The organism is Micromonospora arborensis, assembly GCF_003205615.1.
GTDB lineage: Bacteria > Actinomycetota > Actinomycetes > Mycobacteriales > Micromonosporaceae > Micromonospora > Micromonospora arborensis.
Genome location: NZ_PYBV01000007.1, coordinates 22,699 through 64,500, shown reverse-complemented (window position 1 = coordinate 64,500; position 41,802 = coordinate 22,699). Strand labels below are relative to the sequence as shown.

Below are 41,802 nucleotides of genomic sequence, written 5' to 3'. Positions count from 1 at the left end.
CCCACTCACAGATCGGCGCGGCAGGTGGTGTCAGCGGGGTAGCAGGGCGGTTAGCTCGGCGACTACCGCTGCCGGGGTCCGGCCGTCGGTGGTCACCGTCTCGGTGGCGACCTCGTTGTAGAGCGGTCGACGCTGGTCCATCAGGTGCTTCAGAGTGGCCCGCGGATTGATCGCCAGCAGGGGTCGGCCGGCACCGAGCCCGACGCGTTTCACCGCGTCGGGCAACTCGACCGAGAGGTGCACCACCCGGTGACCGATCAGGGCGGCCCGGGTCTCCTCGGCCAGCACCGCGCCGCCACCGAGGGCGAGCACGCCCGTGCCGGAAGCCAGCGCCGCGGCAACCGCGGCCCGCTCCAGGGTACGGAAGTGCTCCTCACCCTCGTCGATGAAGATCTCCGGGATCGGCTTGCCGGCCATCTGCTCGATGTCGATGTCGGTGTCGCGGAACTCCACCCCGAGGGTGGCGGCGAGCGCCCGCCCGACGGTGGTCTTGCCGCAGCCGGGCACGCCGACCAGCACGACGACCGGCGCCATCAGCGGATCACCAGGGCGTCGAGGTAACCGGCCAGGTTGCGGCGGATCTCGGGGATCGAGTCTCCGCCGAACTTCTCGGTGGCCGCCTCGGCGAGCACCAGCGCCACCATCGCCTCGGCGACCACCGCCGCGGCGGGCACCGCACAGACGTCGGAACGCTGGTTGATCGCGGTGGCCGGCTCGCCGGTGGCGACGTCCACGGTGGCCAGCGCCCGGTTCAGCGAGGAGATCGGCTTCATCGCGGCGCGGACCCGCAACGGCTCACCGGTGGTGATGCCACCCTCCAGCCCGCCGGCCCGGTCGGTGACCCGACGGACGCCGGTGGCCGACGCGATGATCTCGTCGTGTGCCTCCGAACCGCGGGAGCGGGCCTGCTGCCAGCCGTCGCCGATCTCCACGCCCTTGATCGCCTGGATGGACATCAGCGCGGTGGCCAGTCGGGCGTCGAGTTTGCGGTCCCACTGCACGTGGCTGCCCAGCCCCGGCGGCACCCCGTACGCCAGCACCTCGACCACTCCGCCGAGGGTGTCGGCGGCCTTCTTCGCGGCGTCGACCTCGGCGACCATCAGGGCGCTGGCCTCCGGGTCGAGGCAGCGCAGCGGGTCGGCGTCGATCCGGGCGGCGTCGGACGGGGTGGGGCGCAGCCCGGGCTTCGCGGCCACCGGGCCCAGCTCGATGACGTGCGAGACGATCTCGATGCCGAGCGCCTGACGGATTAGCGCCTTGGCGACCGTGCCGACGGCGACCCGGGCGGCGGTCTCGCGTGCGCTGGCGCGTTCCAGGATCGGCCGGGCGTCGGTGTGGCCGTACTTCTGCATGCCGGCCAGGTCGGCATGGCCGGGCCGGGGACGGGTCAGCGGGGCGTTGCGGGCCTGCCGGGCCAACTCGTCGGGGTCGACCGGGTCGGCGGCCATCACCGTCTGCCACTTCGGCCACTCGGAGTTGCCGACCCGGATCGCCACCGGGCTGCCCAGGGTGACGCCGTGCCGCAGGCCGCCGAGCACCTCGACCTCGTCCCGCTCGAACGACATCCGGGCACCACGGCCGTAGCCCAGCCGCCGACGGGCCAGCTCGTCGGCGATCTCGGTGGTGGTCACCTCGATACCGGCCGGCACCCCCTCCAACATCGCGACGAGGGCGGGACCGTGCGATTCACCTGCAGTCAACCAGCGCAACACAGCGATCAGTCTGTCACGGCCGGCCACCGCCCGGACACGCTGCCCGCCGTGTCCCGCCCGGTGGACGCCGCCGGCTCGACGGGACTCCCAAGATCAGTTCAGCGCGCCGGGCAGCCCGGTCGGCGCTGACGTCGTCGACCCAGGTCAGCGGTCTCCCCGCACGCACACCTCGGTCAGCACGCCAGCCGACTCCCGGTACTCACCGCCCGTACGCGGACAGACGAACCGGCCGTCGCCCTTGGCGACCAGCGGCTCGCCCGCACGGCCCACCCAGGCCACCCGGCGGGCCGGGACGCCGACCACGAGTGCGAAGTCGGGCACGTCCCTGGTGACGACGGCGCCGGCGGCGACCAACGCCCAACGCCCCACCGTCACGGGCGCCACGCAGACGGCACGAGCTCCGATCGCCGCGCCCTCCCCCACGGTGACCCCGATCGCCGTCCAGTCGTCATCGCCCTTGAGCCGGCCCTCCGGCGTCACCGCCCGCGGGTACTCGTCGTTGGTGAGCACTGCCGCGGGCCCCACGAAGACGCCGTCGCCCAGCACGGCGGGCTCGTAGACCAGACCGTAGTTCTGGACCTTCACGTTGTCGCCGAGGCGTACGCCCGGTCCGACATAGGCGCCGCGGCCGATCACGCAGTCGGACCCGAGGCGGGCGTCCTCCCGCACCTGGGCGAGATGCCAGATCTTCGTGCCGGGCTGGATCGTCGCGCGTACGTCGACATCGGCGCCGGGCGCGACGAACACGTCGTTCCGGTGCGGCTCCACAGAATCGGTCATCTCGTTCCTCGTCGCGAGTTCGGTGCCCATCACTGTAGGAACCCGCGCCGGCTACCGGCTCCCGTTGAGGCGGCCGGTGTCACGCACCCATCGGTTCGAATTGACGCGCCGACAGCCGATACGCCTGGGCCGAAGGTATCGGTTCCCCCGCGGTGGCCCGCCGAAATCCGACACAGCGCTGTCCACGCCGATCGCCGGCCGGTAGCTTCCCGGGGCGGGCCAGGTCAACGGGTGCCAATCCTTGTCCGACACTGCGCTGTGTCGGACGTCGGCTCTTGGTCGCCCCCCACGAACGCCGTAGACGAAACGGATCGCCGTGACTTCTTCACCTGCCGTCTCCGACAAACCCATCGGGATCGCCGTGATCGGCGCCGGCTACTGGGGCCCCAACCTCGTTCGCAACTTCCAGGGATCCACGGCGTTCCGTCTTCGCTGGCTGTGTGACCTCGACGTCGAACGGGCCCGCCGGGTGCTCGGGGACTACTCGACGGTGCAGGTCACCGACGACCTCGACACGGTACTGGCCGATGACGCGGTACAGGCCGTCGCGATCGCCACCCCGGCCGGCACCCACCTGCCGGTGGCACTGGCCGCGCTGCGCGCCGGCAAACACGTGCTGGTGGAGAAGCCGCTCGCCGCCACGTACGACGAGGGACGCCAACTCGTCGAGGAAGCCGACCGGCGCGGGCTCACGCTCATGTGCGACCACACCTACTGCTACACCCCGGCCGTCCTGCGCATCCGCGAGCTGCTGCACGCGGGCGAGCTGGGCGAGCTGCACTACCTCGACTCGGTTCGCATCAATCTTGGCCTCGTCCAACGTGACATCGACGTGATCTGGGACCTGGCGCCGCACGATCTGTCCATCCTGGACTTCGTGCTGCCGCCGGGCGTCGCGCCGGTGGCCGTCGCCGCGCACGGCGTCGACGGCATCGGTGCCGGCCGCAGTTGCGTCGCGTACCTCACGCTTGCGCTCAACAGCGGCGCGATCGCGCACATCCACGTCAACTGGCTCTCCCCCGTCAAGATCCGCACCGCCATCATCGGCGGCTCCAAGCGCACCCTGGTCTGGGACGACCTCAACCCCAGCCAGCGGCTGGCGATCTTCGATCGCGGCGTCGACGTGGCGACACCCGACGAGCTCGGCGCCGAGGAACGCCACGACATGCTGGTGTCCTACCGCTCGGGCGACATGGTGGCGCCGGCACTGACCGAGCGCGAAGCGCTGCGGACCATGGTCGAGGAGTACGCGCGCGCCATCCGCACCGGGTCGCCCGCGCTCACCGACGGCCGATCCGGCCTGCGGGTTCTGCAGATCCTGCAGGCAGCCTCGCACAGTCTCACCAAAGGCGGCGTGATGGTCGATCTGGAAGGAGAGTCCGAACGATGAGTGCTGCGGTTTCGGTCAAGAATGCGCGTGCCCTGGTGACCGGCGGAGCCGGCACGATCGGCTCGCACGTGGTCGACCTGCTCGTGCAAGGTGGTGCCAGCGAGATCGTCGTCCTCGACAACCTCGTGCGCGGCCGGCGGGAGAACCTCAAGTGGGCGCTGCGCGACGATCGGGTGCGCGTGGTGGAGGGCGACATCCGCGATGTCGACCTCGTCCGCGATGTCACCCGGGGCAAGGACCTCGTCTTCCACCTCGCCGCCATCCGGATCACACAGTGCGCCGAGGAGCCCCGGCTGGCCAACGAGGTACTCGTCGACGGCACGTTCAACGTGCTGGAGGCGGCCGCCGCCGAGGGCGTCCGCAAGGTGGTCGCCTCGTCGTCGGCGTCGGTCTACGGCCTGGCCGAGGAGTTCCCCACCAACGAGCGGCACCACCCGTACAACAACGACACCTTCTACGGGGCCGCCAAGGCGTTCAACGAGGCCATGCTGCGCAGCTTCCACGGGATGTACGGGCTGGACTACGTGGCCCTGCGGTACTTCAACGTGTACGGCCAGCGGATGGACGTCCACGGGCTGTACACCGAGGTGCTGATCCGCTGGATGGAGCGCATCGACGCGGGCCTGCCCCCGCTGATCCTCGGCGACGGCACCCAGACGATGGACTTCGTGGACGTGGTCGACATCGCCCGGGCCAACATCCTGGCCGCCGAGTCGGTGCACACCGACGAGGTGTTCAACATCGCCAGCGGGGTCGAGACCAGCCTGGAGGAGCTCGCCCGCACCCTCCTGTCGGTGATGAAGAGCGACCTGTCCCCGGAGTACGGCCCGGCGCGGAAGGTCAACGGGGTCACCCGGCGACTCGCCGACACCTCCGCCGCCGCGCGGGCACTCGGCTTCCGGGCGGAGATCGATCTGCGGGAGGGCCTGCAGGGGTTGGTCGAGTGGTGGCGCGCGGAGCAGCCCGCCGGTGGCGAGTCCCAGGAGGCGCGGTGACCGTCGAGGCGGCACGTCGCATCCCGGTGATGCTCCCCGCGCTCGGCGAGGAGGAGGCACTGGCCGCGGCGGACGCCGTCCGCTCGGGGTGGGTTGCCCAGGGCCCTCGGGTCGCGGCGTTCGAGGCCGCGTTCGCCGCCAGCGTCGGTGCGGCCCACGGCGTCGCCGTCAGCTCCTGCACCACGGCGCTGCACCTCGCGCTCGTCGCGGTCGGGGTGGAGCCCGGTGACGAGGTGATCGTCCCGTCGTTGTCGTTCATCGCCACCGCCAACGCGGTCCGCTACGTCGGCGCGCGGCCGGTCTTCGCCGACGTGGACGTCGCCACCGGCAACGTCACGGTGGCGACGCTCGACGCGGTGCGCACCGCACGCACCAGGGCCGTCATCGCCGTGCACCAGGGCGGTGTGCCGGCCGAGGTGTCCGCGCTGCGGACCGCCGCCGACCACTGGGGCGTCTCGCTGATCGAGGACGCGGCCTGCGCGGCGGGCTCGATGGTGAACGGTGCTCCGGTCGGTGCCGGGGCGTTGCTCGCGGCGTGGTCGTTTCACCCGCGAAAGCTCCTCACCACCGGCGAGGGCGGAATGCTCACCACCGACAACGCGGACTGGGCGGCGCGGCTGCGCCGGCTGCGCGAGCACGGGATGAACGTGTCGGCCGCGGACCGGCACGCGAGCGCGCAACCGATCCTCGAGGCGTACCTGGAGACGGGCTACAACTACCGGATGACCGACGTCCAGGCCGCCATCGGCCTGGTTCAACTCGGCAAGCTCGGGGACATCGTGGCGCAGCGTCGCCGCCTCGCCGCGCGGTACCACGCCTTGCTGGCCGACGTGCCCGGCACGCTCGCGGTCCGCGACCCGGCCCACGGCCGCACCAACTTCCAGACCTTCTGGGTGCTGCTCACCGACGAGTTCGGCGTCGGGCGGGACGAGAGCCTCGCCGCGCTCGCCGCCGCCGGGGTGTCCGCCCGGCGCGGCATCATGGCGTCGCACCTGGAGCCGGCGTACGCGGACGTCGAGCCGGCCCCGCTGCCGGTGACCGAGCGGATCACGCGGGACTCGCTGGTCCTCCCCCTGCACCACGCGCTCACCGAGGACGACCAGGACCACATCGTCGGCACACTTCGTGCGCTGGCCCGCCGATGACCAACGATCTCGTGATCGTCGGCGCCGGAGGAATAGCCCGGGAGACGGCGGCCGCCGTTGCGGCGATCAACGCGGCAGCGCCGACCTGGCGGCTACGTGGCTTCCTCGACGACGACCCGGCCCTGCACGGTGCGACCCGTGCCGGGTTGCCGGTGCTGGGCCCGCTGGACGCGATCGCGGACCTGCCCGACGCCGCCGTGGTGGTCGGCATCGCCAACGCCCGCGATCCTGGCGTCCGCGAGCAGGTGGTGCGGCGGTTGGGCCTGCCGGCAGCGCGGTACGCGACAGTCGTCCACCCGTCGGCCGAGGTGCCCGCCGGCTGCACGGTCGGGCCGGGCTCGGTGCTGCTGGCGCAGGTCGTCCTGACCGCCGACGTCACCCTCGGCGCGCACGTGGCCATCATGCCGCAGACCGTGCTCACCCACGACGACGTCGTCTCCGACCACGTCACGATCGCCTCGGGCGTGCGGATCTCCGGTGCCGTGCGGATCGGGCCGGGCGCCTACCTCGGGGCAGGCGCGCTGATCCGCGAGTCGCTCACCGTCGGCGCGAGGTCGCTCGTCGGCATGGGTTCGGTCGTCCTCAGCGACGTACCCCCCGATGAGGTGTGGGCCGGCAATCCGGCCCGATTCCTCCGCCCTGTCCGTCAGCCAACTCTGCAGGGAGTGCTTCCACGATGACCGCGATTCCGTTGGTGGACCTGCAGGCTGCGCATGCCGAGGTGGCGGAGGAGGTCGCCGTCGGCTTCAAGCGGGTCCTGGCCGACACCGCCTTCGTCGGCGGCCCCGAGGTGGCCGCCTTCGAACGCGAGTACGCGGCGTTCGCCGGGGTGGACCACTGCGTGGGGGTCGCCAACGGCACCGACGCGCTCGAACTGGCGCTGCGCGCCGTCGGCGTCGGACCCGGGGCCGAGGTGATCCTGCCCACGAACACCTTCATCGCCACCGCCGAGGCCGTCGCCCGGACCGGCGCGCGGCCGGTGCTCGTCGACTGCGATCCCGACTCCTACCTGCTCGACGTCGACGCGGCGCTGGCCGCGATCACGCCGGCCACCCGGGCGATCATCCCGGTTCACCTCTACGGCCAACTGGCCCCGGTGGAGCGGCTCCGGGGCGGCCTGGCCGGGCGCGACATCGCCGTCGTCGAGGACGCCGCGCAGTGCCAGGGCGCCACCCGGCACGGACGCGGCGCCGGTGTCGACGGCATCGCCGCGACGAGCTTCTACCCCGGCAAGAACCTGGGAGCCTACGGCGACGCGGGCGCCGTGGTGACCGCCGACGCCGACGTCGCCACCATGGTCCGCACCCTCGGCAGCCACGGCGGCCTGCGGAAGTACGTGCACGACGTCATCGGTGTGAACAGCCGGCTGGACGGTCTCCAGGCGGTCGTGCTCCGGGCCAAGCTGGCCCGGCTGGCCAACTGGAACGCGCTGCGCCGGGCCGCCGCCGCCCGGTACGACGCGCTGCTGGAGTCGGTCGACGTGGTCCGCCCGGTGACCCTGCCGGGCAACGAGCACGTCTGGCACATCTACTGCCTCCGGGTCCCCGGCGACGGCACCCCGGCCCGCCGGGACCGGGTGCTGGCGCGGCTCAACGCGAGCGGCGTCGGGGCGGGGATCCACTACCCCGTGCCGGTGCACCGGACGGGAGCCTTCGCCGGCCTCGGCTACCCGCAGGGTGCGTTCCCGCACGCGGAGCGGATCGCGACCGAGCTGCTCTCGCTGCCGATCTACCCGCAGATCACCGCCGACCAACAGGAGTCCGTCGTCGCCGCGCTGAGGGCGGCACTGGCTGGCTGACCGCCCAGGTCGAGTGCGACCCGGGCGGCGGACGGCAGGCGGTGCGGAGGTGGTGGGCCGGGGATGGAGATGTCGTGTACGTGACGCTGCGGGACCGGCCGGACGACGCCGGTACGAGCCGGGCCCGCCTCGCCGTGCGCCGCGTCTCCGCAACAGTGGTGCTGCTCGGCACGGTCAGCCTCCTCACCGACGTGTCGTCGGAGATGGTGGCGTCGGTCCTGCCGCTCTACCTGACCGCCGTGGTCGGTCTGAGCCCCATCGCGTACGGCTTCCTGGACGGCGTGTACCAGGGCGTCAGCGCGCTGGTACGGATCGCCGGGGGGTATGTCGGCGACCGCGGGCAGCGACCGAAGTGGGTGGCGGTGACCGGGTACGCCGCCTCGGCGCTGAGCCGCCTGGCGATGCTGCCGGCGGCTGGCTTCGCGGCGATAACCGCGGTGGTCACCGTCGACCGGTTGGGCAAGGGGCTGCGCACCGCGCCCCGGGACGCCCTGATCGCCGCGGCGTCGCAACCGGACGTGCTGGGGCGGGCCTTCGGCGTGCACCGGGCACTGGACACCCTCGGCGCCGCCATCGGCCCACTGGTCGCCTTCGCGCTCCTCGCGGCGGTCCCCGGCAGCTACGGCTCGATCTTCGTCGTCTCGTTCGCCTTCGCGGTCGCCGGGGTGGCGGTGCTGGTGCTGCTCGTGCCGGACCTGCCGACCGCGGCCGGCGCGGCCCGAGCCACTCTGCGCGAGGTGTTCTCGGAGATCGCCGGGCGAGGTCTCCGGCGACCGCTGCTGGCCGCCGCCCTGCTGGGCCTGCTGACCATCGGCGACGGCTTCCTCTATCTGCTCCTTCAGGAGCGCGACGACTTCACCGCCCGCTACTTCCCCCTGCTCTACGTGGGCACCAACGTCGCCTACCTGGCGCTGGCCGTACCCCTGGGGCTGCTGGCCGACCGGGTTGGCCGCGGCCGGGTGCTGGTCGCCGGCCACCTGGCGCTGCTGGGCGCCTACCTGCTCGCGGCGCTGCCCAGCAGCGGCGTCGGCGGAACCCTCGCGGTCCTGCTGCTGCTCGGCACCTTCTATGCCGCCACCGACGGCGTCCTGGCGGCGTTGGTGAGCCGCCTCGTGGCGGCCCGGGCCCGGGGTAGCGGAATCGCCGCCGCCCAGACCACTGTGGCACTGGCCCGGTTCGCCGCGTCGGTGCTCTTCGGTCTGTTCTGGAGCATCCAGGGGCCCCGCCCGGCGCTGCTGCTCTTCGCCGCCCTGCTGGCGGTCGCCGTGCCGATCGCCGCCTGGCTGCTGCGTGGCATCGACCGTCCGACCCCGGCGACGCTGCCCGGAACTCGACCCGGTGGAGTGCCGGCATGAGCGGGCGGGTGGGTGGGCTCGGGCCGCGGGCGCGGCTGACGGCACTGGCGGTGGTGCTGCTGGTGGCGTTCCTCGGCGCGGGCGGCTATGTCTGGCAGGCCCGGCAGGAGCTCAGCGCCGTAGGGGCGACGGCGACCGGTGCGCCGACACGCGACGACCTCACCGTGGTGCGCGACGTGCCACACCTCGTCTTCCGGAACACGGCTCTCGGCGCCGACTACGGCCGGGTGGCGATGGTCCCGCTGTCAGCGCCGGCCGGGCCACGCGCGGTGACCGACGCCGCCTGCGAGCGGGTCTACGCGACCCGGGACGAGGCGATCTGCCTCTCGGCCGACCGGGGCCTGCTGACCACGTACCGGGCGCGGTTGCTCGGCCCGGACTGGTCGGTCCGGCGCGACCTACCGCTGGTCGGCACGCCGAGCCGGGCCCGGCTGTCGCCGAACGGGTCGCTGGTGGCGACGACCACGTTCGTCTTCGGGGACTCGTACGCGAATCCGGGGCAGTTCTCCACCCGTACGGTGATCAGCCGGACCTCCGGTGCGGTGCTCGGGGACGTGGAGCGGTTCCCACTCGTCGTCGACGGCGCGGAGGTCACCGCGGTGGACAAGAACCTCTGGGGGGTGACCTTCGCCGACGACGACCGGTTCTACGCGACCGCCGCGTCCGGGGGGAAGACCTGGCTGGTCGAGGGGAGCCTCGCCGCCCGCCGGGTGACCGCGCTGCGGGAGGACGCCGAGTGCCCGTCGCTCTCCCCGGACCGGACCCGGATTGCCTTCAAGAAGCACGGCGACCTGCCGCCCGGCCGCTGGCGCCTCGCCGTCTACGACCTCGCGACCGGCGCCGAGACGCTGCTCGCCGAGACCCGCAGCGTCGACGACCAGGTCGAGTGGCTGGACGACACGAGAATCATCTACGCGCTGCCCCGCGGCGGCGCCGGGACGGCGACCAGCGACATCTGGTCGAGCCCGGCCGACGGCCGGGGCGCCCCCGAGCTACTGGTCTCCGACGCCTGGTCGCCGGCGGTGGTCCGGTGAACACCGAACAGCCGGGCCCACGGCCGGCCGACAAGAGGACTCCTGGCATGTCACGACTGGACATCATCACCCCCAGCTTCGCGCCTGACTTCGACCGCTGCGCCGACCTGCACCGCTCGGTGCTGGCGCACTCGCCGGACGCGATACGCCACCACATCATCGTGCCGCGCGCCGATCTGGCGCTCTTCGGTCAGATGAGCGGGCCGCGCGCGGTGATCCACGACGAGTCGGATTTCCTGCCCCGATCCTTCCGGTCCCTGCCGGGCGGGAAGCTCTCGGTCAACCTCCGCCGCCCGTTCCCGCCGTTGCGCGGCTGGATCCTGCAGCAGATCATCAAGCTCTCGGCCGCGGCGCGATCCGACGCCGACGTCGTCGTGCTGGTCGACTCGGACATCCAGTTCGTCCGGCCGTTCTCCGCCGACACCTTCCGTCGTGACGGGGTGGTCCGCTTCTATCGCAAACCCGACGAGGTCGACGAGCGGCTGCCGCGGCACGTGATCTGGCATCAGGTCGCCCGGTCCCTGCTCGGTGTGCCGGCGGCCGCGCCGCCCTATTCCGACTATGTCTCGTCGTTGTTGGCGTGGGATCCGGCCGTCGTACGGCGGCTGCTGGCCCGGGTGGAGTCGGTGACCGGACGCCGGTGGGCGGACGCGATCGGGGCGAAGCTGCATTTCTCCGAGTGGACGTTGTACGGCGTCTATGTCGATGAGGTTGCCGGGGCGGAAACGAATGTCGACTCCTTCAGCGTCGCGGACACCCTCTGCCATGCCTATTGGGAGGAGACCCCATTGGACGAACGCGCGATGCAGGAGTTTCTCGGCGCGATCCAGGATCGCGACATCGCGGTGATGATCTCCGCAAAGTCCCGTACGCCCACGCCGCTGCGTCGACGGGCACTGGCCGACCTCTCCCTGGCCTGAGCACGGACGACAATGCGATGTGTACGAGAGGTCCGGACAAAAACGACGGCCCGACGCGGTGGTCGACCCCGGCCGTCCGGCGCGCTGACCGGTGAAACAGGACGATTCCGCGGGTCACCCCAGAGCGGTACGCTCGGGCCAGCCCTCCACTGAAAGATCCCGATTCAAGGGCAGGAACGAGAGCATGGTGCGGCGATTCAACGGATCGACGACAACCATGACCGGTGACGCCAGGCACGTCAACGGCGGCCGGGTTTCCGGAGGGAGACTCGCCGAGACCCGCCGGGTGGTACGACCGCAGGGGTCCCGCCAGGCCGCCTTCATGCTGCAACTGTTCATCCTCAGCGCCTTCATCTTCCCGTCGGACACGGTGATCCGGATCGTCGGCGCACAGGGTTATCTGGCCAGCCTCGTATCCCTCGTCCTCTTCCTGGCCTGGGCGGTGACGGCGCTGCTCGGCCTGCACGATCCGGTCCACACCCGCTATCCCGTCCGCGGTGCGCTGGCGGTGCTGTGGATCTGCGCGCTGCTCTCCTACGCCGCCATGCCGCTGTTCACGCCGGACGAGACCCAGCGGCTCAGCGCCGACCGTTGGATGCTCCTGCTCGTCGGCATGTCCGGGGTGATCCTGGTGACCGCCGAGCACCTGCGCAGCCCCGCCGACCTGTTGCGAGTCATTCGGACCGTGGTGTGGGGTGGCGCGTTCTCCGGTGTCGTGGCCACCCTCCAGTTCTGGTTCCTGTGGGACCTCAAGCCGTGGCTGCGCCTGGCGTTGCCGGGGTTCGAGGCCGGCGACGCGTACGGCTCGTTCCAGGGCCGCGACGCGCTCGTCCGGGTCACCGGGACGACGATCCATCCGATCGAACTGGGCGTGGTCGCCGGCATGCTCCTGCCGTTGGCGATCTGGCTGGGCATCCACGACCGGGAACGCCCGCCCGCGCGGCGGTGGCTGCCGGTGGGACTGATCGGCATGTGCATACCGATGTCCGTCTCCCGGTCGGCGATCCTGGCTGTCGGCGTCGCGGTGGCGACGTTCGTCATCTGCCTGCCCGCCAGGCAACGGGTCTGGCTGCTCGCCTTCTCGCCGATCGCCGTCGTCGGCATCTTCGCCACCACACCGGGCTACCTGCGCACGATCATCGGCTCCATCACCATGGGCGCGGAGGATGCCTCGATCACCAACCGGCTGGACAACTATCCCCGGGTGGTCGCGCTCGTCCAGCAGGCCCCGTGGCTGGGCCGGGGCGGTGGCACGTTCCTGCCGGAGGACGCCACCCGGATCCTGGACAACCAGTACCTGAAGACCGCCATCGAGATGGGCGTCCTCGGCCTGGCCGCGCTCCTGCTGTACTTCCTGGTCCCCGCCATCACGGCACTGCAGACGCGGGCCCGGACGACCGATCCTGAGTTGCGTTCGCTGTGCGGGGCGCTCGCCGGCGCCTGCCTCGCCGCGGCGGTCGGGGCGTACACGTTCGACGCGTTCTCGTTCGCGCAGTTCGCCTCGGTCCACGCCGTTGTCCTCGGGCTCTGCGCCACCTGCTGGCTGGCCGTCCAGCGGTGGCCCGCGCAAACCCGGATCTTCCCCGTGTCGGCGCAGGCTGCGGCTCTGCGGCCAGCAGAGCCGGCACCGGCCGCCCGCCCGTCTCCTGCCGCAAGAATTGAGCCCTGATGGATCTCCTGGCCCTGTTCACGACCGTGCGACGCCACAAGCTGATCGTGCTGGCGGTGCTGGCAGTGCTGATCGCCGGGAACGCGTTCGTCGCCTTCGGGATAGCGCCGCGGTACGAGTCGCAGGCGCAGTGGGTGCTGATCGCCCCGCCGCCCCAGCCGAGTGACGCCGCGATCGCCCGGGATCCGGCGCTCCTCAAGGTCAACGCCAACAATCCGTACCTGCGCCTGCCCAACCCGTCCGTGGTGGTCGACGTCCTGGCCCAGCGGGTGTCGGGCGGCCTGGTCCGGCAGGGGTTGATCAGCCAGGGGGCCGACCAGGACTACACGATCAGCTCGACCAACGCGATCGGCTCGGGCCTGGTCATCAACATCGTCGGCACGGGCAGCTCACCCGATGCGGCCGCGAAGACGCTCGACCTGGTGTCCAAGAGCATGGAAAAAGAGCTGTACGACATGCAGAAGGTCGACGGCGCGGACGACAAGTACCTGTTCCAGGCACTGCCGATCAACCCGCCGACGGATCCGACGCGCAAGGTCACCGGGACCATCCGGTCGATGATCGCGGTGTCGGCCGCCTGCCTGGTGCTGCTCTTCGGCATGATCTCCGTCGCCGAGGCGGTCGGCCCGCGCCGGACGAAGCAGGTGGTGCCGTTCGACGATCCGGACGCTCCGCGAGACGCGACCGAGCCGACGAGGACACCCGTCGCACCGCAGCGGGCCAACGCCTCCGATCTCACCATCGTCCTACCGCGCGTGAAGGGCGCCGAGCAGCAGGGTCCGGCGAGCCAGAGGCAAGCGCGGGACTAACCGCCGGCGGTGACCGTCGGTCACCTCCGTCAGGGCGGATGCGGTAGTGAGCGGTATACCGCAGAGTCATATTCATACCTCTCCGGTATACCGCTCAACAGCACATCGACATGGCAGGCAGCCACAGCGGATGGCGAGCGTCCTTCGCTGTCAGCCATCCGACCGAGCGTGCCTGATCGGGTGGCCGTGGGCGACCGCCCGGTGTTACAGCCAGTGTGGACGGCCGTTGGCAAGAGGTGAGGGGTTCTCTACTTTTCAATATTGAGCCGCCCGGCAGGCGCCGTGACGTCTCGTAGCGAGAGGTTGGTGCCCGATGGCGATGCGCCCTGTCACGACTGGGATATCTGGCACAGCCTGCGGTTCACCTCGTCGGCTGCGACCCGGTGTCGCGTTCCTCGCCGTCGTCGGCGTCGTCCTCGCCGGAGCGGTCGCCGGCCCGACGGGGGCCGCTGCCGCCAGCTGCAGTCCGAATCCCGTGGTCTGCGAGAACGCCCAGCTGGGTCAACCAGCCACGGAGTGGGACATCGACGGTTTCGGCGACTGGACGATCCAGGGTTTCGCCACCGACATCAGCGTGAACCGGGGCCAGCGGATCGACTTCAAGATCGACACTGCGGCGACCGCGTACACCATCGAGATCTACCGCCTCGGATGGTACGGGGGCGCCGGCGCCCGGCGGATCACGCCGGTGACACCGTCCGCGACACTGCCGCAGCACCAACCAGAAGAATGCATCACCAACCACGAGACCCAGATGTTCGACTGTGGCAACTGGCGGGTGTCCGCCTCGTGGCAGGTCCCGGCGGACTCCGTCTCCGGCGTGTACGTCGCACGGTTGAAGCGCACCGACATCGACACCGGCAGCGCCAGTCACATCACGTTCGTGGTGCGGGACGACAGCAGCACCTCAAGCCTCCTCTTCAAGACCTCCGATGCCACCTGGCACGCCTACAACACCTACGGCGGCGGGAACTTCTACGAGGCACTGCAGAACGGTCGGGCCTTCGAGGTCAGCTACAACCGGCCGTTCTCCACCCGAGGCAGCAGCAACGGTCGTGACTTCCTGTTCAGCAACGAGTACCCCATGATCCGTTTCCTGGAGCGCAACGGGTACGACGTCAGCTACACCACCGACATCGACACCGACCGACGGGGCAGCCTCATCCGCAACCACGACGTGTTCCTGTCCGTCGGGCACGACGAGTACTGGTCCGGCCCGGAGCGCAGCAACGTCGAGGCGGCCCGCGACGCCGGCGTGAACCTGGCCTTCTTCAGCGGCAACGAGGTCTACTGGCGGACGCGGCTCGCGCCCAGCGTGGACGGCGCCAACACCCCGCACCGCACGCTCGTCTGCTACAAGGAGACCTGGGCCAACGCCGACATCGACCCGTCCACCGAATGGACCGGCACCTGGCGAGATCCGCGGTTCATCCAGCCCGGCAACGGCGCGGGGCAGCCGGAGAACGCGCTGACCGGCACCGCCTACATGAGCAACAACACCGATCTCGCGCTGCAGGTGCCGGAACAGCAGGGTAAGTTTCGGCTGTGGCGGTACACCGGCCTCGCCACTCTCGGGTCGGGGCAGACGGCGACGCTCGCCCCGCACACGGTCGGCTACGAGTCCGACGAGGACGTGGACAACGGTTTCCGGCCGGCCGGCCTCATCCGGCTCTCCACCACGACCGGATCGACGCCTGAATACCTGCGCGACTTCGGCAACACGGTCACCCCGGGTACCACCACCCACCACCTCACGATGTACCGCGCGGCCAGCGGAGCTCTGGTCTTCGGCGCCGGGACCGTCCAGTGGGCGTGGGGTCTGGACCCGGTCCACGACGGCACCACCTCGGCGGCCGACACCCGAATGCAGCAGGCCACCGTCAACCTCTTCGCCGACATGGGGGTTCAGCCGGCGACGCTGATGCCGGGCCTCCAGCCGACGTCGGCGTCCACCGACACGCAGGCTCCGACGGTCACCATCACCGCACCGGCGAACGGTTCGAGGGTCACGAACGGCTCCCTGGTGACCGTGCGGGGCACCGCCGCCGACCTCGGCGGCGGCCGGGTCGCGGGCGTCGAGGTGTCGACCGACGGCGGCGCCACCTGGCACGCCGCCGACGGCACCACGTCCTGGTCGTACAGCTTCCACTCCGGCGGCGCCGGCACTCAGGTGGTCCGGGTCCGGGCGATCGACGACAGCGTCAACATGCCGGCGACGCCGTCCACGATCACCCTGAAACTGGCCGGGCCCAGCACCCTCTTCGGATCCCGGGTGCCGGACAACCCGGCGGTCAACGACAGTTCGCCCGTCGAGTTGGGCGTGCGGTTCACCTCGCAGGACGACGGCTACGTCACCGGAGTCCGCTTCTACAAGGGCGCGGCCAACACGGGTACGCACACCGGAAGCCTCTGGACGAGCAGCGGCACCCGACTGGCCACCGGAACGTTCGTCGGGGAGACCAGCGCCGGCTGGCAGACACTGGCCTTCGCCAGCCCCGTGCCGATCACCCACGGCACGCAGTACGTCGCGTCCTACACCGCCCCCAACGGCGGCTACGCCGCCGACCCACTGGCGTTCAGCGGCCGGGACGTGAACTCCGCGCCGCTGATCGCACCCCGATCCGTTCCGTCGCGCGGCAACGGCGTCTTCGCCTACGGCAGTGGCTTCCCGACGTTGACCTACAACGACGTCAACTACTGGGTGGACGTCACGTTCATCGACAGCGCGGCCGGCCCGCCGAGCCCGGTGGCGACCGCACCGACGGCGAACGCCACCACGGTGCCGATCACGGTACGTCCGTCCGTGATCTTCTCGAAGCCGTTGAACCCGACGTCCATCCAGTTCACCCTCAAGAACCAGGCGGGCGTGCCGGTCGTCGGCACGGTCGGATACGACGACGCGACCAAGACGGTGACCTTCACCCCGTCGGCCTCCCTGGCCACCGCGACCACCTACACCGCCACGGTGACCGTGACCGACAACCAGGGCAACCCGGGTGACGAGCCCACCGTCTGGTCCTTCACCACCGACGCGTACGCGGCCATCTACACGATGTTCGCGCCGAACGCGACGCCCCAGTCGGCGGCGGACAGCGACCCCAGCGCCGTGGAGCTGGGCGTGAAGTTCGTCCCGACGACCGACGGTCGGATCGTCGGGGTGCGCTTCTACCAGGGCCCCGGCAACAGCGGTACGCACACCGGCAGCCTGTGGACCGCCTCCGGCACACTGCTGGCCCGCGCCACGTTCTCCGGTGAGTCGGGCTCAGGTTGGCAGAGCGTACGGTTCGACAGCCCGATCGCGGTGAACGCCGGCACGACGTACGTCGCGTCGTACTTCGCGCCCAACGGCCGCTACGCCTCGACGTCGAGCTTCTTCGCGACGCTCCGGACCAACGGACCGCTCAGCGCGCCAGCGACGACCGCCAACGGTGTCTACAACTACGGCAGGCACGCCTTCCCGCAGAGCTCGTACCAGTCCACCAACTACTGGGTCGACCCGCTCTTCGTGCCGGACTCGGCACCAGATCCGGACCCGACACCGACGCCGACGCCGACACCGACGTCCAGCCCCACCCCGACTCCCCCGCTGGGATCGCCGGTCAGCCTGTTCGGCGACACCGACACACCGCAGCATCCGAACTGGAACGACCCGAACTCGATCGAGGTCGGCACGCGGTTCACCGCGGACGTCAACGGTTCGGTGACGGGGGTGCGATTCTTCAAGGGGCCGGACAACAACGGACTGCACACCGGCACGCTGTGGACCTCCGGCGGGGACCTGTTGGCGACGGCGTCATTCACGAACGAGACCGGATCCGGATGGCAGGTCGCCACATTTTCGCAACCAGTCAGCATTACGGCGGGCACCACGTACGTCGTCTCCTACTGGACCTCGGTCGGGCAGTACGCGGTCAGTCTGAACGCCTTCGCGGGCCAGGGAATTGATCGAGGACCACTGCACATAGCGGCCGGCGGCGCCGGCTTCCGCTACGGCGGTGGCTTCCCCGATTCGGCCGTCTCGCACAACTTCTGGGTGGACGTCGTATTCCGGCCGAACACCTGAGGCAGTCAACTACCGGACACCAGCTCGAAGCAGTCGGAGGTTGTGCGTCGACGCGGAGGTACGGCACCTTGAGGAGCGGCGCGGCCATGCTTGCGCGGATCTCTGTCCACAGGCGATTGAGGGAGTCTTGGTGAGCCTGGCCGACGTGGGCGTCGCCGCATGGTGACCCGGGAACGGCCGCGCCCGTTGCGGCGCCGGCCGACCGTTTCCGTCGTGGTTCCCTGTTACAACTACGGCCGTTATCTTCCGGCCTGCGTGCAGAGCATTCTCACGCAGGAGGGCGTGGACGTCGACGTCCTGATCGTCGACGACGCCTCACCCGACGGCAGCGCCGAGGTGGCCCGCACGATCGCCGTGGATCCGCGGGTCCAGGTGATCGAGCACGTGGTCAATCAGGGCCATCTCGCCACGTACAACGAGGGGTTGGCGAAGGCGACCGGCGACTATCTCGTCCTGCTCTCCGCGGACGACCTGCTGACACCCGGTTCGCTCGCGCGGGCCACCGCGCTGCTGGAGGCGCATCCGGAGGTCGGGTTCGTCTACGGCTTCTCCGCGGCGTTCAACGACCGCACTCCCACACCACGGACCCGGGCGACCTCGTGGACGATCTGGACCGGCGCGGCGTGGCTGCGGGAGAACTGCGAGCGGGCCACCAACCCGGTGTCGACGCCCGAGGTGGTGATGCGGGCGAGTGTCATGCACGACCTCAAGGGATACGACTCACGGGTGCCGCACGCGGCGGACTTCCTGCTCTGGCTACGGGCCGCGGCCCGCGCCCACGTCGGTCGGGTCAACGGTGTCGACCAGGCCTTCTACCGCGTACACGGTGCCAACATGCATGTCCAGGAGTTCGGCGGCATGATCCGGGACATCACCGAGCGGAACGCCGTCTTCGAGATCCTCTTCACCGAGGAGGGCGACCGGGTCGAGCCGGTGCGCCACCTGCACACCGCAGCCCGGGCGGCGCTCGCCCGGACGGCGTTGTCCCTCGCCTGCCGGGCCTACGAACTGAACGACGGCGGCGACGAGTTGCCCGAGCGATTGGCCGACCTGGCGGAGAGCATCGACGCCGAGGCGCGGGGGTCACGGCTCTGGCGGCGTTACGAACGCAACGTACGCCGCGGACGGCGGCCCGAGCGTCCACCCCGGTTGCGGCGGCTGGCCGACCGGGTGGATCGCCGGGTGCGGTGGGGCTGGTGGCGTTGGCGGGGCATCCGGGTCTGACCGGCGCGGCGAACAAGCAGAACCACGAAGGTGAAGGGGCGGTTGACGGCATGTCGGCGATTTCGGAGAGACCGGTTGACATCGGCGTGGCCGATCGCCCGTCGGCCGGGCGATCGGAGACACCCACCGCGGCGGACGGCCTCGGCCGGGGGCAACGGGACGGCGCGCGCTCACCCGCCGAGGCCGAGGAGGTCCTCGTCCTGTCCGGCCTGACCAAGGTGTACGAGCCGACGCCGCGGTGGATGCGGGTCCTGGCGCGGACGCACATCAAGTCGGACGTGCTCGCGCTCGACGGCATCGACCTGACCGTTCGCGCCGGCGAGATCTGCGCGATCGTCGGCCCGAACGGCGCCGGTAAGACCACCCTGTTCCGGATAATCGTCGGCCTGACCACGGCGACGAGCGGCGAGGGCACCCTCCTCGGGCTCGACGTCGAACGGGACTCGGAGCAGATCCGCCAGGTCGTCGGCTGGATGCCGTCGGACGACCGGAGCCTGCTCATGCGGGCCACCGCCCGGGAGAACCTGCACATGCACGGCCGGTTGCAGGGCATGTCGCCGCGGCTGATGGCGACCCGGATCCCCGAGGTCCTGGCGACGGTGGATCTGGAGTCGCGGATCGACACGGTCGTCGCCGGCCTGTCGGCCGGCATGAAGGCCCGACTGAGGCTGGCGCGGGCGCTGCTGTCCGGCCCCCGGGTGCTCATCCTCGACGAGCCGACCGGTGCGGTGGATCCGATCGCGGCGCACGGCCTCCTCGACCTGATCACCGATCTCGTCCAGCGGGAGCGACTCGCGGTGCTGATCTCGTCGCACCGCCTCGAAGAGATCGAGGCGTTGCGTTCCCAGGCCCTACTGCTCGACAAGGGCCGGGTCAAGTACTTCGGCGACCTCGACAGCCTGCGGGAGCAGTGGGAGCGACCACAACTGGAACTGGTCTTCGCCTCGACCGACGCAGCCGACCAGGCGGCCGCGGATCTGACGTCGCTGGGCCTGGAGCTCACCGTCGACGGGCCCACCGTCCGGTGCTGGCTCAAGGTACGCGACGGAGCGGGTGACGTGCTGGCCGCGCTCGGTGCCGGCGCCCGGCAGGTTCGGCACGTCCGCGAGATCCCGATGCCGCTGCGGGACCTGATCGCTCGCGCCTACCGGCACGACCAGACCGCAGAGGGCGGACCGACATGAGCCTGGCCTACACCGCCCCGATCGGCCGTCGTGGCCTCTGGCGCAAGTCGCTCGACACCTGTGCCGCCTACGTCCGCATCGACCTGGTGGAAGAGCGGATGTTCCCGGCCACCACCATCCTGCGGTACGCCGCAGTGGTCTTCCCCGTGCTGCTCTACTTCTTCCAGGGCTCGTTCCTGAATGCCACCGACGCGTTCGCCTTCATGCTCATCGGTGCGAGTGTCACCGCGGGCTTCCAGGACGCGCTGACCGCGTTGACCAACCGGCTCCAGTTCGCGCAGGAACGCGGCACACTCGAGACCTACCTGGTGGAGCCCGTGCCGTGGGCGCTGATTCCGATCGCGATGAACATCTGGCGTAGCGTCACCGGCACCGTGATGGCGGCCTTCATGATCGCGTTCGGCAGCCTGTTGGGTGCCCAGATCGAGTGGCGGTCCATCCCCCTCGCGCTGCTGGTGTTCCTGGTCGGGATAGCCGCCTGCAACGCCATCGGCACCCTCGCCGCCAGCTTCATCATCCTGTTCAAGCGCGGCGAGCCGGTCATCATGCTGTACAGCCTGGCCGCGGGGGTGCTCGGCGGCACCCTCTTCCCGATCAGCGTGCTGCCGGAGTGGATCCGCTGGGTCAGCTACCTCGTGCCGCACTCCTACGTCATCGCCGCCGAGCGGCAGTTGCTGATGAATGACCCGCCGGCCGAGGGGTTGTCCCCGTTGGTGTCGCTGGCGATCCTGACCGGGTTCAGTGTGATCATGTTCGCGATTGGCCTGACCGTCTTCGACCGTTCCCTCCGGCTCGCCCGCAAGCTCGGCATCCTGAGCATCTGACGGCGAGGCGACGATGGGCCTTGAGGAGCAGGCACGGCGGGCGTACCGGGTCTATCGGCGGTACCGGCAGCACGGTCCGCCGAAGATCCGGTTACGAGGGACGTCCTCCAGGGCGCCGACCATCTACTACCTGGCCCGCGACTACAACGAACCCTCCGGCGGCATCCGCACCCTCTATCGACACGTCGACGTGCTCAACGAGGCCGGGGTCGCCGCCGCGGTGCTGCACGAGCGGCGCGGCTTCCGGTGCAGTTGGTTCCCTAACCAGACCCGGGTCACCGACGTGCGGTCGAGCCCTCTCGGACCCGACGACCTCCTCGTGGTGCCGGAGACCGACGCCCGCCTGCTGCCCCGGCTGCCGGCGAGTGTGCGGCACGTCGTCTTCAACCAGAGTGGGCACCTCACCTGGAACGTGGACGCGGAGCTGGTCACGCGGCACTATCTGGGCAGCCCCGGTCTGCTCGGCGTCATGGTGGTCTCGGAGCACAGCCAGGACCTCCTCGAATACGCGTTCCGCAGGCCGGTCCACCGGGTCCGGTTGAGCGTCGACACCGCGCTGTTCAACCCTCCCGACCGGCCCAACGGGCGTGTGCTCAGCTACATGCCGCGGCGTGGGCGGGCGGACGCCGAGAACGTCCTGCACCTGCTGCGGGCTCGCGGGGCGCTGGGCGGGTGGACCGTCGACGCGGTGGACGGCGTCCCGCAGGAGGAGGTCGCCCGGCGGCTGCGCGCCTCGACGATCTTCCTGAGCTCCTCCTACCAGGAGGGCTTCGGGTTGCCGGCGGTCGAGGCGATGGCGTCCGGGAACTACGTCGTCGGTTTCCACGGTTTCGGCGGCCGGGAGTTCTTCGATCCCGACTTCAGCCGGCCGACGCCCACCGGCGACCTGCTCGACATGGGTCGCGCGCTGGAGGAATGCCTGATCCGGGAGGCCGAGCAGCCCGGCTGGTGCTGGTCGCGGGGCGTGGAGGCGGCGCGGCACGTGCGGGCCGAGTATTCGGCCGACCGGGAGAGCGCCAGCATCCTGGCGTTCTTCAAGGAGATCGGCCACCGCCCCTGACCTCGCCGGTGCCGCACCACACGGCCCGCACCGCTCCCCCGGCCGCCGGGATTCCGGCCCCACCAGGGTGGGGCCGGAATCCGGGTGGGTAGGTCAGGACATCACGGCGTGATCTTGTAGATGTGGTACGCGGATTCCCGGGCGAACGCATCCTGCAACGCGCCGCCGCTGATCGGCACCGTCCGGTTCTCGAACAGCACCTCGGCCCGCGCCCCCTTCATTCCGGGCGGGAGCGTCAGCGTCTGGGAGCCCGTGCCGGCGGTCCGGCCCGGCATGGCGAAGACGTAGTACGAGTTCCCGTACGCCTTGAGCATCGTGTCGAGGTTCGGGTTGAACCGCCACTCGTACGACTGGGTGTTCAGCACCGGCGCCAGGGAACTCACCCGCCGGTTCAACTCGGTCACCACCGGTCGGACCGCAGCGCCACACCGATCGCGCAGCACGTGCTGGGAGAGACAGGATCCACCGAAGTTGTGGTTGAAGTACTGGATGCCCCGCGCCTCGTGGATCAGCGAGTTCAGCACCGCGCCGGCGATCTGGTCACCGGTGATGGTCGGTGTGTCGTTCTCGGTGAACGGATGCCCCACCTCCACGAACGCGAAGATCGGCTGCCGTTTGCCGTCGGCACCGTCGAGGTGACGCATCCGGTCCATGGTCCGGCCATAGTTCGCGGCGCGCCGGCAGTTTTCCGGCCGGACGCCGATGCCGGGCCCCTCGGACGGGGAGTCGCAGACGCCGGGGTCGGTGTACCAGTAGATGTCGTTGGAGACCACGTTGGTGTAGCTGTTGACGAAGCGACCCGCCTCGGCGTCGGTCTCCCAGAACATGACGCCCTTGCCGTAGTTGGCGTACCGCATCCGCCCGTCAGCAGGGAGCCGCTTGAGCATCGTCTCCTGGATCGTGTATCCACAGCGACTGTTGGCAGGTTGGCAGACCGCTCCCTGACCGGGATAGTTGCCGGTCCAGGCGGAGCTGCCCGGGCCGCCCCACATGTCCACCTCGTCGGACACCGACCAGGCGACGGTCGACGGCCCGACCTGCCGACTGTTGCCCCCGATCACGCTCATCCCGGCGCTCTCGATGAGCCGCAGGTTGCTGTTGTCGGTCGGCGCGACGTACGTGTTGATGCCGGCGCTCTTGTCCAGCGCCGTGTCCCGAGCCTCGATCACGCTCTCCTGCCACACTCCGATCGGGAAGAAGGCCGGGTTGGTCCAGCCCGCTCCCTGGGCGAACGGGTACGCCCCGTAGTAGGCGGGGCCGCCCTCCCAGGCAACACGGGGCAGGGCCAACGGATCGACCGCCGTCGGTGTCGGGCCGGGCGTCGGGGAGCGTGTCGGCGACGGGGACGTCGACGGGGTGCGGGTCGGCGAGGTGCTCGGACTGGCGGAGGCAGTCGGGGTGGACGTTCCACCCGCGGCGAGCGCGAAGACGACGTCGACCCAGTAGTTGCTGGCCTTGTAGGTCGACGTGGGGAAGCCGCTGGCGCCGTACGCGTAGACACCCGCGACGCCCGAGGTGCTCAGTGGGCCGGAGGTCACCGTCTGATTGAAGTAGTTCTGTGTCGCTCGGTACCGAGTGGTGTGGTACGAGACGACGTACACCTGTCCGGCCTCGACCGGGACCGGCGTCGGGAGCGTCACCTCCTGCCAACCCGAGGACGACTCTGTGGTCGAGGTGGCGGTGGCGAGTTTCTGGCCCCTCGCGGACCAGACGCTGACCGGGTGCGAGCCTCCGGAACCGTTCCCCTTGAGAAATCGGACGGCGGCCAGCGTCCCGCTGCTGCTCGAGGTGAAGCGCAGGCCGAGTTCGACGGGTTGGGTGTCGGGGTCGGTCGGCACGCCGGAGACGTCCGTTCCGGCGAAGAAGGAGAAGGTTCCCGGTCCGCTGGTGGCGGCGTCGGCGGCGATGACCGTCGCCGAGGCCAGGACGGCCAGGGCCGCGGCGATCGTGAAGGGCAGGCGGCCGCGACGTGGGCGGCGCCCCGGTGATGGTGGGGCGGGCGGGCGGAGGGCCGGGGGAACGGGAGGATGTTGGCTTTCCACGAGACTTGGCACCTTTCGGGTTGGATCTCTTATCGCCGCCACCCCGTTTGTTCGAGATGGACACGCCTCCCCAGTGCGTTTGTCTGACGCGGGCAGCTACCGCTGTTCCGGCCAGTCGCCGCTGCCCGGGCTAACGAGGAGCAGGAGCCGATCAGGTACGGCCCTCCGCGAGACTTAATGGTTACTTGAGAATAGGCACACCAATCGCCCGGAATGCCCATCCGGTGCTCGTACCGGCAAAAGCGACATCGTCGCCGAGGGCCTAGCGCCTGAGCTGGGGAAACTCCTGCCGCCCCCAACCGGAGCGCACACTCCACCCTGGAGAGCGCCGCTTCGCCTCGGCCAGCACGATGATCGCGACGTAGCAGGCCGCCGCCGGCAGCAGCCGGGGCGACCGGAGCAGCACGTGCCGGAGCCAGGACCAGGAACTCGGGCCGGGCACCGGGTCGACCGGAAGGCCGTACTCCGGCGGGGCCGACCGGACGAAGCGCCAGAACTCCGCGTTGCCCTCCCGCGCGCGGGCCACCCGGCGGATCAGATCTCCCGTGCGGCGCGGTGCGCGTACGCGCACCACCGCCTCGATCTCCACCTTCTCGTGCGCGCCGACCACCGCGTCGAGGAACATGTCGTCGGCCGTGATCTCGGGGATCCGATCGAAGCGGGACCTCCCCTCGGCGGAGAGCGCGATGATCCCGCGCCCGAAGAGGCGGTTGCGGAACACCGGCAGTCTGGCGTTCATCGCGTAGTAGGCGCGGACGGGCCAGGTGCTCCCCGAGGTGTCGACCAGTGGCCGGGGCACCGCCGCGACGACCCCGGGCTGACTGACGGTGGCGGCGAGTTGGCGTAACACGTCCGCCGTGACGGGCACATCAGCATCCACATAAATGAGAACGTCGCCTTTCGATGCCTGGTCAGCGGCGTTCATTGCGGCAGCCTTGGACGGCGTGGAAATTTCCAGAACGTGTACGCCGAAAGAACGAGCGACTGCGGCAGTGTTGTCGGTACATCCGTTTGCGGCGACGACGACCTCCATATCCGCGTCGAATTGCGGGGATTCGAGGAGGCGCCGCAGGACACCACCGATCCCGGCCGCTTCATTGAACGCGGGCATGATGACACTGATTCGCACGCATCGATGCTGCCAGCCCCGAGCCGAATCAACAACCGGTCGAATGGCCGAGGGCTGCCTCACGAGGAAGCCACAGATGCTGCCCGTTCGATGCCTTGCCTGTACCCGCAGCGTCGGTAGATTACTTTCCCATGCGCTCCTATGTGCACGGTTCTCGGGTCGGAAGCCGGGTCAACGTCTACGGAGTCGACTTCGACCCGCTACAGGAGAAAGACGTGATTCAGCATGTCGTCACCGAACTTGCCGCAGGCCGGGGCGGACAGATCGTAACTCCTAATGTGGACATCCTTCGACTTACTCGTCGAGATCGGGAATCACGGGCGCATGTCGAATCAGCGAGCCTGGTCGTGGCCGACGGCAAACCACTGATCTGGGCCAGCCACATTGCCGGACGGCCACTACCGGCCCGGGTCCCGGGCTCGGACCTGATCTGGAGCCTGTCGGCCGCACTGGCCGAGCAGGACCGCTCGGTCTATCTGATGGGCGGCGCACCGAGCACCCCGAGCCGCGCGGGGCAGGTCATGCGGTCCCGCATCCCGCGGCTACGGATCGCTGGACACCTCAGCCCGCCGTTCGGCTTCGACACCCACCCGGAGCAACTCGAGGAGGTCTGCGCCACCGTGGCGGCGACCCAACCAGACCTGGTGTTCGTCGGGCTGGGCTTTCCCAAACAGGAACGGGTGATCGCCCGGCTCCGCCCGCTGCTGCCCCGTGCCTGGTTCCTCGGCTGCGGCGCGGCCATCGGCTTCGTGGCGGGTGTGCAGCGACGGGCTCCGCAGTGGATGCAGCTGTCCGGGCTGGAGTGGGCGCACCGCCTGGCCAGCGAGCCGGCGCGGCTGATGCGCCGGTACCTCGTACACGACCTTCCGTTCGCGCTGGAACTGCTGGCGGTGAGTGCCCGACAGCGGCTGCACCTCCGGCCGGAGGCCCCCGCCGACCGGGTCGCGGGTGGGCCAGACGAGCCGGTCCAGGCCGGAGGACAGCGGTGAGCCGGCCCGACGTCTCGGTCGTCATCGTCTCGTACAACACGCGCGACCTGACCCTGCGCTGCCTGCGGGAACTCAGCGACAGCCGCACCGAGGACGTCCGCTTCGACATCACCGTCGTCGACAACGCCTCGCACGACGACTCCGCCGAGGCGATCGCCGAGCGTTTCCCGGAGGTGCGGCTGATCCGCCTGACCGAGAACGTCGGCTGGGGCCGTGGCGTCAACCGGGGCGCGGTCGCCAGCGACGGGGAATATCTTCTGCTGCTCAACCCGGACACCGTCCCGGTCGGGAACCCGGTCACCAACCTCCTCACGTTCGCTCGACGTCAGCCCGGGCACCGCATCTACACCGGGCGGACGCTGCACGCCAACGGCACGGACGACGGATATTCCTGCTGGGGCCTGCCGAGCCTGTGGAGCCACCTCACCTTCGCCACCGGCCTGTCGACGGTCTTTTCCCGCTACCACTGGGCCAACCCCGAGGGCCTGCCTCGCTACGACCGGCAGTCGGTGCGTGAGGTACCGGCGGTCTCCGGCTGCCTCATGCTCATCGAGCGTGACCTGTTCTGCCAGCTTGGCGGCTTCGACCCGCAGTTCTTCCTCTACAGCGACGACATCGACCTGGCGGCTCGGGCCGCCCCCCTCGGCGCTCGGCCGATCCTCAACCCGGACACCACCGTGATCCATGTCGGTGGCGCCTCGTCGAGTTCGGAGGGGCAGCGGGTGAAGATCCTTCGGGGCAAGGCCACCTACGTCCGCCGACACTGGTCTCCGCCACGGGCCCGGCTCGGCATCGGCCTGCTGGCCGCCGGTGTCGGGCTGCGGGCCGTCGGCACGAGACTGCTCGGGTCCCGTAGCGTCGACTGGGTCTCCATCTGGCGGCAACGCCACGTATGGTCGGCCGGCTGGCCGCAGATCGACGAGCCCCGGCCGCCGCAGGACCCCAGCCGTGTGGCGCCGCGGCCGATTCCGCCCCTTCGGCATCGAACGCCATTCGGATAACCGTCTCACGCTTCTGCGTGGACCTGCCGCCCGGTCCAACCAGTGGGACTCGATTGCACAATCGGCCACAATCCGAATCCCCACCAGAAAGACGACGCGGCTCAAACGCTCGTCCGAGAGTCCGGACATCGATGACGTACCTGAGGCACGTACGAGTTTTCCTGCGCCTGCTCGACCGGACCACTCTGCCAGCTTGATTACCGGTGATTCCACCCAGAGTCATATTGTCGACAACGGGCCGAGCACGGGCCACCGCGAGCGGCTCAGCAAGGTGAAGGAAAATCGGGCGGCGACGCGTTCGACAAGCGACACGGCAACCCGCACAATGCCGTTTGCACATCGCGTCGCGGACATGCTGGCGACCCGGCGATCGTCGGTCAGTGCCGCCGGATGGCGATGATCGACTTGGTCAAGCCGAGCAGACGCTCGTTACGGATGGTGGCGTCCGGAAACAGGTAGCGGAGTTCGGCGCGACCAATCAACTCGGTGGTCAGGACCTGCCTCATGGCCGCCTCGTAGGACTTGCCGGGGGAATACGCGAGCGGCCACCTACGCGCCACCACCACCCGCGCCGACACCGGCAGGAACTGCATTCCCGGCGCCACCCAGTGTGGCTCGACCGGGAAGTAGCGGTACGGCGTCTGCACCCAGTACGCGCGCCCCAACGCACGGACCGCCTCGGCCATCCGGCGACGACGTTCGTGGCCACCCACGTGCTCCAGGACGCTGTTGCTGAAGACGAGGTCATAGGTGCGGCTGAGGATGCTCCTGGGCAACTCGCAGGCATCGGCCTGGTCCGCCTCGGCCCAGTCGGGCAGATCCGCCGGCAGCGGCTCCACGTTGACCACGTGCACGTGTGCCGGCCGGACGGGGACCCGGGCCCAATTTTCCACCCGGCCACCCAGGTCGAGGACGGTCATGTCCGCCAGGCTCGGGAACGTGTCCGACAGCCACGCCGCGCGCAGCGCCCGCCGTTTCGCGCCCAGCGAGGTCGGTGAGTCGACGAGACGGAACCTGAGCGCGTGGAGCTTCATGGATGCGTGTCCTCCGCTCTGCTGATGGTGTCGATGACGCAGGAGTTGCCTCGCCTCAGATGCCCCGACCACGCCTGTGCAGCGTGCGCAGCACCGTGTCGGCACGGAGCACCCTCCCGGCCACCGCGAGCGCGAGGTACGCGCGCGGCTCGCGCGGGTTGCGCCGGAGGGCGTGCCGGGCCCAGCGCAGCGCCGCCCGCCGGTCGCCGGAGGCGGCGTTGGCGAAGGCGATCTGTCCCGAGACCCGCGCCGCGCCGGCCGGCTGCGTGCCGAACTCGGGGTAACGCTCCAAGAGCCACTGCAACGCCGCGGAGATGGTCTCCCAACGCTGCGCGAAATAGGACTGTTTGTGCCAGCGCACCAGCACGTACGGCGTGCACAGGTTGACCAGCGGCGCGCTGCGCGCCGCGCGGAGCAGGAAGTCGTAGTCCTCCGCGTAGCCGCCGGGAATCTCCTCGTCGACCAGTCCGAACCCGGCGCGCAGCGCGGCGGCGCGGATCAGGAACGTGGACGGGTGCAGCTCGGTCATCCTGTCCCGCAGCAGGTCGGCGAGGGTGACCGAATCCCGGGTCAGCACCCGGTCGACGGTCTTCCCCTCGTAGCTGACCCGGATGCCGCAGGTGACCACCTCCGCGCCGGGGGCTGCGGTGAGCGCCTCGACCTGGGCCCGCAGCTTGCCGGGCAGCCACTCGTCGTCGTCGTCGCAGAACGCGACGAAATCCCCGACGGCGGCGAGGGCCCCGGAGTTGCGCGCGCCCGCCAGGCCCGGGGTCCGCTCGTTGGGGACCACCCGGATCTGGCGGTCCCGGCGAGACAGCCGCGTCAGCGATTGATCCGGCTCCGACTGGTCGTGGACCACCACCACCTCGACCGGGCCGGGGTAGTCCTGGTCGAGGATGGCCCGCACCGCGGCCCGGAGCAGTTCCGGACGGTCCCGGGTGGGCACGACCGTGCTCACGCTGGGGTGTCCGGTCATCGCCGCTCCCCGTGCCGGGCCGTCAGGAGCCACGACCACCATCTCGCGCGCTGCCGCTGTCCGGCCGACGCGGCCACCAACTCCTCCACGATCCGCCCGACCTGCTCGACCGCCGCCCGGCGTGCCTTGGACGCGTCCGGGTCCGCCGCGACGGTGAACCGGAACGGGTCGGCGAGCCCGGCGTTGAGTGCCCCGATCACCGCCTCGCGGGTCTCCGCCAACGCCACCATGCCGGCCGCGCCCAAGCGGCGGGCGAAGAGCAACTGGTGGTCGTCGACGTGCTCGCCTCGGGCCGGGTCACGGGGGGTGACGATCGGCAGATGCCCCTGTCTGCGTGCCTCCAGAATGGTGGCAGGCCCGGCGTGGCAGACCACCAGGTCGGCCTCGGCCATCGCGGTCTGGAGTTCGCCGTGGCCGAGGAACGTCACCGCCCCGGGGACCGCGGGCGCCCGGGTGTGTCCGTGCTGGATGGTCAGCCCGACGTCCTCGACGCCGCGGTGCCAGTCCTCCAGCCAGCGGATCAGGCGGTCGAAGGGGTGCGTGTCGGTGCCGACGGCGACCAGCACCCGGGCCCGGGCGAGGTCACCGGAGCGGCGCGGTCGGGACAGCCCGATGCTGGGTGCCGGTCGGGGTCGACCCGCGGCGACCCGGTGCGCGGGGACATTGCCGAGACTCTCCGGGCTCACAACAGCGGCCCCACGACGGTGGCCTCCGGATACTGCCGCCGCTGCTCATCCCACTGCACGAGCATCGCGGAGAGGAACGGCCGGCAGAGTCGGGCGGTCACGGTCGCGGTGTCGATGCGGTCGTACACCTCGATGTAGACGGTGGGGACGCGCCAGAGCCGGGCCAGCAGCACGAACGGGACGGCCACTCCGGCTCCGGTGGTGACCACCGCGGCGACCCGGCGTGACCGCAGCACCCGCCAGGCGAGGACGGTGTTGCGCAGCAGGTTCGGCACGTTGCGGGTGGTCGGATGGTATGCCGGGATCAGTTCTTCGCCGCCGAGTTGTGAGACCGCCTCGGGTGTGTCGAAGGTGATCCAGCAACGCCGCCAGCTCTCGTACCACGGACGCAGAGCGAGCAGTTGGGCCAGATGGCCGCCACTGGAGCCCACCAGGAGCAGGACCCCGGGATCGTCGGCATTCTCGTTTGTCGTGTCCACGCGACTCCCCACGAGTGCTTGGATTTTCGGTGGCAGCCCTGCAACAGCAGATCACACCTCCCCAGTCGGTGAACAGTGCGACCGAGTCGACACGATCATTCACATCAATGATCACCATGGGCGTGGAATGCCTTTCTCATCGTCCGAGGTCGATGGCAGCCGGGACATTGCCGATCTCGAAGGATCAGTCCGCACGTCGTTTCTCGATGACGTCCAGCAGGGCGGGGTGCAGCGCGGCGTTCCAGCCCGCGCCGGCATCGGCGAGCCGCCAGACACGCAGCCACATCTCCAGCAGGTAGGCGTCCGCCACCAACCCTCGGGCGGCCGGCCCGAGCCCCAGCTCCGCGCCGTACCGGTCCAGGTGGGCGTCGACGGCCAGGGCCGCCGCGGCGGCTGGCGCGTCCCGGAGGACCAGGGCCCGCTGGAACGCGTCGTGGGCCAGATCGAAGCCGAGCGGAACGCCCGGCCCACTGTGCTCCCAGTCCCAGGCCACGAGGCGGCCAGCGTGCACGCCCAGGTTCCAGGGCACCCAGTCGCCGTGCCAGTGCCCGAACTCGACGGCCGTGCCGCCGTGTCGGCGCGCCAACCCGGCGACGGCGGTGACCGCTCGGCCACCGTCCGGTGTGCTGGCGGCGGCGCGCTCGGCCTCGACGGTGAGCCGGACCAAAAACGGCGACCCGGCCAGCCGTCGCGGTGGCTCCGGAGGGCCGCCCCGACGAGCGACCGCCACCAGCGCGGCGATTCGGGGTGCGCCGACCGCCACCCCCCGCACGGCCGGCGGCAGCGGTTCGACGAGCGCGACCGTCTGCCCGCCGACGGCCGTCTCGGCGAGCAGTCGGGGTGCCGCCGGATGGTCCGGCGCTCGGGTCGCCGTGGCCAGGTCGCGCAGGGCCGCCGCCTCCGCCGTCACCAGGGCCCGGGTGGCGCCGTTCCAGCCGATCTTCGCGTACCCGAGGGCGCGACCGTCGGGCGCGAACAGTTGCAGGGTCGGCTTGTGGTTCGGGTCCGGCGGGCGGACCCCGCAGGCCGCGTAGACCGCGGGCGCACCGAGCGCGGCGCCCAGCCGCCCGGTCAGCAGCACCTCGTCGGCCGCGACCTCGTCGGGTAGCGACACGGTGAGCCGGGGGAACGGTGCCAGGTCGATCGCGCCCACCCGGGCCAGCGCGCCCAGCGCGGCCCGCACCGCCCGCACTCTCCAGGGGCGCAACGCGTTGTACGCCAGCAGCGAGGCGGCCGTGGCGCGCGGCGCGTCGAGCGGCAGCAGGAACCGTGCCCGGGACAGCGACGGGACGACCGCGTACCGGGCGACGGCGCGGTGCCCGGGCGGCGGTGGACCGCTCACGGTGAGTGCGATGCGCGCATCGCCGAACACCGCCCGGGTGACCCAGCCCAGTCCGTCACCGCGAGAACGAGGATCGCAGGAAACGGTGGCCCGCGCCGTCACGGTGCCCGGTCCGGCCAGTCGAGGTCCAACCCCAGCCGCTGCCGTAGGGCCTCGTTGTGCGGTCGGTAGTACCCGGTCAGCTCCGCTCGCACCGCCGGATCCAGCGGTGCCGAACGGCGCTCGTTGTAGACCTTGAAGGTGGGCAGGTCGTGCGCGGGCAACCCCAGGAAGTCCACCGTCGCGCGGTAGGCGCCGCGGGCGTCGCGGTAGAGGTCCTCGCTGGGCAGGAACAGGATCCGCTCGCGGTCGAACCGGTCCAGCCACGGCTCCAGATGCTCCAGGTAGCGCCCCCGGGCACGGTAGGTGTACCAGTCGTAGGGCTCGCTGAAGGACTCCGGCTCGGCAATCAGACGCTCCCGCTCCCCCGCCGTCCGCTCCTCCTCGGCGGCCAGCGCGTCGGCGAAGTCCAGCGGCTCGACGCCGTGCGTCCGCCGTTCCTTCCAGTGCGAGTACGCCCGCTCCACCGGGTCCCGCAGCAGCACGATCAGCCGCACCGTGGGCATCAGCGCGGCGACCCGCTGTGCGGCGAGCGGGTGGAACATGTAGAGCGGAGCTGCCTCACCAACCCGGACCGGCCCGCCGTACCGGCCCTGCAGCGTCGCCCGCTGCCGGGACGTCGGGAAGTGCGAGCGGTACCAGGCCTCGCCCCGGTGCCAGTTCTCCTCGAAGTAGTGCGAGGCCTTGGTGTTCCAGGCGGGGAAGAGGCGCGGCACCAGCGGGTGCTGGATGAGGTAGTTCCACAGTGAGGTGGTGCCGCCCCGCTTGGTGCCGATGATGAGGAAGTCCGGCAACGGCCGCCGATCGCTGGTGCGTACGCCGTAGTCGACCAGAGAGTCCTTCACCCGGTCGGTCACCCGGCTCGGCACCATCTGCTTCACCCGGTCACGGATTGACGACACGGCTCTTCACCTGCCCTTCGGCGACGTCGAGTTGGCACCCGCCGATGCCGCCTCGACGTCGCCACGGAGTTGCCTCATGGTCACCCGGACGAACCGTCGTACGTCGGGCACCGTCACCAAGCCGACGCAGCCGACGGCCAGCACGCTCAACGCCACCAGCAGGCCGGGGAGCCCCCGGCCGCCCGCGAGCACGCCGGCCAGGGCTGCGGCTCCCACCCCGACGACCACCCCGGCCGCCGCGCGCAGCAGCGTCGCGTCGACCAGCGGCTGACCCAGCGCCGCCCGAGCGCAGCCGAACGCGGTCAGGTTCTCGGTGGCGATGCCGGCCGCCCAGGCGACGGCCGCGCCGGTCACGCCGTACCCCGGGATCAGCCACAGCCCGACGGAGACGGTGACCACCAGCCCGATCACCGTCGCGGTCAGGTGCAGGCCGCTGCGACCGCCCATCAGCAGCAGGCTCTGCACGTTTCCCACACCGGTGTTGACCAGCATGGCCAGGGCGAGCACGGTCATGCCGGTGGCGCCGGCGGTGAACTCGGGTCCGAAGAGTTCGAGGAACCCCAGCCCGAACACCGCGAGCAGCAGGTAGACCGGCCACGACAGCACCAGCGCCCAGCTGGTCAGTTGCCGGTGCACCGCCGCGGCGGCGACCCGTTCGCCGCGCCCCAGCAGCCGGGACAACTGCGGCGACACCGCGACCCGCAGCCCCTGCATGGCCAACTGTCCGGCCAGGATGTAGCGACCGACCGCACCGAAGACGCCAGCGTCGGCCTGCCCGGCGAGCACCGAGGTGAGCAGGACGCCCACCCAGACGGCGCTGGCGTCGATCGCGGCGGACGCGGCGCGGGGCAGCGCGAACCTCCAGAACGCCGACCAGTCGGCCCGCTCGGGTCGCAGCGCCGCACCCCGGCCGACGCCGAGCGGACCCACCACCAGCGCCAGGCAGACTCCGACGGCGAGCGCCGCCGGGAGCAGCCAACCGGTCAGACCGACCAGCACCCCACCACCGGCAATGGCCGCCACACCGACAAGCACCGGTCGGGCGACCGGCACCAGGACGGACTGCACGACGACGTACGCCCGGATCGGACGGACGCAGCGCACCACGGCGAGCAGGAGTGTCATCGCCACCACCAGCGGCACCGCCGCGAAGCTGGCCACGATCAGGGGCGTACCGCCAGCGCCTGCGTCCAGCAGGCGGGGCCCGAGCGCACCCGCCGCGAGAACCCCGACGAGGCCGACGACCACCGCGGCCGCAAGCGGCGGTAGGAGGGCCACCGGAAGCACCCGGGCGGCGTCGCCGCGCCCGCCGAGACGCCGGCGAGGCAGCATCCAGATGAGGCCGGTCTCCGCACCCAGGGCGCAGACAGCGGCGGTGACCGTGACGATGCCGACAGCGGTGAAGAACGCCCCCGAGCCGACCGTGCCGTAGCCGCGGGTGATGACGACCACCAGCAGAAAGCCGAGCAGACCGTTGACGGCGGCTCCGGCCAGACCCACGACACCGGTACGGACGCTGCTCCGGGCCGCGGTCGCGGCGTCGACGGAGGGCTGGTCGTGGCCGGAGTCGACGGCCGGGTGGGTGCCGGCCGTCATCCCGCAACGGTCCTTCGAAGGCGGGTGGGAGGTGCCCGGTCAGGGCGCCGAGGGCCCGCTTCCCGCTCGGCGAGCGCCATCGCGACGCCGACCCCGAAGAAGACGATCGTGATGGTGGGGTCGGCCATGCCGTAGAACGGGACCTGCACCAGGCAGATCACCGGGACCACCGCCAGCCACTGCCCGGGCGCCGAGCGGGCCCGCGCGCTCCGCAGCGCGACGATCACCAGCCAGGCGAGGAAGCAGAGCAACGCCGGTATGCCGTGGCTGAACAGCACCATCCAGAGCTGCCCCTGGGTGCCGACGGGCACCTCCGCCGTGACCGTGTCCACGCTGACCGGCGCACCGTAACCGAGCCACGGCGAATCCCCGATCCGGCGGATGACCTCCAGGTAGAGGGAGAGCCGGTCGGTGTTCGTGTCGCTCGACTCGACCCGGTTGTTGATCAACTCGGCGACCGGGATCAGCAGCGCGGTGAGCCCGCCGATGACCAGGACCCCGACGACGGAGGCACCCACCCGGACGTTTCCCCGCAACGCGGCCCGCACGCCGAGCACGCCCAGGCCCACGCCGAGGCTCACGAACATCACCCGGTTCAGGGTGAGGAAGGTCGGCGCCAACGACAGCGGCAGCGACACCAGCAGCGCCCAACGGAGGAATCCACGGCGGCGCAGCATGGTGTACGCCACGACGCAGGGCAACGTCATCGCGTACGCGCTGCCGTAGTTGTTGGTGTACGGGAACGGCGCCGCCGGACGGTAGATCGGGTTGAGCGACAGCTCGCTGTACTCGGCGGCGCTGATGTGGACCAGATCCTGCACGTACGGGTGGCCGACCAGACCGGCGGGCAGCAGCATCTCCATCGGGGTGGTCAGCGCGAAGCGCGGCGCCAGCACACCGAGCCAGCCCAGCAGGACCAGCCCGAACCAGAACGCGCAGATCGGCACGAGCGCCGCCGCCGGGTCGGCTCGCTCCCTGGCATACACGTACACGTAGCCGCCAACCACGAGAGCGGTGACGTAGTAGCCCAGCCGCAGACCGAAGGGGAGCAGCGAGATCGGCGAGGACAGTTGGGTGGCGCTGAGGAGCACCAGGGCCAGGAACAGCAGCCAGACACCGGTGGCCGGCGGCAGCGGCACCCGCCCCCGGACGATCAGCAACGCCAGCAGCACCGCGCCGCACAGCGGCCAGATCAGGTAGAACGCGCCGGCCAACCACCACAGCGGGACCAGACCGAACATGATCAGCAGCGGCCAACGGGGCAGCCGCGGTGGCAGCGGCGCCGCGACGGCCGACGGGCCCTCCCCCTCCGGCTCACTGGCCGCCAGGGCGAGGGTGACCGCCACCGTCAGCCCCGTCCGCTGCCGGTGAGCACGAAACCCAACGGGGTGACGCCAGCCGCACGAAGCCGCTCCGCGAGCCGGCGCAGGTCGCTGTGGCGGGTCCTGTCCTGTTCGACAACGATGACCGCGGTGCCCTGGCGGGCCACCGCGACGCCACGCTCGTCGGCCTCGGAGGGTGGCGCGTTGAAGAGCACGACCCCGGTGGTGACGCGCTGCCGCCACGTGCCGAAACGCACTCCGCCGGCGCCCACGGGCACCTCGTCCGCGTTGTTCCCGGCCGTACCCATGCCGTTCGCGGTCGCGTTCAGACTCGTTCGCGGCAGGGTCAGGGTGGCGTCCGGGTCCTTCGACGGATGGCTGCCGACCGGGTAGGGAGACGGGCGGCGGGTGGGGACCTGGCCGATGACCCCCGTGCCGCTGACCGAATCGGCGCCCCGGGGTTTCGGGACGAGCGGACGGGCCGGGTTGGCCGCTGCGGGCAGGTGTTCCCGGTCCGCCAGCACCGCGGCACGCAGCCTCTCCAGGCGACCGCTGTCGTCGGCCACATAGACGTCCCGGCCGGTCGCGGCGAGCGCGACGGCCAGGGAGGCGGTGATGGCGCTCGGGTCCTCACGCGTGGTCAGCAACGCCACCCGGGCCGGCTCGCGAACCCGCTCGGCGATCGCCATCGCCACGTACCGGATGTCGGCGTCCACCACCTTCCGCCGGCCGCCGAAGAGTTGGCCACCGAACAGCCCGCCACCGAACGCCCCGCCGCCGAACGCCCCGACGCTGGACGATCCGCCGCCGGACAGCCGGGCGGCGGACAGCCGGGCGGCGGACAGCCGGGCGGCGGACAGCCCGCCGGTGGACAGCCGACCACGCACGGTGCCGAGCAGCGGCAGGCCGGTGACGTCACGTCCGTCGTGGACCGATCGGACCCGGCGGTCCGCCGACTCCCAGGCGAACGCCAGCACCACGCCCAACAGTGCGCCGCCGAGAAGCCCGGCCAGCACGTACAACAGGATGTGCCGACCGGAGGAGACCAGAACATTTTCCGCGCTCTGCGTGATCCACCCCGGATTGACGTCGACCGCCGCAATTTCCGTCCGCGCCGACCTCAACTGGGTGAGCTGATTGTTGCTGCCGCCCAGTTCGGCGATGGCGGCGTCCAGCGAACCATCCCGCGCGCTCACGATTCGCCGCTGCAGAACCTGCCGCTGCCTGTCCACCTCCACGATGCTCTCGTCGTAGCGCTTCAACATCTCGGCTCGCTGCTTCTCGTACATCGTCCGTCGTACGTCGAGGTAGGTCTGCGCGGCGAGGTTGACGTTGCGTACGGCGTCGTCGGCCGAGCGACCGGTGTACGAGAAGCGGAGGATCTGCCCGCCGGTCGGTACCTCCACCTCGAGAGCGTCCCGTACCTCGCGCTGGTCCCCGCCCTCGGCGGCGAGCCGCTGCACGACCTCGGTCCCGGTGGCGATGCCGCTCTCCACGTTCATGTTCACCGCCCGGTCGGCGGCGGCGCCGCTCGGAGTGAACGCGTCGGTGACGACCGGGCGTACCGCCACCACGGCGCTCGCGGTGACCGCGCTGGGCATGAGCAGGACGTACCCGAGGACGGCGAGGAGGCCAACGGCGGCGACCGCCCCCACCAGCCGGATCCGGTGCGCCGGGACGCGGAGCAGGTCCGTCAGGGTGAGCGTCCGGGCCGACGTGCCCCCACCGCCGAGCGCGTCGGCGGACCAGGAGCCGGGAGGTGCATCAGCCATGAAACTTCACCGTCTGTCGTGAGTTGCCGGGACGTGTCGACGCCTGCGACAGGCGGGGCACACCCCCTCGTGACGCTTCGGACCGGCGACGTGGCCCGCCGCCGGCCCGATCGCGATCCATCGATTCTCTCTGACGGTGGGCCCTCCGTCACTGCACCGAGAAGAAAATCCGGGGCGTGGACCAGCTCAGTCCTCCGCTCGCCGGTGCGATCACGGTGCTGGTCGCGCCGTTGACGGCGACGTCGGCCCTGGGATCGAACGACACGCCGCGCAGCGTGCCGTCGCTCCCGCCGTACACGATCCGGCCGCCGACCCAGGCCATGCCGCGCACCGACGACCAGGTGACACCCGTGGTCTGCAGGCTGAACTCGGTGGCGCCCAGGTAGTTGCCGTCGATCTCGAAGTAGCGGTAGTAGAGCGCGTTGGCACCGGTACGGGTGTAGTACAACCGGCCGTCGAGATAGAACGCCCCGGTCATCCCCGCGGCGTTGAACCAGTCGTTGAACCCGGACGACTCCCAGGGGACGCCGACGGCACCGCCGTTGAACATCGAGACGTCGATCCGGCTGCCGGTGGGGGCACCGGCCACGGTGTGCGCCCAGTAGATGCGGTCGCTCACCCGCCAGGTCGCGCCGGCACTGGTGTAGTTGGGTTGGCTGACCGTGGTGGGGGCGCCGACACTCGCGCCGTTGAACGAGGCCTTGGCCAGTTGGCCCTCGCCGGTGCCGAGGTAGAGGTTGCCGGTGGTCGCGGTCGGCGGGTTCTTCGGGACCACGGTGCGACCGCCGTCGAGTGGGAACATTCCGAGCCGGCCGTGGTACTCGCTGCCCATTCCGTCGGAGTTGTGGCCGAAGTAGAGCCCGTCGCTACCTCGCCAGAGCACGGGGACCTGCGAACCCCAGTTGCTCGTGCCGGCCGGCATGGACGCGCTGCCGCGACGGCCGGGATTCCAGGCCACCGGCAGACCGGTCGCCGGAGTGACGGCGGCGATCCCGAGTCGGTCGATCGCGCCGTCGCCGGCCGCGTCGGTGGCGTTCGGGTTGTTCAGCCAGCGGAAGTGCCCGCCCAGGTAGATGACATTGTCGGCCACCTCCACGGAGGTGATGGTGTCGTTGCCGGTGTAGTCGACCCAGGTGCCGAGCTGACCGCCACCCCGGTTCGCGGTCTCGAACCGGATCAGCGCGTCGCAGTACGCCGCCGGCCACCCGGCACCGCCGTTGGTGCCGACGACGAACCAACTGCCGTCCGCACCGAACTTCACATCCTGGACGTAGTGCACGAAGGTCTCGGGTGCCGCGCACGGCGTGACGAACTTCTCGGTGCTCCAGTCCAGCAGCGTCGGCGTGCCCGAAAGGTCGATCATCGCCATCTGGTTGCGGGACAGTCCGTTCACGAGGGTGAAGTTGCCACCGGCGATCATGGTCCGCCCGTTCGGCGTGACATCGATCGTCCAGCCGTACGAGCCGGTGCCGTGCCTCCCGACCGTGGCGTTGATGTTGAACGTCGGGTCGATCGCGCCGGTGGTGGCGTTGAGTCGACCCAGCCCGGAGTGTGCCGCGCCGTTCAACCAGTTGAAGGCGCCCGCGACGTAGAGCCAGTTGCCGCGCAGCACCATGTCCCGGATCATGCCGCCGTCCGAGCGACCGACCCAACTGTCGATGGTCGCCCCGGTCGTCGGGTCCAGCGCCACCAGGTTCTTCCGGGAGACACCGTTGACGGTCTTGAAGCCGCCGCCGACGATGAGCGTGCCGTTCGGGCCGGCGAGCAGCGTGTTGACCGGGCCGTCGAGAACCGGCAGGAACGTGGTCGAAATGGTTCCGCTGGACCGGTCGTACGCGAACAGGTAACTCTGGTTGAGCCACGCCGCGGCGGCGTTCTGCCGAATCTGGGTGAAGCTGCCCCCCACGTACACCCGCGAGCCGACCTGCGCGAAGGCGCGGCTCTCACCATCGCGGCCGTGCGGTGTGACGTCGGCGGGATTTGTCGACACCAGGGTCGCCGTCTCCGGGGCCGGCACCACCGCGGCCGAGGCGGCCGAGGGGACCGTCAACACCGCGGCTACGGTCAGCAGACCGACTGCCGCCGCCCGGATACGAAATCGTGCAGATCGCCGAGAGGGCCTGACTACGGGCACGCTATGCCTCCAGGTTGGACGAGAACCCACGTAGCGTGCCCCCTCGGTCACGGTTGGCGATATCCGCCGATTGGGCGGTCGCTGGCACAAACGCGACGGCGGCGGGTCGTTTCGCTGTCGGGTGTCAGACACCACGGGTGAGCCGTGGTCGAACGGCGATACGACGAACGGGTCAGGCGGTGGTCGTGACCTCGACGGGTGCCGCGTTCGCGGACCGTACGGGTGGACGCACCCGCCCGTCGGCGACGAGGACCGTCAGCACCAGCACGCCGAGCAGCAGAGCGCCGAAGATCCAGCCGCCGAGCACGTCCGTGAGCCAGTGCTTCTCGGCGTAGATCCGGGTGTAACCCTCCACGGAGGCCAGCACCGCCAGCCCGGTCGCGATGGCGATGCGGCCGCGTCGCGGAACCTTCCAGGTCAGGCCCGCCAGCACGGCGATGGTGCCGAACGTGAGCAGGACCCGGGCGCAGCCGCCCGAGGGATAGGTGCCGACGTCAGCGGGTGGGTGGCCCCGGTCCACGGTCAGCGCCAGGATCTGCTGGGTGTACTGCTCGACGACGAACTGCATCGGCAGCGCGATCAGCGGGATCCACCAGCGACGTCGCCGCCAGGCGAGGACGAAACCGACCGCCGCGACCACCGTCACCCACTTGAGCGGGTACCGGTCCCCGAGCGGGGTGACGAACGAGTTGAGGTCGGCCCACCCGTCGGCACGGCGGGCGTGCACGTAGTCGAAGACCGGATGATCGACGGACCGCTCCAGTCTGGACAGCGCCTCCCCGAGCGGCCAGCAGATCGTCACCACCGCCGCCATCCCGGCGAACAGGACGACGAGAGCGGCCCCGCTTCGGCCGAGAGCCTCGGTGAGCCCGGCCACCGCGACGCGTAGTCGGTCCGCTGCTCGGCTCTCCAGTGCGGCCGGAACCCATCGGGTTGCCACCACGGGGATCAGGACGGCCGGCACCAGCACCGACGCTGCCCCCAGAACGTAGATCAACACCATCGGCCCTCCTCCACCCTCCGTGCGAGCGTCAGCGGCTGCCTCCGGTGGGCTGCCGCAGGTACGGATCCTGTCCGGCCTGCGCGAAGCCCGCCACCGCCGAGGCGTCGTGGTTCATCGTCATGTCGCAGCTTGCCGTACGGCTGGTCATGCCCGCCGAGTTGAAGTAGATGGCGGCCTTGATCTTCGGGTGTGCTCGCAGCGCTGCCGGGACCTCCTGGAACCAGCGCCGTTTGGCTCCCAGGTCGGCGGAGTTGAAGTTGGTGCCGAACTCGGCGAGCATCCGGGGCTTGCCGGCGCCGATGCCGCTGTCGTCCAGCCAGTCGTAGAAACCGCCGACCGTCGTGCTCGGGCTCTTCCACACCGTGCTGCCGTTGCAGACGTGGAAGTTGTACGGGTCGTAGGCCACCCAGTCGACGTAGCGGTCACCGGGGTACAGGCCGGCGTACCGGGAATAGTGCCCCGCCCAGCCCATCATCGTCCAGACCCAGACCGCGTTGGTCGTACCCGCCGTGGCGAACCGGTCGTGGACGTAGCGCCAGGCCCGAACGAAGTCGGCGTCGCTGCCCTTGGTCGGCTCGTCCTCCGGCTCGTGGTCGAAGCCCAGGAAGACCGGCACGCCGGCGGCGCGGATACGACCCGCGACCGCGTCGATGGTCGCGTCGTGCCGGCCGCTGTAGACATCGGCCCAGGTGAGGGTGGTGCCGGCGGAGAAGTCGCGGGACTCCCAGGCGAAGAACAACAACCGGCCCTCACGCATCTGCCGCACCTCGTACGCGTCGGGGAACGCACCGTTGCTGCCGGCGTTGGAGAAGTCGTGGTAGCGGTGCACGATGTCGAACCTGCGCCCGACCTGCGTCTCCACGTCGGTGACAGCCTTGCCGTGGTCCCAGCCGCCGGCCGCCCCGGCGGGTGAGTACATGCCCCACCAGGCACCGCAGGAGGGCACGAGCTTGTCCGACACCCAGCCGCATCCGCCGGCCGTGGCGGAGGGCGCCCGGATCGACGGATCATCGCTGGCCAGCAGCGGCATCATGGTCGCCACGATGCCGGCGACCACCGAACCGCCGACCACGCCGACGGCGATCGCCCTGCGCCGGTGTGCGGTGCGGGTCCGAGTGCTGCGATGCAGTCCATGCCTGGCCAAGGAAACTCCCTGTATCTGCTTCCGTAACGCTCAGCAGCGTATCGATGACCAGGTGGTGTCGCATGCAGGACAGTTTCCCGTAAGCGCGTCTTAACTCTCAGCTAAGTTCGCCACCATCACCCGACCCCGGGAGGCTGCGGCGACCGTCGGTCACCTCAGTCAGGACGGATGCGGTAGTGAGCGGTATACC

34 protein-coding genes are annotated in these 41,802 nt (G+C 70.6%); 17 read left to right on the top strand and 17 right to left on the bottom strand.

Annotated elements, in window-relative coordinates; translation table 11 throughout:
- Positions 1-30 precede the first annotated feature (30 nt).
- The 3 genes from C7C45_RS06040 to C7C45_RS06030 form a co-directional block, all read right to left on the bottom strand.
- A complete protein-coding gene (locus C7C45_RS06040; protein ID WP_110562656.1) occupies positions 31-534 on the bottom strand; it encodes a shikimate kinase in 504 nt (167 codons plus the stop codon).
- On the bottom strand, positions 534-1,712 hold the full coding sequence (aroC, locus tag C7C45_RS06035; RefSeq protein WP_110562655.1) for a chorismate synthase: 1,179 nt from the start codon (positions 1,710-1,712) through the stop codon (positions 534-536). Before aroC ends, C7C45_RS06040 begins: the two co-directional genes overlap by 1 nt.
- Before the next feature lie 144 nt (positions 1,713-1,856).
- Positions 1,857-2,492 (bottom strand): acyltransferase, encoded by a 636-nt coding sequence (locus C7C45_RS06030; protein WP_110562665.1) that lies wholly within the window; start codon positions 2,490-2,492, stop codon positions 1,857-1,859.
- 316 nt (positions 2,493-2,808) lie between these two features.
- On the opposite strand from C7C45_RS06030, the gene C7C45_RS06025 reads away from it, so the two are divergent.
- From C7C45_RS06025 to C7C45_RS05955, 15 genes are all read left to right on the top strand, one after another.
- Positions 2,809-3,882 (top strand): Gfo/Idh/MocA family protein, encoded by a 1,074-nt coding sequence (locus tag C7C45_RS06025; protein ID WP_110562654.1) that lies wholly within the window; start codon positions 2,809-2,811, stop codon positions 3,880-3,882.
- Complete coding sequence (locus tag C7C45_RS06020) at positions 3,879-4,877, top strand: NAD-dependent epimerase/dehydratase family protein (RefSeq protein ID WP_110562653.1); 999 nt, start codon at positions 3,879-3,881, stop codon at positions 4,875-4,877. The genes C7C45_RS06025 and C7C45_RS06020 overlap by 4 nt, the downstream gene beginning before the upstream one ends.
- The gene (locus C7C45_RS06015) at positions 4,874-6,022 is read left to right on the top strand and encodes a DegT/DnrJ/EryC1/StrS family aminotransferase (RefSeq protein ID WP_244200257.1); all 1,149 of its coding nucleotides are present in this window, start codon (positions 4,874-4,876) and stop codon (positions 6,020-6,022) included. The genes C7C45_RS06020 and C7C45_RS06015 overlap by 4 nt, the downstream gene beginning before the upstream one ends.
- Positions 6,019-6,702: an acetyltransferase gene (locus C7C45_RS06010; protein WP_110562652.1), complete on the top strand. Its 684-nt coding sequence runs from the start codon at positions 6,019-6,021 to the stop codon at positions 6,700-6,702. The genes C7C45_RS06015 and C7C45_RS06010 overlap by 4 nt, the downstream gene beginning before the upstream one ends.
- Positions 6,699-7,820 (top strand): DegT/DnrJ/EryC1/StrS family aminotransferase, encoded by a 1,122-nt coding sequence (locus C7C45_RS06005; RefSeq protein ID WP_110562651.1) that lies wholly within the window; start codon positions 6,699-6,701, stop codon positions 7,818-7,820. Before C7C45_RS06010 ends, C7C45_RS06005 begins: the two co-directional genes overlap by 4 nt.
- 74 nt (positions 7,821-7,894) lie before the next feature.
- Positions 7,895-9,175: an MFS transporter gene (locus C7C45_RS06000; protein ID WP_110562650.1), complete on the top strand. Its 1,281-nt coding sequence runs from the start codon at positions 7,895-7,897 to the stop codon at positions 9,173-9,175.
- Positions 9,172-10,209: a TolB family protein gene (locus tag C7C45_RS05995; protein WP_208641079.1), complete on the top strand. Its 1,038-nt coding sequence runs from the start codon at positions 9,172-9,174 to the stop codon at positions 10,207-10,209. Before C7C45_RS06000 ends, C7C45_RS05995 begins: the two co-directional genes overlap by 4 nt.
- A 47-nt stretch (positions 10,210-10,256) precedes the next feature.
- A complete protein-coding gene (locus C7C45_RS05990) occupies positions 10,257-11,129 on the top strand; it encodes a DUF6492 family protein (RefSeq protein WP_110562649.1) in 873 nt (290 codons plus the stop codon).
- Between the two features lie 217 nt (positions 11,130-11,346).
- Positions 11,347-12,798, top strand: a complete 1,452-nt coding sequence (locus C7C45_RS05985; protein WP_167454663.1) for an O-antigen ligase family protein — start codon at positions 11,347-11,349, stop codon at positions 12,796-12,798.
- The gene (locus C7C45_RS05980; protein WP_110562647.1) at positions 12,798-13,607 is read left to right on the top strand and encodes a Wzz/FepE/Etk N-terminal domain-containing protein; all 810 of its coding nucleotides are present in this window, start codon (positions 12,798-12,800) and stop codon (positions 13,605-13,607) included. Before C7C45_RS05985 ends, C7C45_RS05980 begins: the two co-directional genes overlap by 1 nt.
- Before the next feature lie 475 nt (positions 13,608-14,082).
- Positions 14,083-17,670, top strand: coding sequence for a DUF4082 domain-containing protein (locus C7C45_RS35490; RefSeq protein WP_167454662.1), 3,588 nt, complete (start codon positions 14,083-14,085; stop codon positions 17,668-17,670).
- A gap of 159 nt (positions 17,671-17,829) precedes the next feature.
- Complete coding sequence (locus C7C45_RS05970; RefSeq protein WP_110562645.1) at positions 17,830-18,894, top strand: glycosyltransferase family 2 protein; 1,065 nt, start codon at positions 17,830-17,832, stop codon at positions 18,892-18,894.
- Positions 18,895-18,980: 86 nt separating this feature from the next.
- Positions 18,981-20,078 (top strand): ABC transporter ATP-binding protein, encoded by a 1,098-nt coding sequence (locus C7C45_RS05965; RefSeq protein ID WP_167454660.1) that lies wholly within the window; start codon positions 18,981-18,983, stop codon positions 20,076-20,078.
- On the top strand, positions 20,075-20,902 hold the full coding sequence (locus C7C45_RS05960) for an ABC transporter permease (protein WP_110562643.1): 828 nt from the start codon (positions 20,075-20,077) through the stop codon (positions 20,900-20,902). The genes C7C45_RS05965 and C7C45_RS05960 overlap by 4 nt, the downstream gene beginning before the upstream one ends.
- Before the next feature lie 13 nt (positions 20,903-20,915).
- On the top strand, positions 20,916-21,962 hold the full coding sequence (locus tag C7C45_RS05955; RefSeq protein WP_110562642.1) for a glycosyltransferase: 1,047 nt from the start codon (positions 20,916-20,918) through the stop codon (positions 21,960-21,962).
- 101 nt (positions 21,963-22,063) lie between these two features.
- Here C7C45_RS05955 and C7C45_RS05950 read toward each other — a convergent pair whose 3' ends face one another.
- Both C7C45_RS05950 and C7C45_RS05945 read right to left on the bottom strand, forming a co-directional pair.
- Entirely contained in the window at positions 22,064-24,004 is a 1,941-nt protein-coding gene (locus C7C45_RS05950) for a DUF4082 domain-containing protein (RefSeq protein ID WP_146247274.1), read from the bottom strand.
- 262 nt (positions 24,005-24,266) lie between these two features.
- Entirely contained in the window at positions 24,267-25,133 is an 867-nt protein-coding gene (locus C7C45_RS05945) for a glycosyltransferase family 2 protein (protein WP_110562640.1), read from the bottom strand.
- A 131-nt stretch (positions 25,134-25,264) separates the two neighbouring features.
- On the opposite strand from C7C45_RS05945, the gene C7C45_RS05940 reads away from it, so the two are divergent.
- Complete coding sequence (locus C7C45_RS05940; protein ID WP_110562639.1) at positions 25,265-26,122, top strand: WecB/TagA/CpsF family glycosyltransferase; 858 nt, start codon at positions 25,265-25,267, stop codon at positions 26,120-26,122.
- Entirely contained in the window at positions 26,119-27,123 is a 1,005-nt protein-coding gene (locus C7C45_RS05935) for a glycosyltransferase family 2 protein (RefSeq protein WP_110562638.1), read from the top strand. The genes C7C45_RS05940 and C7C45_RS05935 overlap by 4 nt, the downstream gene beginning before the upstream one ends.
- A gap of 377 nt (positions 27,124-27,500) precedes the next feature.
- Here C7C45_RS05935 and C7C45_RS05930 read toward each other — a convergent pair whose 3' ends face one another.
- The 12 genes from C7C45_RS05930 to C7C45_RS05875 all read right to left on the bottom strand — a co-directional run bounded on the left by C7C45_RS05930 (position 27,501) and on the right by C7C45_RS05875 (position 41,612).
- Positions 27,501-28,157 (bottom strand): class I SAM-dependent methyltransferase, encoded by a 657-nt coding sequence (locus C7C45_RS05930; protein ID WP_110562637.1) that lies wholly within the window; start codon positions 28,155-28,157, stop codon positions 27,501-27,503.
- 55 nt (positions 28,158-28,212) lie between these two features.
- A complete protein-coding gene (locus tag C7C45_RS05925; RefSeq protein WP_110562661.1) occupies positions 28,213-29,133 on the bottom strand; it encodes a glycosyltransferase family 2 protein in 921 nt (306 codons plus the stop codon).
- The gene (locus tag C7C45_RS05920; RefSeq protein ID WP_110562662.1) at positions 29,130-29,747 is read right to left on the bottom strand and encodes a glycosyltransferase; all 618 of its coding nucleotides are present in this window, start codon (positions 29,745-29,747) and stop codon (positions 29,130-29,132) included. The genes C7C45_RS05925 and C7C45_RS05920 overlap by 4 nt, the downstream gene beginning before the upstream one ends.
- Positions 29,748-29,815: 68 nt before the next feature.
- Positions 29,816-30,298: a glycosyltransferase family protein gene (locus C7C45_RS05915; protein WP_110562636.1), complete on the bottom strand. Its 483-nt coding sequence runs from the start codon at positions 30,296-30,298 to the stop codon at positions 29,816-29,818.
- Between the two features lie 184 nt (positions 30,299-30,482).
- Complete coding sequence (locus C7C45_RS05910; protein WP_110562635.1) at positions 30,483-31,742, bottom strand: hypothetical protein; 1,260 nt, start codon at positions 31,740-31,742, stop codon at positions 30,483-30,485.
- A complete protein-coding gene (locus C7C45_RS05905) occupies positions 31,739-32,641 on the bottom strand; it encodes a sulfotransferase domain-containing protein (protein WP_110562634.1) in 903 nt (300 codons plus the stop codon). Before C7C45_RS05905 ends, C7C45_RS05910 begins: the two co-directional genes overlap by 4 nt.
- A gap of 6 nt (positions 32,642-32,647) precedes the next feature.
- A complete protein-coding gene (locus C7C45_RS05900) occupies positions 32,648-34,237 on the bottom strand; it encodes a lipopolysaccharide biosynthesis protein (RefSeq protein ID WP_110562633.1) in 1,590 nt (529 codons plus the stop codon).
- Complete coding sequence (locus C7C45_RS05895) at positions 34,234-35,583, bottom strand: O-antigen ligase family protein (RefSeq protein ID WP_425271118.1); 1,350 nt, start codon at positions 35,581-35,583, stop codon at positions 34,234-34,236. The genes C7C45_RS05900 and C7C45_RS05895 overlap by 4 nt, the downstream gene beginning before the upstream one ends.
- Positions 35,584-35,585: 2 nt before the next feature.
- Positions 35,586-37,331 carry a lipopolysaccharide biosynthesis protein gene (locus C7C45_RS05890; protein ID WP_110562632.1) on the bottom strand — a complete coding sequence of 582 codons (1,746 nt, stop codon included), beginning with the start codon at positions 37,329-37,331 and terminating at the stop codon, positions 35,586-35,588.
- 148 nt (positions 37,332-37,479) lie between these two features.
- The gene (locus tag C7C45_RS05885; protein ID WP_110562659.1) at positions 37,480-39,423 is read right to left on the bottom strand and encodes a hypothetical protein; all 1,944 of its coding nucleotides are present in this window, start codon (positions 39,421-39,423) and stop codon (positions 37,480-37,482) included.
- Positions 39,424-39,637: 214 nt separating this feature from the next.
- Positions 39,638-40,468, bottom strand: a complete 831-nt coding sequence (locus C7C45_RS05880) for a phosphatase PAP2 family protein (protein ID WP_110562631.1) — start codon at positions 40,466-40,468, stop codon at positions 39,638-39,640.
- A 28-nt stretch (positions 40,469-40,496) separates the two neighbouring features.
- Positions 40,497-41,612, bottom strand: a complete 1,116-nt coding sequence (locus C7C45_RS05875; RefSeq protein WP_110562630.1) for a glycoside hydrolase family 26 protein — start codon at positions 41,610-41,612, stop codon at positions 40,497-40,499.
- Positions 41,613-41,802: the final 190 nt, after the last annotated feature.

Coding starts and splice junctions, on each gene's coding strand:
- C7C45_RS05955 (WP_110562642.1), top strand. CDS start 20,916: ATGGGCCTTGAGGAGCAGGCACGGCGGGCGTACCGGGTCTATCGGCGG.
- C7C45_RS05995 (WP_208641079.1), top strand. CDS start 9,172: ATGAGCGGGCGGGTGGGTGGGCTCGGGCCGCGGGCGCGGCTGACGGCA.
- C7C45_RS05880 (WP_110562631.1), bottom strand. CDS start 40,468: ATGGTGTTGATCTACGTTCTGGGGGCAGCGTCGGTGCTGGTGCCGGCC.
- C7C45_RS06010 (WP_110562652.1), top strand. CDS start 6,019: ATGACCAACGATCTCGTGATCGTCGGCGCCGGAGGAATAGCCCGGGAG.
- C7C45_RS05940 (WP_110562639.1), top strand. CDS start 25,265: ATGCGCTCCTATGTGCACGGTTCTCGGGTCGGAAGCCGGGTCAACGTC.
- C7C45_RS05970 (WP_110562645.1), top strand. CDS start 17,830: ATGGTGACCCGGGAACGGCCGCGCCCGTTGCGGCGCCGGCCGACCGTT.
- C7C45_RS05990 (WP_110562649.1), top strand. CDS start 10,257: ATGTCACGACTGGACATCATCACCCCCAGCTTCGCGCCTGACTTCGAC.
- C7C45_RS06020 (WP_110562653.1), top strand. CDS start 3,879: ATGAGTGCTGCGGTTTCGGTCAAGAATGCGCGTGCCCTGGTGACCGGC.
- C7C45_RS06030 (WP_110562665.1), bottom strand. CDS start 2,492: ATGACCGATTCTGTGGAGCCGCACCGGAACGACGTGTTCGTCGCGCCC.
- C7C45_RS05980 (WP_110562647.1), top strand. CDS start 12,798: ATGGATCTCCTGGCCCTGTTCACGACCGTGCGACGCCACAAGCTGATC.
- C7C45_RS05985 (WP_167454663.1), top strand. CDS start 11,347: ATGACCGGTGACGCCAGGCACGTCAACGGCGGCCGGGTTTCCGGAGGG.
- C7C45_RS05890 (WP_110562632.1), bottom strand. CDS start 37,331: ATGGCTGATGCACCTCCCGGCTCCTGGTCCGCCGACGCGCTCGGCGGT.
- C7C45_RS06005 (WP_110562651.1), top strand. CDS start 6,699: ATGACCGCGATTCCGTTGGTGGACCTGCAGGCTGCGCATGCCGAGGTG.
- C7C45_RS05930 (WP_110562637.1), bottom strand. CDS start 28,157: ATGAAGCTCCACGCGCTCAGGTTCCGTCTCGTCGACTCACCGACCTCG.
- C7C45_RS06040 (WP_110562656.1), bottom strand. CDS start 534: ATGGCGCCGGTCGTCGTGCTGGTCGGCGTGCCCGGCTGCGGCAAGACC.
- C7C45_RS05900 (WP_110562633.1), bottom strand. CDS start 34,237: ATGACGGCCGGCACCCACCCGGCCGTCGACTCCGGCCACGACCAGCCC.
- C7C45_RS05925 (WP_110562661.1), bottom strand. CDS start 29,133: ATGACCGGACACCCCAGCGTGAGCACGGTCGTGCCCACCCGGGACCGT.
- C7C45_RS05960 (WP_110562643.1), top strand. CDS start 20,075: ATGAGCCTGGCCTACACCGCCCCGATCGGCCGTCGTGGCCTCTGGCGC.